Here is a 55445-nt window from a genome sequence, read left to right on the forward strand (position 1 = left end):
ACTCTCAATGGTTTGGTGGCGATAGCGAAGAGGTCACACCCGTTCCCATGCCGAACACGGAAGTTAAGCTCTTCAGCGCCGATGGTAGTCGGGGGTTTCCCCCTGTGAGAGTAGGACGCCGCCAAGCTATATTATGGTAAAGGCAGCTCATCATGAGTTGCCTTTTTTGTTTTTGAATAAAAACAAAACAAACACCGAAATACGGAAACACCCATATACTAATTGCAAACTTCAAAAAGGTCCAAATTGTGTATACAATCAACAGCTTAAGGGAAGGCTATTCATACGGAGGTGGGCAAAATGAATGAAACGTCCAGCCATGAAGAAACATGTATTGTGTGTGAAAACAAAAAAAGCAGGGGAATCCATATTTATACGAAATTTATATGTTTAGAGTGTGAGAAGAAAGTAGTTTCCACTCCGACCTCTGATCCAAATTATGAATTTTTCGTTCGTAAACTGAAAAGCCTTCATACACCGACGTTATATTCTTAACCCTGAAAAGGGTCTTTTTTTTGCCTGAAATCAGAGGAGTTTTTACACTTTTTATAAAAGAACTGATACGATAAGAAGAGGAACTTGTTTAGACATGGAATGTAATAGATAATACTGATAAAAGTGAATAAATAGGAGTCGATCAAGTATGAAACCGTTTATTCAATATATGAAATGGACGCTTTGCGGCAGCACAGTTTTTGTATTAGCGGGGATAACCTTCTTTACGATAGGGCATCAGCCTTTTCTGTATTCGCTTTTATACGGGGCGGCCGGCGGAGCCGCTGTCAGTGCGGCCGGCCTGTGGAATGCGAAGCGTCTCCTTTTAAAAAAACACCGGCTGACAAGAAAAGAATATGCTTATATCAAGGAAAATCTTGAGGAAGCAAAGGGTAAAATCATCCGATTACGCAGGGCGCTTTTTCGCTCTAAAAGTATACAAATGCTGAAGCAGAATGCAGAGATACTGCGGATAACCCGACGAATATATCTGCTCACAAAGCAAGAGCCGAAGCGTTTTTATCAGGCAGAGCGTTTCTATTATCAAACGCTTGATTCTGTTGTGGAACTGACGGAAAAGTATGCTCTGCTCTCCTCACAGCCGCGAAAAAATAAAGACTTATCAATGTCCTTGAGTGAGACGAGGATGACTCTAGCAGAGCTTTCCAGAAGGCTGGAAGAGGATCTTCATGAACTGATGAAGGAGGACATCGACGACCTGCACTTTGAATTAGATGTGGCAAAGCATTCACTGAGAAAATAGGAAAGGAAGAAGGAAATGGCCAAAGACCGTTCCGACGACAGCATGGGCGCCCAAAATGACCAGACCCCTCTTAAGCTTGCAGATACGCTGCCGGAAGAAAAAAGAGAAGCGGCACTTCGGCTCGCTGAAAAACTGGACCCTGAGAACATGCAAAGCATTGTTCTGTTTGGTTCACAGGCGCAGGCGAATCTTCTGGAATTTTCCCACACGATGATAGAGCACGTGCAAAGAAAAGATGCAGGAGAGATGGGACAGATACTGGCTGATTTGATGCTGAAGCTTGACCAGGTCAACCCTGATGATCTGCAGATGAAGAACAAAGGGTTTTTCGCCAGGCTGTTTAAAAGGGTGTCCGGTTCTGTACAGGAAGTGCTTTCGAAATATCAAAAGACAAGTGTGCAGATTGACCGTATCAGCAGAAGGCTGGAACATTCTAAAAATGTGCTGTTGAGTGACAATAAATTGTTAGATGAGCTGTACGCCCAAAATAAACAATACTTTTCTAATTTAACTATGTATATAGCAGCGGGGGAATTAAAATTAGATGAGCTGAAAACAAAGCTGATACCCGAAGCGGGAAGAAAAGCCGAATTACAAGAACACAATCAAATGGCCGCGCAGGAAGTGAATGATCTTCGCCAGTTTGCCGACCGTCTGGATAAGAGGGTGCATGATCTGCTGCTGAGCAGGCAGATTACGCTTCAGAGTGCGCCGCAAATCCGCCTGATTCAAAACACGAATCAGGCACTGGCAGAGAAAATTCAGTCCTCCATTGTTACGGCTATTCCTTTATGGAAGAATCAAGTCGCCATCGCGCTGACGCTTATGAGGCAGCGGAGTGCGGCAGATGTGCAGCAGAAGGCGGCGGATACGACAAATCAATTGCTGCTGAAAAACGCTGAACTTCTGAAAACAAGTACAGTCGAGACCGCCAAAGCCAATGAGCGCGGACTTGTTGAGGCAGAAACCCTCAAAAAAGTGCAGGAAAGCTTAGTCAGCACACTTGAAGAAATCATGTCTATTCAAGAAGAAGGCAGGATGAAACGCAGGCGTGCCGAGGAGGAGCTTGTTATCATGGAAGGCGATTTAAAAAAGAAGCTGCTTGATATGGGGGCCGGCCGGGATAACGGCTAGATGGCAAAAGTCTTAGCTTTAAGTTGGCTCGCAGTCACGATATAATAAGAAAGACAGGCAAAGGATTTGTTTAAAAATGGACACACCTTTATATACAGCGCTGATGAAGCATGCGCACCGAAATACGTATTCTTTTCATGTTCCGGGACATCACAATGGAGATGTCTTTTTTGATGAAGCCAAATCTGTATATCAATCTCTTTTATCTATTGATATGACTGAGATCACGGGTCTTGATGACTTGCATCACCCGACGGGGGTCATTAAGGAAGCGCAGGATTTGGTGAGCAGATTTTACGGCTCTCAGGAAAGTTTCTTTCTCGTCAATGGAACGACCGCCGGCAATCTGGCGATGATTTTAGCTGTTTGTGAACCGGGTGAACCCATTCTGATCCAGCGTAATTGTCACAAGTCTGTTTTCCATGCGGCGGCATTGGCCGGAGCCAAGCCGGTTTATTTGGCGCCGGAAATCGATGAAAACATGCATGTGCCGGCACATGTATCCCTTTCAGTCATCGAAAAAGCGCTGGCGTCATACCCGAACGCGAAAGGACTTGTTCTGACCAATCCGACTTACTACGGGCATGCCGCCGATTTGACTGCGGCAGTTAAAAAAGCCCATTCATACGGCGTTCCTGTACTGGTAGATGAGGCTCATGGGGCTCACTTTGTGTTAGGGCAGCCTTTCCCGCCTTCATCATTGGCTATGGGGGCGGACGCCGTTGTTCAATCGGCTCATAAAACGCTTCCGGCTATGACGATGGGGTCTTACTTTCATTTGAACAGCACCAGAATTGACAGAGATCGATTAACTTATTATATAAGCAGTTTGCAAAGCAGCAGCCCGTCATACCCGATTATGGCATCTTTAGATACGGCGCGCGCTTATGTGCAGGATATTGCTGAAAAAGGGACACTTCCCGTTCATATGGAGCACATTGAGAAAATCAAACGAAGATTCGCATCAATTTCTTCTATTGAAATAATCGAGCCTTCCGGATATGGGCTGCGGGCGGACCCGTTAAAATTAATTCTTCGGTCAAAGCTCGGACATTCCGGCTATTCATTACAACGGATTTTGGAGAGTGAAGACATTGTTGCCGAGCTGGCTGACGAGTACCAAGTATTGCTCGTACTGCCGATAGGCGGCCGGCGGATGATAGAACAGGCAACCGTAAGAAACATACAGCAGAAACTGGAGAATACACCGCTCGATAAATTGCCGGATGCCGTGAAATGGACATTTCCGTCCATATCGACACTTGAATACCCGCAAAATGAGATGCGGAAGTTTAAAAAAGAGCTTACAGATATAAATAAGGCTGCCGGGCGCTTGCATGCGGGGAACATTATTCCTTATCCGCCGGGAATTCCGCTGATCATGGACGGAGAACGGATAACAGAAGAGATCGTACAAAAGCTTTCTCGTTTAATCGGCATGGACACGCATATTCAAGGCTTGTTAAACGGGGAACAATTACTTGTCTATATAGAAGAGGAGAAATCATGAGCGGTTTATTTATAACATTTGAAGGTCCTGAAGGTGCAGGGAAAACGACTGTGCTTCAGGAAATGAAAGAGATTCTGTCGGCAGAGGGGCTCCCGGTGACAGCGACAAGAGAACCGGGCGGCATCGACATTGCGGAACAGATCAGAGAAGTGATCTTAAATAAAAACAATACACTGATGGATGCAAAAACGGAGGCGCTGCTTTACGCTGCGGCGAGAAGACAGCATTTAGCCGAAAAGGTGCAGCCTGCATTGAAAGAAGGCCGCATTGTGCTGTGCGATCGTTTCATCGACAGTTCGCTGGCTTATCAAGGCTATGCGAGAGGGCTCGGCATTGATGAAGTCCTTTCTATTAACCAGTTTGCAATCGGCGATACGATGCCTGATGTCACCATCTATTTTTCTATTGAGCCGGAAGAAGGGTTGAAACGGATTACGTCGAATGATTCAAGAGAGAAGAATCGTCTCGATCTTGAGGCCCTGCACTTTCACACAAAAGTACGGGAAGGATACCAAAAGGTCATGCAGCGTTTTCCGGAAAGATTTCATACAATTGACGCTTCGAAAAAGAAGGAACTCGTCATTCAGGACGCACTTAAAGTGATAAATGAAGCATTGAAAAAAATTCAGTTGTGACCTGTTTCTCATAAGTTGCTATAATGAATGTAACGACAATGTTCTTTCCAACCTAAAGGGGGCCTAGAGAATGAAACTAATAGTGGCAGTGGTGCAGGATCAGGACAGCAACAGGCTTTTGAAAGTATTAACCGACCACAACTTCAGGGTGACGAAGCTTGCGACAACAGGCGGATTCCTTAAATCAGGCAATACGACGTTTATGATCGGGGTGGAAGATATCCGTGTCGATAAAGCGCTCAGCCTTATTAAAGAGAATGGCTGTAAACGTGATCAGATGATTGCCCCGGTATCCCCGATGGGCGGGAATGCGGATTCCTACGTTCCATATCCCGTCGAAGTGGAAGTCGGCGGAGCGACGGTCTTTGTCCTCCCGGTCGATGAATTTCATCAATTTTAAGGATTTGACGACGTGAAAATAAATTCTGACTTACGTACATTTATTGAGAAAAAGCAGCAGCCTGCTTATAAAGCGGCAGAGCTTTCCGGAACATTTAAAAGTTCAATGGACAGCCAAAGCAGTAAGCTGAAATTTGATCAGCTGAGCAGGTTCTTAACGGATATAGAAACGTTCGGGAAAAGGCTGACGAAGTCGAGAAACTTCAAAGACTTAGCGAAATTCAAAGGATTGGTAAAACGTTTTGTAAAAGAGGCCGTAGACAGCGGATTATCGCATGAGACGGAGAAAAGCTTTGACCTGTACGGCAGCAGCCGGACTCTGGGGCTTGTGAAAGAAATAGATGAAAAACTGCTCCAGCTGACAGAAGAAATGTTAGATCAGGAAAAACCGGCAATTGATTTGCTGGATCGAATCGGAGAAATAAAAGGTTTATTGATTAACCTTTACACATAGAGAGTGATACAATGGCAATATCATGGAAGGAAATGACCGGGCAGCAGCCCAGAGTGATGCGGCTTTTGCATAACAGTATTGAAAAGAAAAGGCTTTCTCACGCATATCTGTTTGAAGGTAAAAAAGGTACGGGCAAATTGGATGCCGCACTGCTTCTCGCAAAAAGTTTTTTTTGCCTTGAAGGCGGGACTGAGCCTTGCGGGGAGTGCCGGAACTGTAAGCGCATCGAATCCGGAAACCATCCCGACCTGCATGTGGTTCAGCCCGACGGATTATCCATTAAAAAGGCTCAGATCCAATCGCTTCAGGAAGAGTTTTCTAAAACAGGACTGGAATCGCATAAAAAGCTGTACATTATATCCCATGCGGATCAAATGACGACAAATGCGGCAAATAGTCTGCTGAAATTCTTAGAGGAGCCGAGTCAAGACACCATCGCAATTCTGATTACTGAACAGCTCCACCGAATACTGGATACCATCGTTTCGAGATGTCAGGTTCTTCCGTTCCAGCCGCTTCAGCCGAAAGCCATAGAAGAAAGGCTGATTGAACAGGAAGTGGGCCCTCACATGGCCCGGCTCTTAGCAAATATGACAAATAATATTGCGGAAGCAGTCGAATTAAGTCGAAATGATGAGTTTGCAGAGTCCAGAGCGAAAGTGATAAAATTGTATGAAGTCTTACATCAGCGGAAAGGACATGCCTTTTTCTTCATTCAGGATCAGTGGGTGCCCTTTTTCAAAGAAAAAACCCATCAAGAAATGGGTCTTGATATGCTCTTATTGATATACCGTGATGTATTATCCATCCAAATTGGAAATGAAGATAAACTGATTTATCAAGACTTATTCCAATCAATAAAACAGCATGCGCTGCAATTTACACAACAAAGCGTTACGAACCAAATTCTCGCTGTTTTAGAAGCAAAAAAACGGCTTCATTCCAATGTGAATGTGCAGGGATTAATGGAGCACTTGGTGTTAACGTTGCAGGAGGGATAAGCTTGTACAACGTAATAGGCGTCCGCTTTAAAAAAGCGGGAAAAATTTATTACTTTGATCCGAACGGATTTGATATAGAACAAGACAGCTGCGTCATTGTTGAAACCGTAAGAGGTGTCGAATACGGGCAGGTTGTCATCGCAAATAAACAAGTGGACGAGCATGATGTTGTGCTTCCGCTTCGAAAGGTCATACGCGTTGCTGATGAACGCGATCTTCTCATTGTAGAAGAAAACAAACAGGAGGCCCTGTCCGCTTTTGAAGTCTGTCAGAAAAAAGTGGCTGACCACGGCTTAGATATGAAGCTGGTTGATGTTGAGTTTACATTTGACCGCAATAAAGTCATTTTTTACTTTACAGCAGACGGACGGGTTGATTTCAGGGAATTGGTCAAAGACTTGGCTTCTATCTTTAAAACGAGAATCGAATTGCGCCAAATCGGGGTGAGGGACGAGGCGAAAATGCTCGGCGGTATCGGACCATGCGGGAGAATGCTTTGCTGCTCCACGTTCCTCGGCGATTTTGAACCGGTGTCCATCAAAATGGCGAAGGATCAAAATTTATCGTTGAACCCAACGAAGATTTCCGGTCTGTGCGGCCGTTTGATGTGCTGTTTGAAGTACGAAAATGATGAGTATGAGACGGCAAAAGAACAGCTGCCGGATTTAGGCGAAATGATTACGACGGCAAACGGCCCCGCAAAGGTTGTCGGTCTTAATATTCTGGAACGGGTGCTTCAGGTGGAACTGAAGAATCGTGAAAAAGTGATAGAATATACTTGGGAAGAGCTCTTGGAAGAGGGCGTCGTATCCGCACAAACCACAGATTAACGAGGTGTGGAACCTTGGATAAAAAAGAGTTATTTGATACTGTCATAAACCTGGAGGAACAAATCGGTTCGCTGTACCGTCAGCTGGGTGACTTAAAGCAGCATATCGGCGAAATGATTGAAGAGAATCACCATCTTCAGCTTGAAAATAAGCATTTGCGTAAGCGGCTTGATGACACGACAGAGCAAATTGAGAAATTCAAAGCTGATCAGAAAGAAACAAAAACACAGAAGGCAGAGCAGAGTGATATAGGAGAAGGGTACGACAATCTGGCCCGGCTGTATCAAGAAGGCTTTCATATTTGCAACGTCCATTATGGGAGCGTCCGCAAGGGAGATTGCCTTTTTTGTCTGTCCTTCTTAAATAAAAAATAAGGAAAAGGCTTCCGCTGATGTCGGAAGCCTTTTTCAAAGAGTGCCGAAAGGAATAAGATTATGGTTTCATTACGTGATGATGAAAGACTGGATTACTTATTAGCAGAGGATATGAAAATAGTACAGAGTCCGACGGTTTTCGCTTTTTCATTAGATGCCGTGCTGCTGTCTAAGTTTGCATACGTTCCGATTCAAAAGGGGAACATCGTTGATTTATGCACGGGGAACGGCATTGTGCCGCTTTTGCTCAGCACAAGGTCAAAAGCCGATATCACCGGCGTTGAAATTCAGGAACGCTTGTATGATATGGCGCTCCGAAGCGTGGAATACAACGGGCTGGGCGGTCAGATCAGTCTCATTCATGATGATCTAAAAAATATGCCGGAAAGACTCGGACATAATAAATATGATGTTGTCACCTGCAATCCGCCTTATTTTAAAACACCGAAAGAGGCGGAGCAGAACCTGAACGAGCATCTCAGAATCGCAAGGCACGAAATTCTTTGCACGCTTGAAGATGTGATTTCCATCAGCAGCAAACTGCTGAAGCAAGGCGGAAAAGCATCTCTCGTTCATCGGCCGGGGAGGCTTTTGGAAATCTTTGAATTAATGAAAGCGTACCGAATAGAACCGAAACGGGTTCAGTTTATTTATCCGAAACAAGGTAAAGAAGCGAATACCATTTTGGTTGAAGGAATTAAAGGCGGCCGCCCTGATCTCAAAATTCTTCCCCCGCTGTTCGTATACAATGAACAAAATGAATATACGAAAGAGATCCGCACGATTTTATATGGAGACAAATAGTCATTTCTTTTATGTGCTGCTGTGCAATGACAACAGTCTGTACGCCGGTTATACAAATGATCTGCAAAAACGGCTGAAAACCCACAATGAGGGAAAGGGCGCGAAGTACACAAGAGCGCGGAGGCCGGTTTTGTTATGCCATGCGGAATCATTTGAAACAAAACGGGAAGCGATGCAGGCGGAATACCGTTTTAAACAGCTGACCCGAAAGAAAAAAGAGCAATATATAGAAGAAAAACGACGCAGCAAGGAGGCTGTATATGTTAAGACGCCAGATGAGTTTTAACGGAAAATCTGAAATGGGAACTCTGTACCTTGTTCCTACACCGATCGGCAATTTGGAGGACATGACCTTTCGTGCAGTAGAGACGCTGAAATCGGCCGATGTCATAGCTGCCGAAGATACGAGACAGACGAAAAAGCTGTGCCATGTTTATGACATAGAAACATCTCTCATCAGCTATCATGAACATAATAAAGAAAGCAGCGGCCATAAAATCATTGAATGGCTGAAAAGCGGAAAGAATGTGGCATTGGTCAGTGATGCCGGCATGCCGACAATTTCCGACCCGGGGGCTGAGATTGTGAGAGATTTCACCCAAATCGGCGGATATGTCGTTCCGCTTCCGGGTGCAAATGCGGCATTAACCGCGCTGACCGCATCAGGCATCACCCCGCAGCCGTTTTTCTTCTACGGATTTTTAAACAGACAGAAAAAAGAAAAGAAGAAAGAACTCGAAATCCTGAAAAAACGGCAGGAAACGATGATATTTTACGAAGCGCCGCACAGATTAAAAGAAACATTAACAGCAATGCATGACGTTTTGGGTAATCGAACCATCGCCGTCACGAGAGAATTAACGAAAAAGTACGAGGAATTCATCAGAGGAACCATCGCCGAGGTGATTGAATGGGCAAATGAAGATCAAATCCGCGGTGAGTTCTGTCTCGTTGTCGAAGGAAATCAAACCGCAGAACCGGATGAAGATGAAAAGCCTTGGTGGACGGAGCTTTCTGAGAAAGAGCATGTGGAGCATTACATAAACGAAGGAGCATCTTCCAAACAGGCCATAAAACAAACAGCGGTAGATCGGGGCGTTCCGAAACGCGAGATTTATGACGCTTATCACATTCAATCATAAAAAAAACCGTTCTTGTATCGTAACAAGAACGGTTTTTGTATGAAATAGCTTATTTTTGGTTTTGAAGCTGGTTTTGAATTTCAGAGATGATTTGCTCAGCGCCTTCTTTGCTGAGTACCAATTTGCCGCCGGCAAGTTTAAGGTTATCATCAGAAACTTCACCAGTTACTTGGCAAGTCATGTTTGGTTTATATTTTTTAAGGATGATTTTTTCATCATCAACATAAATTTCAAGAGCGTCTTTTTCTGCGATGCCCAGTGTACGGCGAAGTTCGATAGGGATAACTACGCGTCCAAGTTCATCAACTTTACGTACGATACCAGTAGATTTCATTAACAGTCTCCTCCCGAGAGATAATTATTTTGTAGTTTATATTTTTCTTCGTCATTATTCGACAAAATTCCTTACATTCCTAGCATAACAAGGTTTCCAATAATCGTCAATCTTTTTGTTTACTATTGATTGTAAGAATTAGTTCTTATAGTAAGTAAAGCCTTGGAAATCCTGAAATAACAGGCTTTTTGACTGCTTTTTCGAACCTATTATCCTACTGAAAATCCTTTTAAATCAAGACTTTCGAACCAAGATGTTTTATATTAGTAGATTATATACGACAAATTTCGACATGTTAAGACTTTTTTTAATTTCAATAAAAATTTTTAATTTTATTTACTCTTTTACGCGCAGTACGTATATATCCTTGATCTTAAAGGCTAAGATGGTATCATAGATAGAGGACAAATATCAATATTGTATATCAAATAAAACCGCTCTCGTCCTTTGGGCGTGAGCTTTTCGACATTCTGAATGGGAGGTTGCAACATGCCGCAAGACAATAATACTTTTTATATTACAACCCCGATATATTATCCGAGCGGAAAATTACATATCGGCCATGCTTATACTACCGTGGCCGGCGATGCGATGGCGCGTTACAAAAGATTAAAAGGATTTGACGTACGCTACTTAACCGGAACGGATGAGCACGGACAGAAAATCCAGCAGAAAGCGGAGGAAGAGAATATAACGCCTCAAGCTTATGTGGATCGTGCAGTTGCTGAAATCCAAAAACTATGGAAGCAGCTCGACATTTCTCACGATGATTTCATCCGGACGACGGAAAGCCGGCACAAAGAAATTATCGAGAAAGTGTTTCAAAAACTTCTTGATAATGGTGACATTTACCTGGATGAGTATGAGGGCTGGTACAGCATCCCTGATGAAACATTCTATACGGAAACACAGCTGGTGGATGTGGAAAGAAATGAGAAGGGTGAGGTTGTCGGCGGAAAAAGCCCTGACAGCGGCCACCCGGTCGAATTAATCAAAGAGGAGTCATACTTCTTCCGCATGAGCAAATACGCAGACCGCCTGCTGAAGTTTTATGAGGAAAATCCTTCTTTCATCCAGCCTGAATCACGCAAAAATGAAATGATTAACAACTTCATTAAACCGGGGCTTGAAGATTTGGCCGTTTCCAGAACGACGTTCGACTGGGGCGTAAAAGTGCCGGGAAATCCGAAGCATGTCGTGTATGTATGGATTGACGCACTGTTCAACTATATTACAGCGCTCGGTTACGATACGGAAAATGATGAGCTTTACAAAAAGTACTGGCCGGCTGACGTCCATCTTGTCGGTAAAGAAATTGTCCGTTTTCACACCATTTACTGGCCGATTATGCTGATGGCGCTTGATCTCCCGCTGCCTAAGCAAGTATTCGCACATGGCTGGTTATTGATGAAAGACGGAAAAATGTCGAAATCAAAAGGAAATGTCGTTGATCCGGTAACGTTAATTGAACGCTACGGCTTGGATGAACTTCGCTATTACCTGCTTCGCGAAGTACCGTTCGGTTCAGACGGTGTCTTTACGCCGGAAGGTTTCGTAGAACGGATTAATTATGACTTGGCGAACGACTTAGGAAACCTTCTGAATCGTACAGTCGCAATGATCCAAAAATATTTTGACGGCGAGATTGGTTCATATGAAGGAAATGTGACCGATTTTGATTCAGAGCTTTCTTCTGTAGCCGGTGAAACGGTTAAAGCTTATGAAAAGGCAATGGAAAACATGGAGTTTTCAGTCGCCTTATCAACGCTATGGCAATTAATCAGCCGTACGAACAAATATATTGATGAAACTGCTCCGTGGGTGCTTGCTAAAGACCAGGAAAAAGAAAAAGAATTACGTTCTGTCATGTATCATTTAGCTGAATCTTTACGTATCTCAGCCGTATTGCTCCAGCCTTTCTTGACACAAACGCCTGAAAAAATGTTTGCCCAGCTCGGAGTTGAGGATCAGTCTCTAAAAGCTTGGGACAGTATTCAGACATTCGGCCAATTGAAGAACACGAAAGTGAAAAAAGGGGAACCGCTTTTCCCTCGTCTTGAAGCTGAAGAAGAAGTAGCTTACATCAAGCAAAAAATGCAAGGAACTGCTCCTGCTAAAGAAGAAAAGGCGGAAGAGCCGCAAGAAGCAGAGCGTCTTCCTGAAATTACGTTTGATCAATTTATGGATACAGAACTTCGCGTTGCAGAGGTCTTGTCCGCAGAGCCGGTGAAAAAAGCAGATCGGCTGCTGAAATTGCAAATTGATCTGGGCTTTGAACAGCGCCAAGTTGTATCAGGTATCGCAAAGCATTACACACCGGATCAGCTTGTGGGAATGAAGATCATTTGTGTAACGAATTTAAAACCGGTAAAACTGAGAGGCGAGCTTTCTCAAGGAATGATACTGGCAGGAGAATCGGACGGCGTTCTCAAAGTTGTAGCTGTCGACCAGTCATTACCGAAAGGCACTCGAATTAAATAAATAGATGCAAAAGGTGTTTCACGTGTAACATTCCGTCGAACACCTTTTGTTTTTCAACAAGAAAGGAGTTTTTATGATGCTTTTTGATACACATGCGCACTTAAATGCCGAGCAATTTGACACAGACTTAGAGGAAGTCATTGCGCGTGCAAAGGCTGAAAAAGTTGAACGGATCGTCGTTGTCGGATTCGACAAACCCACTATCACGCGTGCGATGGAGCTGATTGAGGAATATGACTTTATATACGCTGCGATCGGCTGGCATCCGGTAGACGCAATTGACATGACAGAGGAAGATTTATCATGGATTAAGGAACTGTCCTCTCATGAAAAAGTCGTGGCAATCGGAGAGATGGGCCTTGATTATCACTGGGATAAATCACCAAAAGACGTTCAGAAAGAAGTATTCCGGAAACAAATCGCTCTCGCCAAAGAAGTGAACCTTCCAATTATCATTCATAATCGTGATGCAACGGAAGATGTTGTCACAATTTTGAAAGAAGAGGGAGCGGAAGAAGTCGGCGGTATTATGCACTGCTTTACGGGGAGCGCGGAGGTTGCGCGGCAGTGTATGGCTATGAATTTCTATATTTCATTCGGCGGACCGGTTACCTTCAAAAATGCGAAGAAACCAAAAGAAGTTGCAAAGGAAATTCCGAATGACCGTTTGCTGATTGAAACTGACTGCCCTTTCCTGACACCGCATCCTTTCCGCGGCAAACGAAATGAGCCAAGCTACGTAAAATATGTTGCTGAACAGCTCGCCGAATTAAAAGGACTGACGTATGAGGAAATTGCCTCAATTACAACCGAAAACGCAAAAAGACTTTTCCGCATGAACTGACAGAATGCGCTGTCATAACGTGTAAAAGCTTGTCCGATTCAGTGGATATGTAAAACGGTTCTACAAGCTTCCTTCTCCTCATAAGATAGGTTGTCGATATGTCTCTCTTCCTTTTTTTGCTTTGTTTTTGCATAATGAGGGATACGCTGAAGGTTTTTCATCTTCGAGATGGGAGGGTTGACAGCATTTTAGATACTCTATATAATCTCTCCGAGGAGAAGGAGGCGTTTTTCATCACACAAAAAATGAAAAAACTGTTTTCCGTAAAGCTTGGTAAAAGCAAGGTTATTCTTATTGCAGCTATTATTCTGCTGGGCGGAACCGGGACTGCATACGGGGCACATGAGCTCTCAAAACAATCAGTTTCTGTTTCCATCAACGGCAAGAAAAAGCAAATACGCACTCATGCAAAAACGGTTGGGGAACTTCTGGAAGATTTACATATAGAGACGAGAAATGAAGACCGGATTACCCCGTCTAAGCAGACAGCATTGGCAGACAACATGAATGTCGTGTATGAAGCTGCAAAGCAGATCCGTGTGACAAGAGGCGGAGAAGAAAAGACTTTATGGTCAACGGCAAAAACAGTCGGCGCATTTCTGAACGAACAGCATACACCTGTGAATCAGCACGATAAAATAGATCCAGCAGCAGATACGAAAGTGACAAACGGCATGAAAGTCACGGTCGACCCGGCTTTTCAGGTCACTGTAAATGATGCGGGAAAGAAAAAGAAAATATGGACGACTTCGACTACGGTCGCTGACTTTTTAACGCAGCATAAGATGGACATGAAAGACGAAGATAAAGTAAAACCGGCATTACACGAAAAGCTCACAAAAAATCAGGCCGGCATACAAATCACTCGTATCGAAAAAGTCACCGATGTAGTTGAGGAAAAAATAGCGTATCAAGTGAAAGAAAAAGAAGATGCGTCTCTCGACAGCGGGAAAGAAAAGATCGTTCAAAAAGGAAAAGAAGGCAAACTTAAAAAGCATTTTCATGTTGTCAAAGAAAATGGAAAAGAAGTTTCAAGAAAGCTTGTTAAAGAAGAAACATCTGAAAAAAGCAAAGATCAGATCATTGCGGTCGGCACAAAGCGGCACAGTCCCAAGATTGAGCAGCTCAGTGCACCTGTGAAGGCATCTTCGGGCGAAACCGGATCTTCCGGTAAAGTGATTACCGTGTCTTCCACGGCTTATACCGCAAGCTGCAGCGGCTGTTCCGGCCATACGGCTACAGGCGTTAACCTGACAAGCAATCCGAATGCCAAAGTCATTGCGGTAGACCCAAGCGTCATCCCGCTCGGCACAAGAGTCCACGTAGACGGATACGGGGATGCTGTGGCCGCTGATACAGGTTCAGCCATTAAAGGAAGACGGATTGATGTCTTTTTCCCTGAAAAATCTTCAGCTTACCGCTGGGGAAAGAAACAGGTCAAAATAAAAATCTTAAATTAATTCCGATTCACTCAGAGGGTTTTGCGCCCTCTGTTTTTTTCGTTATAATAGGTAAAGTGTATTTTCAGTATATTAGACGTGACATGCAAGCAAAGGTTTCGTTTTGGATATAAAAAGTTTTTTTGGAGGAAGTAATGAAAATTAAAGAAATTATTGTAGTCGAGGGACGCGATGACACTGCGCGCATAAAACTTGCCGTTGATGCGGATACGATCGAGACAAACGGTTCCGCAATCGGAGACGAAGTCATCAGGCAGATTCGGCTGGCGCAGGAAACGAGAGGGGTCATCGTGCTGACGGACCCGGATTTTCCGGGGGAAAAGATCCGGAAAACCATTTCTGAAGCAGTACCCGGCTGTAAACACGCATTTCTGCCCAAACATCTTGCCAAACCGAAAAACAAGCGCGGCATTGGCGTTGAGCACGCATCCATTGAAAGCATCAGAGCATGTCTGGAAAATGTGCATGAAGAGATGGAGGCAAAGCCGAGTGAGATTTCAGCTGAAGATGTCATACAGGCCGGTCTGATCGGCGGACCGGCTGCCAAAAGACGCCGCGAACGATTGGGCGACCTGCTGAAGATCGGCTATACAAACGGCAAGCAGCTTCAAAAACGGCTGCAAATGTTTCAAATCAAAAGAAGTGATTTTATTGATGCGCTCGATGCTATGAGGCAGGAGGAACAGGATGAACAATAAAGATATCGCGACACCTATCAGAACGAAGGAAATTCTGAAAAAGTACGGTTTCTCTTTTAAAAAGAGTCTGGGACAGAATTTCTTAATTGATACAAATATATTGGACAGAATTGTGGACCATGCGGAAATTACGGATCGGACCGGAGTCATTGAAATCGGGCCCGGAATCGGCGCGCTGACAGAGCAGCTTGCCAAACGGGCGAAAAAGGTCGTCGCGTTTGAAATTGATCAGCGCCTGCTGCCCATTCTCAATGATACGCTGTCTCCATATGACAATGTAACGATCATTCATCAAGATGTGCTGAAAGCAGACGTAAAATCCGTCATTGAAGAGCAGTTTCAGGATTGTGATGAAATTATGGTGACGGCGAATCTCCCATATTATGTGACGACGCCTATCATCATGAAGCTATTGGAAGAACATCTTCCATTAAAAGGAATTGTCGTGATGCTGCAAAAAGAGGTCGCTGAGCGGATGGCCGCTGATCCTTCCTCTAAGGAGTACGGATCGCTTTCCATTGCGGTTCAGTTCTATACGGAGGCCAAAACCGTCATGACCGTCCCGAAAACGGTGTTTGTGCCTCAGCCTAATGTCGATTCAGCCGTCATCCGTCTCTTGCTTCGTGACGGCCCGGCGGTTGATGTCGATAATGAACCGTTTTTCTTCCAGCTGATTAAAGCAAGCTTCGCACAGCGCCGGAAAACCTTGCTGAACAACCTTGTGAACAATCTTCCGGACGGAAAAGAGAAAAAAGCTCAAATTGAAGAAGTTCTTCAAGAAACGAATATTGACGGAAAGCGGCGCGGTGAATCCCTGTCCATAGAAGAATTCGCGCTCCTGTCCAACGGATTGCATAAAGCCCTTTTCTAAGAGGGCTTTTTGTTTTGCGTCACCACTTGGACTGCCGCTACATAGGCTAGAGGAGAACCTTATTCATTCAACTGCAAGAAAAGCTTGAAACATCAAGCGCCGCAGCGGAAAGAGGTGTATTTGCCAAGACTTCTTTCATGATGAGGCTTAGTCTATTTGTGGAGTGGGTAACGTGCAATTTCAAATAGGAGATATGGTAGCCAGGAAATCCTATCAAATGGATGTTTTATTTCGCATTATCGGTATAGAACAAACAAGCAATGGAAATTCAATTGCCATCCTGCATGGTGACGAAGTCAGATTGATTGCGGATGCTGATTTTTCTGATTTGGAGCCTGTCAGAAAAGACGAACAGGCCATGAGAAAGAAAAGAGATGAAAGCAGGATGAATGAATCTCTCGAGCTGCTCCGCCAGGATTATAAGCTGCTTCGGGAAAAACAGGAATATTATGCGACAAATCAATATCAGCATCAGGAGCACTACTTTCATATGCCCGGAAAGGTATTGCATCTGGACGGCGATGAGGCCTATTTGAAAAAGTGCCTGAACTTTTATGAAAAAATCGGTGTGCCGGTATACGGAATTCACTGCCATGAGAAAAAAATGCCGGCATCAATTGACGAGCTGCTTGATAAATACAGGCCGGATATTTTAGTCATCACCGGCCATGATGCATATTCCAAGCATAAGGGTGACGTGAACGATTTAAGCGCCTACAGGCATTCCAAACACTTTGTCGAAACCGTTCAAAAAGCGAGGCGTAAAGTCCCTCATTTGGATCAGCTGGTCATATTCGCGGGGGCCTGTCAATCTCATTTCGAGTCTTTAATCAGAGCAGGCGCGAATTTTGCAAGTTCGCCGTCACGCGTCAATATCCATGCGCTTGACCCGGTATATATTGTCGCGAAAATCAGCTTCACCCCGTTTATGGAGCGGATCAATGTATGGGATGTCCTGAGAAATACGCTGACGAGAGAGAAAGGGCTGGGAGGAATTGAAACGAAGGGTGTGCTGCGTGTCGGTATGCCGTATAAATCAAATGGATGAGTGATAAAACCCGCATATATTTCGCTATGCGGGTTAATTATTTTACATATTGATACATAAATTTCCGGAACTTGTGAAAAATAACGCAGAAATCAATAGAATTTTGTCAAAATAATTTTGTTGACAATGACTTATTAACGTTGATATAATTTAAATTTTATTTGACAAAATTGGGCTCTTGTTGTACAATAAATGTAGTGAGGTGGATGCAATGGCGAAGACGTTGTCCGATATAAAAAGATCGCTTGATGGGAATTTAGGTAAACGGCTTACGTTAAAAGCAAACGGCGGCCGCCGAAAAACGATTGAGCGTTCGGGCATTTTAGCTGAGACGTACCCTTCTGTTTTTGTGATACAACTAGATCAAGACGAGAATTCGTTTGAAAGAGTTTCATACAGTTATGCTGATATTCTGACTGAGACTGTTGAATTGACATTCAATGACGATACGGCAAGCTCAGTAGCATTTTAATGGGCAGTGAACCTTTTGTTTACTGCTTTTTGTTTTGCCTTCCAAAGCTCTTCTAATTATTCCCTCGAAAGTTTCAGCCGATTAAACGGAAGCTATAGGTGTCACATGTTTTATCGTGGCGTGCACGAATGGTGATCAATTCTATAAAAGGGGTTGTTTCGTTTGGGCAGACGTCGTGGAGTTATGTCAGATGAGTTCAAATATGAGCTGGCGAAGGACCTTGGTTTTTACGATACGGTGAAAAACGAGGGCTGGGGAGGCATTCGGGCGCGTGACGCCGGGAATATGGTAAAGCGCGCGATTGAGATTGCCGAACAGCAGATGGCGGCTCAGAACCAAAATAACCGATAATTCAGTGGCCCGGGGGACAATCCGTTCCCCGGTTTTTTCTATCGGCTGTCAAAACCGGCGTCAATTTCGGATAAGTACCTCCGGGTCTCCAAATGTGATACAATGTTCATACTTATGTTTAGATGGAGAAGTAGGTGAAAGCTATGCGTATTTTAGAAAAAGCGCCGGCCAAAATCAATCTGTCCCTCGATGTGACGAGTAAACGCCCGGATGGTTATCACGAAGTGGAGATGATCATGACGACAATTGATTTGGCAGATCGGATTGAACTGACAGAACTGCCCGAAAACGTTATCAGAGTGGCGTCGCATAACCGCTTTGTTCCGGATGATCAAAGGAATCTGGCTTATCAGGCAGCCAAACTGCTTAAAGAACGGTTTCAAGTCAAAAAAGGCGTTTCCATTATGATTACAAAAGTGATCCCTGTAGCGGCAGGGCTTGCCGGCGGAAGCAGCGATGCGGCAGCCACGCTCAGAGGGCTGAACAGGCTTTGGGATTTAAAGCTTTCTGTCGAAGAGCTCGCGGAGCTTGGAGCTGAAATCGGTTCAGACGTGTCCTTCTGTGTATACGGAGGCACTGCTCTGGCAACCGGACGCGGTGAGAAGATCAGGCACATCAGTGCTCCGCCTCATTGCTGGGTCGTGCTCGCCAAACCGACGATCGGGGTATCGACTGCCGAAGTGTACCGCCGGCTGAACTTACAGCAGGTTCGGCATCCTGATGTGCAGGCGATGATTGACGCGATTGAAGAAAAAAGCTTCCAAAAGGTATGCGGACAATTAGGAAACGTATTGGAGTCGGTTACGCTCAGCCTCCATCCCGAGGTGGCGATGATTAAAAATCAAATGAAACGCTTCGGCGCTGATGCGGTGTTAATGAGCGGAAGCGGACCGACTGTATTCGGTTTGGTTCAATACGAATCGAAGGTGCAGCGGATTTATAACGGGTTAAGAGGTTTCTGTGATCAAGTGTACGCAGTGCGGATGATCGGCGAACAGAATGCTCTTGATTAAATCCGTATGTTAAGTTATATTATTTTTAAATTATTCGGATTTTGGGGGTAAGTTCATGAAGTTTCGTCGCAGCGGCAGATTGGTGGACTTAACAAATTATTTGTTAACCCATCCGCATGAATTAATACCGTTAACGTTTTTCTCAGAACGGTATCAATCAGCAAAGTCATCAATCAGTGAAGATTTAACGATTATTAAACAGACCTTTGAACAGCAAGGCATTGGGACGCTGCTTACAGTGCCGGGAGCTGCCGGAGGCGTCAAATACATTCCGAAAGTGAAACAGGCTGAAGCAGAAGCGTTTATACAGGAGCTGGGACAGTCTTTAGTAAATCCTGAGCGTATCCTTCCGGGCGGTTATGTATATTTAACGGATATCTTAGGAAAACCCTCTGTCCTCTCTCATGTAGGCAGGCTTTTTGCTTCCGTTTTTGCGGAGCGGGAGATTGATGTGGTGATGACCGTTGCGACAAAAGGAATCCCTCTTGCTTACGCAGCGGCCAGTTATTTGAACGTTCCGGTTGTCATCGTGCGAAAGGACAATAAAGTGACGGAAGGCTCCACGGTGAGCATCAATTATGTATCAGGGTCATCTAACCGCATTCAAACGATGTCGCTTGCGAAAAGAAGTTTGGCTACGGGTTCGAACGTTTTGATTATTGACGACTTTATGAAAGCCGGCGGCACCATTAACGGCATGATCAGTTTGCTTGATGAGTTTAATGCAAACGTCGCGGGAATAGGTGTCTTGGTTGAAGCCGAGGGAGTGAATGAACGGCTTGTCGATGAATACATGTCACTGCTCACGCTTTCAACCATCAATATGAAAGACAAAACGATTGAGATTCAAAACGGCAATTTTCTGCGATTTTTTAAAGAACAGCATTTAAAGAATGGGGAGACAGAAAAATGACAAAAGCAATCCATACAAAACACGCGCCGGCAGCGATCGGGCCATATTCACAGGGAATCATCGTAAACAACATGTTTTACAGCTCAGGCCAGATTCCTCTTACTGCTGAAGGAGAAATGGTAAACGGTGATATCACAGAACAAACGCATCAGGTGTTCAGCAATTTAAAAGCTGTGCTGAAAGAAGCGGGCGCTTCTCTCGAGACGGTTGTAAAAGCAACGGTATTTATTGCTGATATGGAGCAGTTTGCGGAAGTGAATGAAGTGTACGGACAATACTTTGATGTACATAAGCCGGCAAGGTCTTGTGTGGAAGTGGCGAGACTGCCGAAAGATGCTCTCGTGGAAATTGAAGTCATTGCGCTGGTGAAATCTTAAATCTCAGAAAAGTGGTTCCGGTCTCCGGGATCACTTTTTTTATGCAGTATATGATCCCCAAATATGGTTTATCACCTAATTGTGTATGTATATCCTATATTTTCAAAAAAACTTTTTGAAACGTGCAGGAATTTAAAAAGAATCGTGGAATTGTTAGACTAATGCTTTTATATAGGGAAAAGGTGGTGAACTACTGTGGAAGTTACTGACGTAAGATTACGCCGCGTGAATACCGATGGTCGCATGAGAGCGATTGCATCCATCACGCTGGATCACGAATTTGTTGTACATGATATTCGTGTGATTGATGGAAACAATGGTCTTTTCGTTGCGATGCCGAGTAAACGCACCCCTGATGGAGAATTCCGCGATATTGCTCATCCTATTAATTCCAGCACGCGGGGCAAGATCCAGGATGCTGTTTTAAATGAGTATCATCGTTTGGGTGATTCTGAAGCATTAGAATATGAAGAAGCCGGGGCTTCTTAAACATAACAAAATGTAAGGACTGCTGATAAAGGCTGACACAAGGCCTTTTCCGGCAGTCCTTTTTTAAATCTGATTTTTCAGTAATAAAGCGATTACATAGAAAATTCTTGCACTTTTTGATGTCTTCTTGAAATCAACAGCTATTTAGGATATATTTTTCTATGGATAAAAGGGATATTGGAGGCCATTAAATGGATAAGCGGTTTGCAGTGATTTTAGCTGCCGGAAAAGGAACGAGAATGAAATCGAAGCTTTACAAGGTCCTTCATCCGGTATGCGGAAAGCCTATGGTAGAGCACGTCGCAGACGAAGCTCTGAAATTATCTTTAGCGAAGCTTGTCACCATCGTAGGACACGGCGCCGAAGATGTGAAGAAGCAGCTCGGACAGAAAAGCGATTACGCTCTCCAAGCAGAACAGCTCGGTACGGCTCATGCGGTCAAACAGGCAAAACCATTTCTTCACGGAGAAAAGGGTGTCACGATCGTTATTTGCGGCGATACACCGCTTCTGACGGCGGAGACGATGGAAGCCATGCTGAATGAACATACAGACAAAGGTGCAAAAGCCACGGTGTTAACGGCCGTTGCCGACGATCCCGCCGGATACGGAAGAATCATCCGCAGTGAAGACGGCGCCGTTCAAAAAATCGTGGAGCACAAGGATGCTTCGGAACAAGAACGTCTTGTGAAAGAAATTAACACGGGAACGTACTGTTTTGATAACGAGGCTCTTTTTCGTGTCATCGAACAGGTTTCGAATGAAAATGCCCAAGGCGAGTATTATCTGCCGGATGTGATCGAAATCCTCAAAGACGAAGGCGAAACTGTTGCCGCTTACCAGACTGGTAACTTCCAAGAGACGCTCGGAGTGAATGATAGAGTCGCTCTTTCTCAGGCTGAAATGTATATGAAAGAGCGTATTAACAAACGGCATATGCAGAACGGAGTCACTTTAATCGATCCGATGAATACGTACATCTCACCTGACGCACGTATCGGACAAGATACAGTTATTTATCCCGGAACTGTGTTAAAGGGACAAGCTGAAATCGGCGATGAATGTGTCATCGGCCCTCACACTGAGATAGAGGACAGCTCAATCGGCAGCCGCACTGTGATTAAACAATCCGTTGTCAATCGCAGCAAAGTTGGGAATGATGTAAATATCGGTCCTTTTGCTCACATCAGACCCGATTCCGCAATCGGCAATGAAGTGAAGATCGGAAACTTTGTTGAAATCAAGAAAACACAATTCGGCGACCGGAGCAAAGCATCTCATTTAAGCTATATCGGTGATGCCGAAGTGGGCACGGATGTGAATCTGGGCTGCGGCTCCATCACGGTCAATTATGATGGGAAGAAAAAGTATTTAACCAAAATTGAAGACGGCGCCTTTATTGGCTGCAACTCCAATCTGGTCGCTCCTGTTACAGTGGGAGAAGGCGCATATGTCGCTGCGGGTTCAACCGTAACTGAAGATGTGCCGGGCGAAGCGCTTGCCATTGCCAGAGCAAGACAAGTAAATAAAGAAGATTATGTGAAAAATATTCATAAAAAATAATCCTAAAATCGGAGGTTTACCATGTCTAACGAATACGGAGATAAGAATTTAAAGATTTTTTCTTTGAATTCAAATCCAGAACTTGCAAAAGAAATCGCGGATAATGTAGGGGTTCAATTAGGAAAGTGCTCTGTTACAAGATTCAGTGACGGAGAGGTCCAGATCAATATAGAAGAAAGTATTCGCGGCTGTGATTGCTATATCATTCAGTCTACAAGTGCGCCGGTCAACGAGCACATCATGGAATTGCTGATTATGGTTGACGCTTTAAAGCGCGCTTCCGCGAAAACAATCAACATTGTCATTCCGTACTACGGTTATGCGCGCCAGGACAGAAAAGCAAGATCACGTGAACCGATTACGGCAAAACTTTTTGCAAACCTGCTTGAAACAGCGGGTGCGACACGCGTGATCGCGCTTGATTTACACGCGCCGCAAATTCAAGGTTTCTTTGATATTCCGATTGACCACTTAATGGGTGTTCCGATTTTAGGCCATTACTTTGAAGGTAAAGACTTGAAAGATATCGTCATTGTTTCTCCTGACCACGGCGGTGTGACGCGCGCCCGCAAACTTGCGGACCGTCTGAAAGCGCCGATCGCGATTATCGACAAACGCCGTCCTAGACCGAATGAGGTAGAAGTGATGAACATCGTCGGTAACGTGGAAGGAAAAACAGCGATTCTGATCGATGATATTATTGATACGGCCGGCACAATCACACTTGCCGCTAACGCGCTGGTTGAAAACGGAGCTGCAGAAGTGTATGCATGCTGTACGCACCCTGTACTGTCAGGTCCTGCCGTTGAGCGGATCAATAACTCTAAAATCAAGGAGCTTGTCGTAACGAACAGCATTAAGCTTCCTGATGAGAAAAAAATCGACCGCTTTAAGCAGCTTTCTGTCGGACCGCTTCTGGCTGAAGCGATTATCCGCGTTCACGAGAAACAATCTGTCAGCTATTTATTCAGCTAAACCGAAACTTTAAGGTTTAAATCCCAGTTATTGTGGGTATTGTTCTAATAGGACGATAAAACGATAATTAGGATGGTGCTGAATATGGCAACTTTAAAAGCAAATGAAAGAACAGATTTTAAACGTTCGACGCTTCGGAAAATCCGTCATTCAGGACATGTTCCAGGGATTATATACGGTAAAGAAACAACGAATACGCCTGTCTCTTTAGACAGTGTCGAATTGCTTAAAACATTGCGGGACGAAGGAAAAAACACGATTATCACAATTGATGTCAACGGAAATCAGCAATCGGTTATGGTGACTGATCTTCAGACAGACCCGCTCAAAAACGAATTGACGCACGCCGATTTTCAAGTCGTGAATATGAGTGAGGAGCTGGAGGCCGAGGTGCCGATTCAGCTGACGGGAGAGGCGAAGGGAGTCAAAGACGGAGGCGTCATCCAGCAGCCGCTGCATGAGCTTTCGATTAAGGCCAGACCGAAGGACATCCCTCAGACAATCAATGTTGATATTTCAGGACTTGAGATGAATGATGTGCTGACCATCGCAGATCTGACTGCTGACGGCAATTATACATTTACAAACGATCCGGAAGAAGTCGTGGCTTCCATCCTTCCTCCTAAGCAGGAAGCATTCGAAGAAGATGCAGAACCGTCTCCTGGGGAAGAGCCCGAAGGAGAAAATCAATAAGCGCTTTAAGACGTAACCCGCCCGAGGTTACGTCTTTTGTGCTAGAATGAGAAGAATTACAGCGATGTTGAGGGAGGATTTACGATGCTTGTGATTGCCGGTCTCGGTAACCCCGGGAAAACCTACGAGAACACGAGACATAATGTCGGCTTTATGGCCATTGACGAGCTTTCTAAAGAATGGAATATTGAATTGAATAAAACGAAATTCAACGGACTTTACGGAATGGGGTTTGTTTCCGGAAAAAAAGTTCTACTTGTTAAACCGCTTACATATATGAATTTATCAGGGGAATGTTTGCGGCCGCTACTGGATTATTATGATGCCGATCATGAAGATCTGAAAGTCATATACGATGACCTTGATCTTCCGACGGGAAAAATCAGACTTCGGACGAAGGGGAGCGCAGGCGGACATAACGGAATTAAATCGCTTATACAGCACCTCGGAACCCCTGAATTTGACCGGGTCAGAATCGGAATCGGCCGCCCCGCTGGCGGAATGAAAGTCGTTGACTATGTACTGGGAGCTTTTACGAAGGAAGAAGCGCCGCATATCAATGATGCCGTCTCAAAAACCGTAAAAGCCTGCGAAGCTTCCTTAACGAAACCATTTTTAGAAGTCATGAACGAATTTAATGCAAATGTATAAGATAAATAATGGGAGACCATACTAGGGAAAAATGATTTTTTCACATCAGGAGGTCCAACGTATGGCTTTGCATTATTTCTGCCGCCACTGCGGCTTTAAGGTAGGGAGCCTGGAATATTCGACGGTGCCGACACAGTCACTTGGATTTCAGCACTTAACAAATGAGGAAAGAAACGATATGATTTCATATAAAGACAATGGAGATGTCCATGTTCTTACAATTTGTGAAGACTGCCAAGAGGCGCTGGAGCGCAATCCGCACTACCATGAACACAACACATTTATTCAATAAGAAGCTTTGGTGTAGATTCTAGACCAAAGCGTTTTTCTGTTCTTGCAGAAAATAGAGAGGAGGGCCCATATGGACAACATTCAAACCTTTATTAAAGAAAGCGATGATTTTAAATCCATTGTCAACGGTTTACATGAGGGGCTGAAGGAACAGCTGCTTGCGGGTCTGTCAGGTTCCGCGCGTTCTGTTTTTACCTCCGCCCTTGCACAGGAAACGAAAAGGCCGATTTTCTTTATCACCCATAATTTATATCAGGCCCAAAAAGTGACGGAAGATCTGACGGCGCTTCTCGGGGATCAATCTGTTTTTTTATACCCCGTGAATGAATTGATTTCTTCAGAAATTGCGGTAGCGAGCCCTGAACTGCGCGCTCAGCGGCTTGATGTCATTAATAGATTAACAAACGGAGAAGCGCCGGTCGTTGTGGCGCCCGTTGCGGCAGTGAGAAGAATGCTTCCGCCGAAGGAGCTGTGGAAAAGCAGCCAGATCGTCATTTCACTCGGAGACGAAATAGAACCGGATCAGCTGTCCGCGCGCCTTGTAGAGGTGGGGTATGAGCGTTCCGATATGGTTTCTGCACCCGGTGAATTCAGTATTCGCGGCGGAATTATCGACATTTATCCGCTGACGTCGGAGCATCCGGTGCGAATTGAACTGTTTGATACGGAGGTCGATTCCATCAGAAGCTTCAATTCTGATGACCAGAGATCAATTGAGACGCTCAAACATGTGGCGATCGGACCGGCGAAGGAATTGATCATCAGGGCGGAAGAAAAAGCCCGGGCAATGGAAAGGCTCGATAAAGGGCTTGCCGACAGTCTGAAAAAGCTGAAGCAGGACAAACAAAAGGAAATGCTTCATATCAATATCTCACATGATAAAGAACGGTTATCAACGGGACAGACTGATCAGGAACTTGTGAAGTATCTCTCGTACTTTTACGAAAAACCTGCTAGTTTGCTAGATTATACACCGGCAGACACGTTGTTACTGTTAGACGAGGTCAGCCGCATTCATGAAATGGAGGATCAGCTGCAAAAAGAAGAGGCCGAATTTATGACAAGTCTGCTTGAGGAAGGGAAAATTCTGCATGACATTCATTTATCCTTCAGCTTTCAGGAGCTTATGAGCGAAAAGCGGCGCCCGGCTATTTATTATTCATTATTTTTGCGTCATGTCCAGCATACAAGCCCTCAGAATATCGTGAATGTGACAAGCCGACAGATGCAGAGTTTTCACGGGCAGATGAATGTGCTCGCAGGTGAAATGGAGCGCTTTAAGAAATCAAACTTCACCGTCGTCTTTTTAGGCGCAAATAAGGACAGAACTGACAGATTGGCATCCGTGCTGGCTGATTACGAAATTGAAGCCGCAAAAACGGACAGCTCCAAAGCGCTTGTGCAAGGACAGGTCTATGTCATGGAAGGCGAGCTGCAATCCGGTTTTGAACTGCCGCTGATGAAGCTGGCCGTCATTACGGAGGAAGAGCTGTTCAAAAACCGAATTAAGAAAAAGCCGAGAAAGCAGAAGCTGACAAATGCCGAACGGATCAAAAGCTATTCCGAGCTTCAGGTCGGAGACTATGTCGTCCACGTCAACCACGGGATCGGTAAGTATTTGGGGATCGAAACACTAGAAATCAAAGGCATTCATAAAGATTACCTCAACATTCATTATCAGGGCAGCGATAAGCTGTACGTCCCTGTAGAACAAATCGACCAGGTGCAGAAGTACGTCGGCTCTGAAGGAAAAGAACCGAAGCTTTATAAACTGGGCGGCAGTGAATGGAAACGGGTGAAGAAAAAAGTTGAAAACTCCGTTCAGGATATTGCCGATGATCTGATTAAGCTTTATGCGGAACGGGAAGCAAGCAAGGGCTATGCGTTCTCGCCGGATCATGAAATGCAGCGGCAGTTCGAATCTGCTTTCCCTTATCAGGAAACAGAGGACCAGCTCCGTTCCATTCAGGAGATTAAAAAGGATATGGAAAGAGAGCGCCCGATGGACCGTTTGCTTTGCGGTGATGTCGGTTACGGGAAGACGGAGGTAGCCATCCGAGCGGCCTTTAAAGCGATCGCAGACGGAAAGCAGGTCGCGCTTCTTGTGCCGACGACAATACTCGCGCAGCAGCATTATGAAACCATTATGGAGCGTTTCCAGGACTATCCGATTAACATCGGTCTTCTCAGCCGATTCAGAACGAGAAAAGAATCCAATGAAACGATTAAAGGCCTGAAAAACGGAACGGTAGACATCGTAATCGGGACCCACAGGCTCTTATCTAAAGACGTCGTCTATAAAGATCTCGGCTTGCTCATCATTGATGAAGAGCAGCGCTTTGGCGTAACGCATAAGGAAAAAATCAAGCAGATCAAAGCCAATGTCGATGTGCTGACTCTTACAGCAACGCCGATACCGCGTACGCTTCATATGTCCATGCTCGGTGTGCGGGACTTATCTGTTATTGAAACGCCGCCGGAAAACCGTTTCCCTGTTCAGACATATGTCGTGGAATACAACGGCGCGCTTGTGCGGGAAGCCATCGAAAGAGAACTGGCGCGCGGAGGACAGGTATATTTCTTGTACAACCGCGTGGATGACATCGAGCGGAAGGCTGATGAAATTTCCATGCTTGTTCCCGATGCGAAAGTGGCATATGCCCACGGAAAAATGACCGAAAATGAATTGGAAAGCGTCATGCTCAATTTTCTGGAAGGGGAATCAGACGTCCTTGTCAGCACGACTATTATTGAGACAGGCGTAGATATACCAAATGTGAATACCTTGATTGTGTTCGACGGAGACAAAATGGGGCTGTCTCAGCTGTATCAGCTGAGAGGACGGGTCGGCCGTTCCAACCGCGTCGCTTACGCGTATTTTACGTACCGCAGAGACAAAGTGCTCACTGAGGTGGCGGAAAAACGGCTGCAGGCGATTAAAGAATTTACCGAGCTGGGGTCAGGCTTTAAAATCGCCATGCGTGACTTGACGATCAGGGGAGCGGGGAACCTTCTCGGCGCCCAGCAGCACGGCTTTATCGACTCAGTCGGTTTTGACCTGTACTCGCAAATGCTCAAGGAAGCGATTGAAGAGCGGAAAGGCGATATTCCGAAAAGCGAACAGTTTGAGACAGAAATCGATATCGAGCTGGACGCGTATATTCCTGAAAACTATATACAAGACGGCAAGCAAAAAATCGACATGTACAAACGCTTCAGGTCAATCGCCACAATTGAGGAGAAAAATGAGCTTCAAGATGAAATCATTGACAGGTTCGGCAGCTATCCTAAAGAGGTTGAATGGCTGTTTACGGTTGCTGAGATGAAGGTATACGGAAAATATGAACGCGTCGAACTCATCAAGCAGGATAAAGACGCGATCAGATTTACCATTTCTGAAGAGGCCAGCGCACAGATTGACGGCCAGAAATTGTTCGAACTCGGCAATAAATACGGCCGGCAGATCGGACTGGGAATGGAAGGGAAAAAGCTGAAAATCTCAGTACAGACGAAAGGCCGCAAAACGGAAGAGTGGCTGGAGACCGTGCTCGGCATGCTGAAAGGCCTTCAGGATGTGAAGAAAGAAACAATCGCGTCTTCATAAAAATTGTTACTCTCTGGTGTATATTACATTTGATGTGACGGATACTAATTTCAAGCGAGTGGCGGAAGCTACATAAAGTAAAGAGCTTTAGTACTTTCCCTTAAATATCATCACATGAAAGAGAGGCACCAGAGAGATGAAAGCTACAGGTATCGTACGTCGTATTGATGATCTAGGACGGGTCGTCATCCCTAAAGAAATTCGGAGAACACTGCGGATCAGGGAAGGAGACCCGCTTGAAATATTCGTTGACCGCGACGGAGAAGTTATATTGAAAAAATATTCTCCTATCAGTGAGCTTGGCGATTTTGCGAAAGAATATGCAGATGCATTGTATGACAGTCTCGGCCATTCCGTCTTGATTTGCGACCGTGACGCGTATATTGCCGTTTCAGGCAGTTCGAAAAAAGAATTTCTGAACAAAGCCATCAGCGATTTGCTCGAAAAAACGATGGATCAGCGCAGCTCTGTGGTAGAAAACGACGTGAAGTCCGCGCAGCTTGTTAATGACATTGATGAAGATATGAGCTCCTATACAATAGCTCCGATCGTGGCAAATGGCGATCCTATCGGCGCCGTGGTCATCTTTTCCAAGGAACAGGCACTTGGAGAAGTAGAACATAAAGCAGTAGAAACGGCAGCCAGTTTTTTGGCGAGACAAATGGAGCAGTAGGTCTTATTACCATTATTGAAATAAGAAAACGGAGAAAGAACAGCTCTTATACAAGTGCTGTTCTTTTTCATATTCATATGTGCTCTCTATCGGTTCGGCCGTTAGGATTGTGATATAATAAGCTCGTTTTATAGACGTAATTTTCTAGCGGCTGGAAGGAGCTTTTGGATGAACGATTCAGTTGGCGCCAATCGGCAATCGGCATGGAAAGGTGCTTTTGTGCTCGTCGTTGCGGGTATCGTGACGAAGATATTAAGCGCCGTGTACAGGGTTCCTTTTCAGAATATTGTCGGTGACGTCGGATTTTACATTTATCAGCAGGTGTATCCGTTTTTAGGGATCGCGGTCATGCTGTCAACATCCGGTTTTCCGGTAATCATCTCAAAATTAATGAACGATTATAGCAATCATAAACAAAAAATAATAAAAATTTCCGCCCTTTATGTCACGGCGGCCGGACTTGTTCTGTTTGCGCTCATGTATGCTGGCGCGGCGCCGTTGGCCGGTTTTATGGGTGACGCCCGCCTTGTGATGCTGATAAGAGTCGCGGCGTTCGCTTTCATACTGTTTCCGTTTACGGCGGTTTTCAGGGGGTATTTCCAAGGCGTGCATGATATGATGCCGTCAGCCTTATCCCAGATTACGGAACAGCTTCTTCGCGTGGCGGTGCTTCTCGGTTTATCCTTCTGGCTTTTGAAAAGCGGCCGTTCATTATACGCGGCTGGTGCGGGGGCGGCCTCGGGATCAATTGCCGGAAGCTTGGCGGCCCTTTGTGTATTGGCTGTTTTTTGGTATAAGCGGGAAGAAACCAAGAAAGACGGCGGACATATCGAAACGGCCGTCATTGTAAAAAAGCTGCTGCTTTATTCAGTCACCATCTGTATCAGCAGTGTACTCATGCTTTTGATTCAGCTTGTAGACGCCTTAAACTTATATTCACTGCTTTCAGACGGGACGGAGAGCCATGCCGCGAAACAGCTGAAAGGCATATATGACCGCGGACAGCCGCTCCTTCAGCTGGGAACCGTGTTTGCCGTCAGTATTGCCGCGTCATTGGTTCCTTCAATTTCAAAAGCGGTGCATGAGAATAAGCCGTTTATCATAAAAGAGAAAGCAACATCAGCCGTCAAGCTCTGCCTTGCGGTAGGGATCGGTGCATCAGCCGGGCTTTTTTGCATTTTAGAGCCGGTGAATATCATGCTTTTCCAAAACAGTGAGGGGACGCAGACCTTACAAATATTCAGCTTATCTATCTTTTTTGCCTCAATTGCGCTTACGGCAGCCGCGATTCTGCAAGGAGCGGGACATACCGTTTTCCCCGCCGTATCCGTTTTGGCGGGAGGGGCGCTGAAATGGGTGCTGAATGTTTGGCTGGTCCCCGGCTGGGGTATTACAGGAGCGGCACTGGCGACCGTCTTGGCATTTGCCGCAGTTGCGTGCCTGAATCTCCGGAGAATTTGGTCGAAGGGCTGGCTGACGAATATCGGAGGCGTGATTGCCCGTCTGTGCTGGTGCAGTCTGCTGATGGTCTTCTTTCTGCTCGTATATATGAAGCTTTGGCAGTTATTTGTTCCCGTCAGCAGGGCCGGAGCTGTATGTGAGAGTCTGTCTGCGTCAGTCATCGGAGGGCTATTGTTTATTTATTGTATGATAAGAATGAAGATTTTCACGGACGAAGAGCTGAGCGGCCTTCCTTTCGGCAGTGCTTTAAGCAAATTGAAAAAGAGGAGAGAAAAACATGGCAGGTAACATTACGGTCGTCGGCCTCGGCGCCGGAGACATGGATCAGTTGACAGTGGGCGTACATAAGCTGCTGACTCAGGCGAAGCATTTATATATAAGAACGAAAGACCACCCTTTGATTCCGGAATTAGAGCAAGAGACGGAAGCGGACATCCGGTATTTTGATGATATTTATGAAAAACATGATCAGTTTGAAGCGGTCTATGAAGAGATCGCGGACATTCTGTTTGAAAAAGCGAAGCAAGAGGATGTCGTCTACGCTGTGCCCGGGCATCCGTTTGTCGCTGAGAAAACCGTTCAGCTGTTATTTGAACGCCGGGAAGAACAACAGGTAGCTGTTCATACTGCCGGAGGGCAAAGCTTTTTGGATGCCACTTTTAATGCATTGCGAATTGATCCGATTGAAGGGTTTCAATTTACGGATGCGCAAACAATGACGCCGGATGAGCTCGAACTCCGCCATCACCTGATCATTTGCCAGGTTTATGACCAAATGACGGCCTCTGAGGTGAAGCTGACGCTTATGGAGAAACTGCCTGACGACTATGAAGTGGTCATCGTCACGGCAGCCGGAAGCAAAGGAGAAAAGATAACCAAGGTGCCTTTGTTTGAACTTGACCGCAATGTAGAAATAAATAACTTAACAAGCGTGTATGTTCCGCCGATTAAAAAAGAAGAACTCCTTTACCAGGAATTTTCTGCATTCCGAAGTATTATTCGCGAGCTTCGCGGGCCGAACGGCTGTCCGTGGGATCAAAAGCAGACACACCAGTCATTAAAGAAATATATGATTGAGGAATGCTACGAACTGCTTGAGGCCATTGACGAAGAGGACACGGATCACATGATAGAAGAACTCGGGGACGTCATGCTTCAGGTTATGCTGCACGCCCAGATCGGAGAAGACGAGGGGTATTTCTCAATTGATGATGTCATCAGAGACATCAGTGCGAAGATGGTCAGACGGCACCCGCATGTGTTTAAGGATGTTAAGGTTCAGGATGAACATGATGTCGTCGCCAACTGGGAAGAAATCAAAAAGGCGGAAAAGCAAACAACATCCTCTTCATTGCTGGATGCCGTGCCGAAAACACTGCCTTCTCTTGCAAAAGCGGCCAAGCTTCAGAAAAAAGCCGCGAAAACCGGCTTTGACTGGGATGACGTTCAGGATATATGGGATAAAGTAAATGAAGAGCTGAAGGAATTTTCTGCAGAGGCTTCCGCCGAATCAGCAGATGAAATCAGCTTAAAAGCTGAATTCGGCGATGTTTTATTTGCATTGGTCAATATCGGCCGATACTATAAAATTGAGCCTGAGGAAGCGCTCGCCATGACAAATGACAAATTCCGCAGACGCTTTGCTTATATTGAGAAAGAAGCGGCAGCAAAGGGACTTGAATTGACCGCAATGTCACTTGAGGAAATGGACAAATTGTGGGATGAAGCAAAAGAAATGGAGAGGAGATTCTGATATGAGACTTGATAAGTTTTTAAAAGTATCCAGATTAATTAAACGCCGCACATTGGCGAAAGAGGTCGCCGATCAAGGGAGAATCACCGTTAACGGGAATCAGGCGAAAGCCAGCTCAGACGTAAAAGCCGGTGATGAACTGACGGTCCGCTTCGGCCAGAAGCTTGTCACCGTGAAGGTAAACGAATTGAAAGAAACAACGAAAAAAGAAGAAGCCGCGGGCATGTATACAATCGTCAAGGAAGAAAAACTCGGCGAATAGGCTTGTTCTAAACAAGGCTCCCGCCTCATACAATGCAGTAATAATGCTAAAAGTATCGAGGATATGGAGGCTGAATAGATGAATTCATATTATGAGCAAAAAGGTTCTTCTTCTGTTCCGGAACAGCATGATGTAACGATGAAAGGGAGAAAGCATTTAGACATTTCGGGCGTCAAGCATGTGGAAAGTTTTGACAACGAAGAGTTTTTGCTGGAAACGGTTATGGGAATGCTTTCCGTCAGAGGCGAGAACCTGCAGATGAAAAATCTTGATGTGGAAAAAGGGCTTGTATCTATAAAAGGCAGGGTGTTTGACCTTGTATATTTAGACGAGCAGCAAGGGGATAAAGCTAAAGGGTTTTTTAGCAAGTTGTTTAAATGACGCTGACGACCCAATTTTATACGATGCTGGCAATGACCGGTATGGGCGCCTGGCTCGGAGCGTCGCTTGATACATACAGGCTGTTTGTCAGCCGCGCCAAAACGGCCAGATGGCTGTTATTCATTCATGACATTCTCTTTTGGATTGTACAAGGTCTGCTGTTTTTCTATGTGCTGCTCAACGTGAATGAAGGAGAACTCAGGGTATACATTTTCTTGGCTGTCTTACTGGGTATTGCGACGTACCAAAGCCTGTTTAAACGAATGTATATAAAAATACTGAAATTTGCCATTCATCTTGCGGTGTCTCTTTACCAATTCGCAAAAAAGCTCATTCAGCACGTGCTGTTCCGTCCGGTGCTTCTGCTCTTTAAGCTGCTCATCGGGCTGATCACGGTTGTTTCTTTATACTCCTATCGGGTGAGTGCCTTTTTTGCGAAGTGTCTTTTTAAGATCGTAACGTTTTTGCTGTATCCGCTGTTTTTCCTGTTGAAACAATTATTGAAACTTCTTCCTGAAAAGTGGCGTCTTACTTTCAAACGATATTTTCAAAAAAGTGCAGGATTTTTACAAAAGAGCAAGAAACTAATCATAATAATCAGATCGACCATGATACGTATTTTGAAAAGGTGAAAGGAGGACCGTCTGGTTTGAATCTATCTAGAGAACGTACAATAACTGAAATTCAAAACGACTATAAAGAGCAGGTTGAACGGCAATCCCAGCTTATGAAAAGAAGGCGGAAAGGGCTTTTCAGACGGTTGATCGTATTCGGCGCCCTTGTGTTGTTGACGGCTATTGTCTTAGCGGGTTCTCTTTGGTCACAGACCTCTTCCCTTAGCGCAAACGAAGAAAAGAAAGCTAGGCTGGAAAAACAAGTAAAAGAATTGAACGCGAAACAGGCTGATTTAAAAGATGAAATTTCCAAATTAAAGGATGAGGATTACGTCACAGAGCTTGCCAGAAGAGACTTGTTTATGTCAGGAAATGGTGAGATTCTCTTCAATGTAGAGAAGAAGAGCAAGTAGCCTTGTTGACACTTAAATTTTTATTTAGGTATAATTAAACAAACGATCTTTTTATAAGCCTAAGGAGGAGCACTTTTTTTATGTCGATTGAAGTTGGCAGCAAGTTGCAAGGGAAAATAACAGGTATTACAAATTTCGGAGCATTTGTTGAATTGCCTGGAGGCTCAACCGGTCTCGTTCATATCAGTGAGGTAGCCGATAATTATGTAAAAGACATTAACGAGCATTTAAAAGTCGGCGATCAAGTTGAAGTGAAAGTCATCAACGTTGAAAAAGACGGGAAAATTGGTTTATCAATTAAAAAAGCTAAAGACCGTCCGCAAGCCAGACCTAGAAATGATTTCCGTCCAAAAGAATCTTTTGAACAGAAAATGAACAAGTTTCTTAAAGATAGCGAAGACCGCTTATCATCTTTAAAACGAAACACGGAATCAAAACGTGGAGGGCGCGGAGCAAGAAGAGGATAACTTGCTGCTTTCTATAAATACATGGAGCATCCGTCTATCCCAGCGGGTGCTTTTTTTGTATGCGCTGGTATAGTCAGAAAATTAAAACTTTAAAGTTCCTGTTGACGGAATGAAGAAACCTTTGTATTATATAACTTGTGCTTATAAGCACCTATATGGCGGTGTAGCTCAGCTGGCTAGAGCGTACGGTTCATACCCGTGAGGTCGGGGGTTCGATCCCCTCCGCCGCTACCATATATATATGGCCCGTTGGTCAAGCGGTTAAGACACCGCCCTTTCACGGCGGTAACACGGGTTCGAATCCCGTACGGGTCATCAAGCGAATCGGCTTCTGTTGCAGAAGCCGATTTTTTCATATTTAGACAACTTTTTGAGAAATGTCGGAGGAAATACGAAAGGAAAGGGGAACAAGGGAGAAAGCGTCGAAGAGTTCTTTGGAATTGTTACCTTCTTTTGACAAAATCCTATCTGGGCTTTCATTTATAATGACAAGCAACGAATAAAACAGGTGGGGGATGAGAGCAATGGAAAAAGCGGAAAGAAGAGTGAACGGGCCGATGGCGGGACAAGCTCTGGAAAAACTGCAATCGTTTTTTGAAAAGGCGGCAAAGCTTACAGTCCATCAAGCGCATTCACTTTTTTTCTATAAGGGTTTCATTTATGTCGTGATCGGTTTTTTACTTGGACGGGCTTTCATATTATCTGAGGTTCTTCCGTTTGCGCTGCCGTTTTTCGGAGCGATGCTTTTGATCAGAAGAGATAAAGCCTTCTATGCTTGTCTGTCTTTACTTGCGGGCGCTTTAACCATTTCGCCGAAACACTCTTTATTGATTCTCACAGCTTTGGCCGTCTTCACTCTATTTTCAAAAATCGGTACATATATCGTGCAGGACCGGGTGAAGATGCTGCCGATCGTGGTGTTTTTCTCTATGGCTGCCGCGAGAATCGGATTTGTTTATTTTGAGAGCGGCGCTTTTACCACCTATGATTATGTGATGGCTGTTGTCGAGGCGGGTCTGGCCTTTATTCTGACGCTGATCTTTTTGCAAAGCCTGCCGATCTTCACGATCAAAAAAGTGAAGCAATCGTTAAAAATAGAAGAAATCATCTGTTTTATGATTTTGATCGCATCCGTTTTAACCGGGCTTGCCGGTGTTTCATTTCAGGGAATGCAGGCTGAGCATATCCTGGCCCGCTATGTCGTGCTGAGTTTTTCCTTTGTCGGCGGGGCGAGCATCGGCTGTACGGTCGGTGTGGTGACCGGACTGATCCTCGGGCTTGCGAATATCGGGAATCTCTATCAAATGAGTCTGCTTGCGTTTTCCGGGCTTCTTGGCGGGCTGCTGAAAGAAGGAAAGAAAGCCGGAGCCGCAGTCGGATTAGTGATCGGCTCACTGCTGATTTCATTATATGGAGAAGGGTCTGCCGGATTAATGACCACTCTTTATGAATCTTTGATTGCCGTTGTTTTGTTTTTGATTACGCCCCAATCGATTACGAAAAAGGTGGCGCGATACATACCGGGCACTGCTGAGCATAGTCAGGAACAGCAGCAGTACGCGAGGAAAATCAGAGATGTCACCGCCCAGAAAGTAGACCAGTTCTCCAATGTGTTTCATGCCTTGTCGGAGAGCTTCGCCACCTTTCATCAGACGTCTTCTGATGAGCAGGCGGAAGAAGGGGAAGTGGATCTCTTTTTAAGCAAAATCACCGAGCATTCCTGCCAATCCTGCTATAAGAAAAGCAAATGCTGGGTTCAAAACTTTGATAAAACATATGACTTAATGAAACAAGTTATGCATGAAACAGAAGAAAAACAGTATGCCTCAAACCGCAGATTAAAAAAGGAGTTTCAACAGCACTGTTCCAAATCCAGACAGGTGGAAGAGCTGATTGAGGACGAACTTGCCCACCATCACGCCCATCTGACACTGAAGAGAAAAGTTCAGGACAGCAGAAGGCTTGTTGCCGAGCAGCTGTTGGGGGTTTCTGAGGTCATGGCGGACTTTTCTCGGGAAATAAAACGGGAGAGGGAGCAGCATTTTATTCAGGAAGAACAAATGATAGAGGCGCTTCAGCATTTCGGAATCGAGATTCAGCATGTCGAGATATACAGCTTGGAGCAGGGCAATATTGATATCGAAATGACAATCCCGTTCAGCGGAGGACACGGCGAGAGTGAGAAAATTATCGCCCCGATGCTGTCTGACATTCTTGAGGAGCAGATACTTGTCAAAAGCGAACAGCACTCGACTCATCCGAATGGGTACAGCCATGTCGCGTTCGGTTCGACCAAGTCGTACCGGGTATCGACAGGCGCGGCTCATGCGGCAAAAGGCGGCGGCCTTGTCTCCGGAGACAGCTACAGCATGATGGAACTGGGGGCGAGAAAGTATGCGGCCGCGATCAGTGACGGCATGGGCAATGGGGCGAGGGCCCATTATGAGAGCAATGAAACGATTAAGCTGCTCGAAAAAATTCTCGAATCAGGTATTGATGAAAAAATAGCGATCAAAACGATCAACAGTATTCTGTCTTTACGGACGACAGACGAAATCTACTCAACTCTCGATCTTTCTATCATTGACCTTCAGGATGCAAGCTGCAAATTCTTGAAGGTCGGTTCAACGCCGAGTTTTATCAAGCGGGGAGATCAAGTTATGAAAGTTCAGGCCAGCAATCTGCCGATCGGCATCATCAATGAATTTGATGTGGAGGTTGTAAGTGAACAGTTAAAAGCGGGAGATCTGCTCGTCATGATGAGTGACGGTATTTTTGAAGGGCCGAAGCACGTTGAAAACCACGACCTGTGGATGAAGCGGAAAATGAAAGGGCTGAAAACCGAAGATCCGCAGGAAATCGCTGATATATTAATGGAAGAGGTCATCAGAACGCGTTCCGGCCAAATCGAAGACGATATGACAGTGGTTGTTGTCCGGATTGATCACAACACGCCGAAATGGGCTTCCATACCGGTGCCGGCGGTTTTCCAAAATAAAAAGGAGATTTCTTAATCCATTCGTATAAATCACTTTCCTTCTGGCGAAGATGGGACTAATCGTATCACCGGGAGGAATGTATGTGAATAAGGGACATTTAAATCAAGTTCTGCTGATTACAGATGGCTGCTCCAATCATGGTGAAGACCCGATCGCAATGGCGGCTTTCGCCAAGGAGCAGGGGATTACGGTGAATGTTATAGGAATTATGGAAGAAAACGCGATTGACCAAGAGGCAATGAAGGAAGTTGAAGACATCGCCATGGCCGGAGGCGGCGTCCATCAAGTTGTGTATGCGTCACAATTGTCTCAGACGGTTCAAATGGTGACGAAAAAAGCAATGACCCAGACGCTGCAAGGTGTCGTCAATCAAGAGCTTAAACAAATTTTAGGGAAAAACGTTGAAATGGAAGAGCTTTCTCCTGAAAAACGCGGCGAAGTGATGGAAGTGGTTGATGAACTCGGCGAAACGGTTCATCTGCAAGTGCTTGTGCTGGTTGATACGAGTGCGAGTATGGCGCCGAAACTGCCGACGGTGAAAGAAGCGCTGATCGATCTTTCCATCAGTTTAAATTCCCGGGCCGGGCAAAATGAATTTGCCATGTGTATATTTCCCGGGAAAAGCCAGGAAGTTGAGCTTGTGCTGAATTGGACGCCGAAGCTTGAATCTCTTTCTGCACTCTTTGCGAAGCTGTCGACCGGCGGTATCACCCCTACGGGCCCCGCTATCCGGGAAGCGACGCAGCAGTTTGAGAGAATCCGCTCAAGAAGGAGTATGTTGGCAGATGATGAACGACGCTTTAACGAGTTTGGCATGTAGTCTGGCACCGGGGACGGCAATTCAGGGCAAATGGAACGGCAAATCCTACAGATTGCTCAAACAGCTTGGAAAAGGGGCTAACGGTATTGTATATCTGGCAGAAGCATCAGGCGGACAGGTCGCTTTGAAAATAAGCAGCGACAGCATGTCTGTTACCTCTGAAGTGAATGTCTTAAAATCCTTTTCAAAGGCCCGGTCGCAAACGATGGGGCCTTCTTTTTTTGATGCGGACGACGCGTTTATTCCGCAGCTGAATAAAAATGTCTCTTTTTACGTGATGGAGTACATAGAAGGGCCGCTTCTTCCGCAATATATCAGCAGTAAGGGAGCGGAGTGGATTCCGGTGCTGATGGTGCAGCTTCTTTCCAGCTTGTCAGTCCTTCATCAGCAGGGATGGGTTTTTGGCGACCTCAAACCGGAAAATCTCATTGTAACCGGACCACCGGCTGCTATTCGCTGCATTGATGTAGGGGGAACGACAAAACAGGGCCGCGCGATTAAAGAGTATACGGAGTTTTACGACAGGGGCTATTGGGGGTATGGAACAAGAAAAGCAGAACCATCCTATGACCTGTTTGCTGTCGCAATGATCATGATCCACTGTGTCCAGAAGAAAGAGTGCAAAAAGTCAGGACAGCCGAAAGAACAGCTTCGTTCTATCATTGAAGGCCACCCGTTTCTGAATAAGTATAAGAAGGTTCTGTTTTCTGCTTTAAACGGCCAATATCCGTCTGCGGAAGCCATGAAGCATGACATCCTGACGGCGGGGCAGAGCGCCGGGAGCAAAAGGAAAGCCGCCGCCAAGACTAAGCCGCCGCAATCAAAACCGCGGCAGGGCACTGTATCTCAAACGCGGTATAAACCTAAACAAAAACCCGCAAAGCACAATGGTTTGTTTGAAACAACACTTATTTTAATCAGCGTTCTCGCCCTTTATTTCGCTTACATCGTCTTTTTTCTCATCTAATGCCGGCCGGGCGCCTGCGCTCATGCTTCTTCTTTGCTTGGAGGGAATGAAAGTGATAGGATATGTATATCTTTAAAAAACCTGCTCATTGTGAGGGGGACATTGTGAAAAGCGTGGAAGATTTTTTCAAAACATATCATCTTCAGGCGGAGGGAGAAACGATTATTGCCGGGGTCTCCGGAGGCCCTGATTCAATGGCGCTTCTCAGAATGCTGAATAAGCACTTCGGGCATTCCTCCGTTATCATAGCGGCGCATGTCGACCATCAGTTCAGGGGTCCTGAATCTGAAGAAGATATGAAGTTTGTGCAGTCATATTGCGAAGCGGAACACATCCTCTGTGAAACGGTACAGATTGATGTTTCTGCATACGCAAAGAAGAATAGGCTGAACAAGCAGGCTGCCGCGCGTGATTGCAGATATCAGTTTTTCGAAGATCTGATGGCGAAACACCAAGCGAAGTTTTTGGCGCTGGCTCATCATGGCGATGACCAGGTTGAGACAATGCTCATGAGGCTTGCGAAAGGTACGCTCGGGGCAGGGCTTGCGGGAATGCAGCCCGTCCGCGAATTTGCATCCGGCTGGCTGATCAGGCCTCTCCTTTATGCGGCAAAGGATGAAATCCTTGAATACTGCCGTCAAAAAGGGCTCAGCTACAGAACGGATGAGAGCAATGCAAAAGACGATTATACAAGAAACAGATTCAGAAAGACCGTGCTTCCTTTTTTAAAACAAGAATCACCTGACGTTCATAAAATGTTTCAAAAGGTGAGTGAAGCACTGACAGAAGACGAACAATACCTGCAGTCATTAACGAAAGAACGAATGAATAAGGTTATTACAAGCAAGTCTGACACATCGGTTGAAGTCAATTCCTCTCAATTGCTTGCCCTTCCGATACCTTTACAAAGAAGAGGAGTTCAACTAATATTAAACTATCTTTATGAAAACGTTCCATCGTCGTTTTCCGCCCGCCACATACAGCAGTTTCTCGAATGGGCGGAAAATGGAAGCGCCTCGGGAGTGCTTGATTTTCCGAAAGGGCTGAAGGTGGTCAAATCATATCAGACATGTTTGTTTACATTTGAACAATGGCAATGTGAAAAAGTTCCCTTTGAGCTGCAGCTGCAAGGAGCGGAAGGCGAGACTGCTGTTCTCCCCAACGGCTTTATGATAGAGGTGGCCGATCAGGCTGACCCTCATATCAAAAATGGGAATGCTGTTTTTATGACAAGCAGAAACAAGGTGCAATTTCCTTTAACAATCCGGACGAGAAAAATCGGCGACCGGATCAAACTTAAAGGGATGAATGGCTCGAAAAAGGTGAAAGATATATTTATTGATCATAAACTGCCTCTGCGGGATCGGGACGAATGGCCGATTGTAACGGATGCGAGCGGTGAAATTATCTGGCTGCCTGGCTTGAAAAAATCCATCTTTGACGATCTTGTGATTTCAAACAGTGACCGCATTGTATTACAATATAGACAGCATGAAAAGTGTAGGGGGCAAGCATTAACATGAAACAGGATATCGAAAAAGTGCTGATCTCAGAAGATGAGATCCAGCAGAAAGTAAAACAGCTTGGAGAACAATTAACAAGCGAGTACAGCGACACGTTTCCGTTGGCAATCGGTGTGTTAAAGGGAGCGCTTCCTTTTATGGCTGATCTTATAAAGCATATTGATACATATTTGGAAATGGACTTCATGGATGTATCAAGCTACGGAAATTCCACGGTTTCTTCCGGAGAAGTCAAAATCATCAAAGATTTGGATACATCTGTAGAAGGCCGGGACATCTTAATCATTGAAGATATTATCGACAGTGGGTTAACCTTGAGCTATCTCGTAGAACTCTTCCGATATCGTAAAGCGAAATCAATTAAGATTGTTACCCTGTTGGATAAACCAAGCGGAAGAAAAGCGGACATTAAAGCAGACTTCGTAGGCTTTGAAGTTCCTGACGCGTTTGTTGTGGGTTACGGACTTGATTATGCCGAACGCTATCGCAATCTGCCTTACATCGGAGTATTAAAACCGGCGATTTATGAAAGCTGATCGGCTGCCTGCTTCCGAGATGGTTATCGGTTGTATTGGAATGATTTTCTATGGTACTATTGAACATAGTTGTGCTTACTGTGGGAGGAGGTAAGGAATGAATCGGGTCTTCCGTAATACCATTTTTTATTTACTTATTTTATTAGTAGTAATCGGGGTTGTGAGTTACTTCCAGACTTCAAACCCGAAAACAGAAAATATGTCGTACAGTACGTTTATCAAGAACCTCGATGAGGGGAAAGTTGATAGCGTATCGGTTCAGCCTGTCAGAGGTGTTTATGAGGTAAAAGGACAGCTGAAAAAATACGACAAAGACCAGTACTTTTTAACACATGTTCCTGAAGGAAAAGGAGCAGACCAGATATTTGATGCAATTAAAAAGACGGACGTAAAAGTTGATCCCGCACAGGAAACAAGCGGGTGGGTGACGTTCTTAACGACGATCATTCCGTTTGTCATCATCTTTATTCTGTTTTTCTTCCTGCTCAATCAGGCTCAGGGCGGCGGCAGCCGTGTCATGAACTTCGGAAAGAGCAAAGCGAAGCTGTATACGGAAGAAAAGAAACGCGTGAAGTTTAAAGATGTAGCCGGCGCGGATGAGGAGAAGCAGGAGCTTGTTGAGGTTGTTGAGTTTCTGAAAGATCCTCGCAAATTCGCCGAGCTTGGCGCCAGAATCCCTAAAGGCGTGCTGCTGGTCGGACCTCCGGGAACCGGTAAGACATTGCTTGCGAGAGCCTCAGCCGGTGAAGCGGGCGTTCCTTTCTTCAGCATCAGCGGATCTGACTTCGTTGAAATGTTTGTCGGTGTCGGTGCTTCCCGTGTGCGTGATTTATTCGAAAATGCGAAAAAGAATGCGCCTTGTCTGATCTTCATTGATGAGATCGACGCGGTGGGACGTCAGCGCGGCGCCGGTCTTGGCGGCGGGCATGATGAACGCGAACAGACACTGAACCAGCTGCTTGTTGAGATGGACGGTTTCAGTGCGAATGAAGGAATCATTATTATCGCTGCGACAAACCGTGCGGACATTCTTGACCCTGCATTGCTTCGTCCGGGACGTTTTGACCGTCAGATTACGGTAGACCGTCCGGATGTCATCGGCCGTGAAGCCGTATTGCAGGTCCATGCGAGAAACAAACCGCTTGATGAAACGGTGAACTTAAAAGCAATCGCTTCAAGAACACCCGGTTTCTCAGGCGCCGATTTAGAAAACCTTCTTAACGAAGCGGCACTTGTTGCTGCCCGTCAAAACAAGAAGAAAATTGATATGCGCGACATTGATGAAGCGACGGACCGTGTCATTGCGGGCCCTGCGAAGAAGAGCCGCGTCATATCGAAAAAAGAACGCAATATCGTGGCGTACCACGAGGGCGGTCACACCGTTATCGGACTTGTGCTGGATGAAGCCGATATGGTTCATAAAGTAACGATCGTTCCGAGGGGGCAGGCGGGCGGATACGCGGTCATGCTTCCGAGAGAAGACCGTTACTTCCAGACAAAACCTGAACTTCTCGATAAAATTGTCGGTCTTCTGGGCGGACGGGTTGCCGAGGAAATTATCTTCGGCGAAGTCAGCACGGGGGCTCACAATGACTTCCAGCGGGCAACGAGCATTGCCAGAAGAATGGTGACAGAGTTCGGTATGTCAGAAAAACTCGGACCGCTTCAGTTCGGTCAATCTCAAGGCGGTCAAGTATTCCTGGGCCGGGATTTCAACAACGAGCAAAACTACAGTGATCAGATCGCTTACGAAATCGATCAGGAAATTCAGCGCATCATTAAAGAATGTTATGAGCGTGCGAAAACCATCCTGACTGAAAATCGCGATAAGCTTGAATTGATTGCTCAGACATTGCTTGATGTGGAAACATTAGATGCGGAACAAATCAAGCATCTCGTGGATCACGGAAAACTCCCTGAGCGCAATTTCTCAGATGACCATCTTCAAAAAGACGATGTGAAAGTAAACATCCTGTCTAAAACAGAAGACGAAAAGAAAGACGAGCCGAAAGAATAGTTCGCTTTCTGATATGAAAACCGCCGGCGTATACCGGCGGTTTTTTTACTGGTTCCGTTTTGTTTACAAAAGAGCCGCAGATCGTGTATGGTATTGTAGAATGTTGAAAATGTTATGATTAGAAACTATTCAAAAGTGGTGATAGAGGTTGTTACTGGTTATAGATGTGGGGAACACCAACACCGTGATTGGTGTATATCATGATGGGGAATTAGAATATCATTGGCGCATAGAAACGAGCAGGCACAAAACAGAAGACGAATTCGGCATGCTGCTCCGTTCCTTATTTGAACATTCCGGACTCATGTTTGAACAGATTGAAGGGATTATCATCTCATCCGTGGTGCCGCCGATTATGTTCTCTTTAGAAAGAATGTGCACAAAATACTTTCACATCGAGCCGCAAGTTGTCGGCCCGGGAATGAAAACAGGTTTAAATATAAAGTATGACAATCCGAAAGAAGTGGGAGCTGACAGGATCGTCAATGCCGTTGCGGCGATCCAGCAGTATGGCGGCCCCTTAATTGTTGTTGATTTCGGAACGGCGACGACGTATTGCTACATTGATGAAAACAAACAATACATGGGCGGCGCGATTGCCCCCGGCATTACGATTTCAACGGAAGCGCTGTACTCACGTGCGGCGAAGCTTCCGAGAATTGAAATTGCCCGTCCGGACAATATCATCGGCAAAAACACGGTAAGCGCCATGCAGTCCGGCATCCTTTTCGGCTATGTCGGACAAGTTGAAGGTATAGTGAAGCGGATGAAATGGCAGGCAACACAGGAACCGAAAGTCATTGCGACAGGCGGGCTTGCGTCATTAATCGCAAACGAATCAGACTGTATTGATATTGTTGACCCGTTTCTCACTCTGAAAGGGCTGGAAATCATTTATGAGCGAAATCGCGTGGGTCACGTATAGGAGGTAAACGATGGATTATTTAATTAAAGCAATTGCATATGACGGTAAAGTGCGGGCTTATGCAGCCAGAACGACAGATATGGTAAATGAAGCGCAAAGAAGGCATGACACGTGGCCGACGGCATCAGCCGCAATCGGCCGGACGATGACAGCTTCTCTGATGCTCGGAGCGATGCTTAAGGGTGAAGATAAGCTGACAGTCAAAATAGAAGGCGGCGGCCCGATCGGAGCCATTGTCGCAGACGCGAACGCAAAGGGTGAGGTAAGAGCATACGTATCAAACCCGCACGTTCATTTTGATCTCAATGAACAAGGGAAACTGGATGTCAGACGGGCGGTCGGAACTGACGGAACACTCAGTGTCGTAAAAGATTTGGGCTTGCGTGATTATTTTACGGGACAAGTAGAGATTGTCTCGGGTGAACTCGGTGACGACTTCACGTATTACCTTGTTTCTTCTGAACAAGTCCCTTCATCTGTCGGCGTAGGTGTTCTAGTAAATCCTGATAACACGATTCTCGCGGCGGGCGGGTTCATCATTCAGCTTCTTCCGGGGACTGATGAAGAAACCATTTCAACAATTGAAAAGCAATTATCTCAAATCGAACCGATTTCAAAATTGATTCAAAAAGGCCTGACACCGGAAGAAATCTTAGAAGAAGTTCTGGGGCAAAAACCGGACGTTCTCGAAACAATGCCGGTCAAATTTCACTGTTCTTGTTCAAAAGATCGATTCGAAACGGCCATTTTAGGACTAGGCAAAAAAGAAATACAAGATATGATAGAAGAAGACGGAAAAGCCGAAGCGGTTTGCCATTTTTGTAATGAGAAATATTTATTTACAAAAGAAGAACTGGAAGAGCTTCGTGACGAAACAACCCGCTAGCTCTTTAGCGGGTTGTTCTATTTTATAAAAGGGATGGGGTAGATTTTGAAATCGAGAACACTTTTGACGATTATTGTAGCGGCGCTGTTAGTATGCAGTGTGACAGTGGCGTATAAGTTAACAAAATCCCAAGCCGCGGGGTCATCTGAAGAATCCATCGCGACAATCGGTGATAAACATATCACACGGCAAGACTGGATGAAAAAGATGGAAGACCAGTACGGAAAATCAACTCTGGAAGACATGATTAATGCAGAAGTAGTGGAAGAGCTTGCGAAAAAGAATAAACTCACAGTTTCAAACAGCGAATTGGAGCGGGAGTTTCTTTTAATCAAAGCGGTAGATAATTCATTTTATGAAGACAGCCATATTACCGAAAAAGAATGGAGAGACCAGATCCGCTACAATATTCTTCTTGAAGAACTGCTGACGAAGGACATCGATATATCGGATAAGGAAATGCAATCATTTTATAATAAAAATAAAGAATTGTACCATTTCGATGATTCCTACAGAATCCGGCACATTGTCGTCAAAAACAAAGATGAGGCGGACAGGGTGCTTGCTGATTTGAAAGGCGGTTCCAGCTTTGAAGCCGTCGCCGCTGAACGTTCCACGGACAGATATACGTCTCAGTATGGCGGAGACCTCGGCTTTGTGACAGAAAAACAGGAAAATATCCCGCAGGCATATATCACAGAAGCTAAAAATCTTAAAGAAGATGAATGGTCCGCTGAACCGATTAAAGTTTCTTCAGGATACGCCATCATTCAGCTGAAAGAAAAGCTTAAATCGAGAACTTTCTCATACAATGAAGTGAAGAGCCAAATCAGACGCCAGATCGCGATGGATCAATTAGGTGACAAGGCGACAGTCAAAACGCTGTGGAAAGAGGCGGGGGTCTCTTGGTTCTACGGGGAAAAAAGAACTAAATGATTGACAAAAAATTTTGAAATTGATAACTTATATTTATAATACCAATAAATTTAGTCGGAAATTGAGGTGTCCAACATGGTGCGTATTGCAAATTCTATTACTGAACTAATCGGAAATACTCCTATTGTGAAATTGAATCGCCTGACGGATGAAAACAGTGCAGATGTATATCTGAAGCTTGAATACATGAATCCGGGCAGCAGCGTAAAAGACCGGATCGGAGTGGCGATGATTGAAGCGGCTGAAAAAGAAGGAAAATTAAAAGCCGGCGACACAATCATTGAACCGACAAGCGGAAATACAGGAATCGGTCTTGCGATGGTGGCAGCGGCTAAAGGTCTCAGAGCCATTCTCGTTATGCCTGATACGATGAGTATGGAGCGACGCAATCTGCTGCGCGCATACGGAGCGGAGCTTGTGCTGACTCCCGGCGCAGAAGGAATGAAGGGCGCCATTAAAAAGGCGGAAGAACTTGCCGAGGAACACGGATACTTTGTGCCTCAGCAATTCAACAATGCGGCAAACCCGGAAATTCACCGCCAAACGACAGGGAAAGAAATCGTAGAACAGTTTGGTGACGACCAGCTTGATGCGTTCGTGGCCGGAATCGGTACCGGCGGAACCATCACGGGAGCGGGCGAAGTGCTGAAAGAAGCATATCCATCCATCAAAATCTATGCGGTAGAGCCGGCGGATTCTCCAGTTCTTTCCGGCGGAAAACCGGGCCCGCATAAAATTCAGGGTATCGGAGCGGGATTTGTCCCTGAAACATTGAATACGGACATCTATGATCAGATCATTCCCGTCAAAAACGAGGATGCATTTGAATATGCCCGTAAAACGGCAAAAGAAGAAGGGATTCTCGGCGGCATTTCTTCCGGAGCGGCCATTTACGCGGCACTGGAAATCGCGAAAAAATTGGGGAAAGGCAAGAAAGTGCTTGCGATCATCCCTAGTAACGGAGAACGTTACTTAAGCACACCGCTTTATCAGTTTGAATAGAGACATACACACGGCTCCCGGCTGTATCCGGGAGTTTTTTTTGTGCCTGAAGCATCGGAAATCCAAAAAACGTTTCGAATTTTATGGTTGGAAGTGAAATTCACTTTTTTCACCAGTGTGATTGCTTTAAAATAAAACTACAGTAAAACGAAGCAGAGGATTGATATGATGGCACAACGCAGACCGGCAGGAAGAAAAATACCTTTTACGAAACAAGCATTTTTACAGCGATATGAAAACCTTTCGAAATCGAGAAAACGGCATGTTCTGCTCGAAAGCGCGAGAGGGGGAAGATTCAGTATAGCCGGTCTAGATCCGATTGCGTCCGTCAGAGGAAAAGACGGAATTACAACGATCAAGCATGAGGGGGAAACACTGTTTAAAGAAGGTGACCCGCTGCGGGCCTTTCATGAATGGTTTGGAACGCTCGGAACGGAAACAAACGTTGAGTTTCCGGACTTTCAGGGCGGTGCGATTGGTTTTATCAGTTACGACTACGCCCGATATATTGAGAATTTTAAGATGCTGTCGTTAGATGATCTGGAAACACCTGATATTTACTTTCTGGTTTTTGATGATGTAGCTGTTTATGACCATGAGGAAGAGGCGTTATGGCTCATTACCCATACTGAAGCGGAAGAAGCGGATCTTGCGGAAGAAAAGCTGTCCGGCTTAGAGGACATGTGGTGTTCCCTCCAAACGGCGGACGAGCCTTTTTCACCGCTGAATCGGAATGGGGACGGATCGTACGCCGCTCCGTTCACCGAGGAAGGATTTTCACAGGCTGTAGAACAAATTAAACAATATATCGCGAGCGGCGATGTGTTCCAGGTTAATTTGTCCATCAGGCAGTCTCAGTCCTTATCCGTTCATCCGTATGAGGTGTATAAACACTTGAGAAACGTCAATCCGTCTCCTTACATGGCCTATCTCGAGACACCGGGGTTTCAAGTGATATGCGGGTCGCCGGAGCTATTGGTGACAAAGAAGGGGAAGAAGCTTGAAACGAGACCGATCGCGGGTACGCGTTCAAGAGGAAAAGACGATGCTGAAGACAAGGCTTTGGCTGATGAATTAATTCACAACGAAAAAGAACGTGCGGAACATGTCATGCTTGTTGATCTTGAGCGCAATGACCTCGGGCGCGTATCGCGCTACGGCTCCGTGCGGGTTAACGAATTTATGGCAATCGAAAAGTATTCCCACGTCATGCATATCGTGTCAAACGTACAGGGGGAACTGCAGGACGGATATGACGCGACAGACATTATTCATGCGGTTTTCCCGGGGGGCACCATCACGGGAGCGCCCAAAGTGAGAACGATGGAAATTATAGAAGAGCTTGAGCCGACAAGACGGGGGCTTTATACTGGATCTATAGGCTGGTTCGGATTCAACGGAGATTTGCAGTTTAACATTGTGATCCGGACGATCTATGCAGCCGGCGGACATGCTTTCATGCAGTCCGGAGCAGGAGTGGTCATTGATTCGGTTCCGAAGCATGAATACAAGGAATCGTTCAAAAAAGCTTTTGCGATGAAAAAGGCGTTAGAGCTGAGCGAAGAAGAGACAAAAAATCAGACGAGGTGAGCAGAGATGATTTTAATGATTGACAATTATGATTCATTTACGTACAACTTGGTTCAATATTTGGGTGAGCTCGGGGAGGAACTGATCGTCAGACGGAATGACGAGATTACGATTGAGCAGATTGAAGAGCTGGGTCCGGACTTCTTAATGATTTCACCCGGGCCGTGCAGTCCTGATGAAGCGGGGATCAGCCTCGAAGCCATCAAACATTTTGCCGGCAGTATTCCTATTTTCGGCGTATGTCTCGGACATCAGTCGATTGCGCAAGTATTCGGCGGCGACGTCGTCAGAGCGGAGCGGCTCATGCACGGCAAAACGTCAGAAGTTATGCATGACGGACAGACGATTTTTAAAGGCCTGCAAAATCCGCTGGTCGCCACCCGGTATCATTCACTTATTGTCAAAGCGGACACGCTGCCGGATTGTTTTACGGTATCCGCTCAAACCAAAGAAGGAGAAATTATGGCAATCCGCCATAATGAGCTGCCTGTTGAAGGTGTTCAGTTCCATCCGGAATCCATCATGACCTCCTTCGGCAAAGAGATGCTCAGAAACTTTATAGAGACACACCGCAAAAAGGAAGTGACGGTGTGATTATATATTTGAATGGTCAATATATAGAGGAGAAAGAAGCGGCGCTTTCTCCTTTTGACCATGGTTATCTGTACGGGATCGGCGCGTTCGAGACGTTCAGGCTTTACAGCGGCCGGCCGTTTCTGCCGGATGCGCATGTCGCCAGGCTCAACAGGGCGCTTCGGGATCTGCAGATTGCATATGAGGTGAACAAACAGGAGCTGCTTGATATGCTTCTAAGACTGTTGCTCCTCAATGACATCAAGGACGGCAGCGCACGTGTCCGGCTTAACATCTCGGCAGGCGTCAGCGATAAGGGATTTGCCGCGCAGACTTATGAAAAGCCGACCGTCCTTTGTTTCGTCAACCGGCTCAATCCGGAAACTCTGCCTGTTCAAAAAGAAGGCAGGCTTCTCTCTGTCCGGAGAAATACGCCTGAAGGATCTTTTCGGTTAAAATCCCATCACTATTTAAACAACATGTATGCTAAACGGGAGATCGGGAATGATCCCAATCTTGAAGGCATTTTCCTGACCGGTGAAGGAGATGTCGCGGAAGGCATTGTCTCCAACGTGTTTTGGCGAAAAGGAGACAAGGTCTTTACACCATCCTTGGATACAGGCATTCTCGACGGCGTAACGAGACAGTTTGTTATTGATGAATTGAAACGGCAGGGGACAGAAGTCACCGAAGGCCGATTCCGTTTTCAATCAATGCTTGAAGCGGATGAAGCATGGTTGACAAACTCCGTGCTTGAAATCATCCCGTTTTCTAAAATAGAGGAAGTGCCGCTGCCCGGAGTGAGCGGAAAAACGGTGCAATTGCTCCGTAAGCAGTATCAGCAGGAAATAAACAAAATGAATGTACAGGAGGAGGAACAAAATGGCGCAGCAAACAATTGAACATCCTAAACTGATTCATACAAAAAAAGGCACTCTTTCCTATAAAGAGAAGACGCTCGTTATGGGGATATTAAATGTAACGCCAGACTCCTTCTCTGACGGCGGCAAATACGACAGTACGGAAAGGGCGCTTCTGCATGCGGCGAAGATGGCTGAAGAAGGGGCGCATATCATAGATATCGGCGGTGAATCGACAAGACCCGGCGCATCACTCGTGTCGGCTGATGAGGAAATGTCACGAGTCATCCCTGTCATAGAGCGGATCACAAGCGAGCTGGACATTCCGCTTTCAATCGATACGTACAAAGCGTCCGTGGCAGACGAAGCGGTCAAAGCGGGAGCCTCTATCCTTAATGACATCTGGGGGGCGAAAGGTGATCCTGACATGGCGTCAGTAGCCGCCGCACACGGGGTTCCGATTATCTTAATGCATAACCGCATGGAAAGAAACTACAACGATCTTATTCCTGATATGCTTGCAGACTTGATGGAAAGCGTAAAAATTGCCGCGGAAGCCGGCGTCACAGATGAAAATATGATTCTGGATCCGGGGATCGGCTTTGCGAAAAACTATGAGGACAATCTGGCTGTCATGAACAAGCTGGAGGTGTTCAGCGGGTTAGGTTATCCGCTGCTTCTGGCGACATCGAGAAAAAGGTTCATCGGCCGTGTGCTTGACCTTCCCCCTGAAGAACGTGCCGAGGGAACGGGAGCGACAGTATGCCTTGGCGTCCAAAAAGGCTGCGACATTGTGAGGGTGCACGATGTCAAAGAGATCGCAAGAATGACGAAGATGATGGATGCTATGTTGAACAAAGGAGGCGTACATTATGGATAAAGTATATGTGGAAGGTATGGAGTTTTACGGATATCACGGCGTGTTCGAAGAAGAAAACAAACTCGGCCAGCGCTTCAAAGTAGACCTGACTGCCGAACTGGATTTGAGCAAAGCGGGAAAAACGGATGACCTTTCTTATACCATTAACTATGCGGAATTGTACAGTGTCTGCCGCGGCATCGTTGAGGGCGAACCCGTCAATTTGGTCGAGACGCTTGCGGAACGGATCGCAGACACCGTCCTTGAGAAATTTGAGCCGGTGCAGCAATGTACGGTAAAAGTTGTTAAGCCTGACCCGCCGATTCCCGGCCATTATAAATCAGTAGCCATAGAAATGACGAGAAAGAAATCATGAACAATACGGCATATATCGGCCTCGGTTCCAATATGGGCGACCGTGAACATTATTTGCGCCAGGCAGTGGCCATGCTCACCCGGCATCATGGCGTGACGGTGTCAAAGGTGTCCTCCATATATGAAACAGATCCCGTCGGCTATGAGGATCAAGATCAGTTTCTTAATATGGCGGTTGAAGTGAAAACGTCGTTATCTCCTTTTGAACTTCTTGATGTAACGCAGAGCATTGAAGCTGAATTAGGCAGAACGAGAGAGATTCGCTGGGGACCGCGGACGGCAGACCTTGACATTTTGCTGTATAATCGTGAAAATATTGAAACGGAGCGGCTGATTGTTCCGCATCCGAGAATGTATGAGCGCTTATTTGTCCTTGCGCCGTTAAAAGAAATATGTTCGCAGGCGGATCATATCACGATAAGCGCTGAAACAAACCAAGAAGGTGTAAGAGTATGGAAGCAGAAATCTGGGGTAGGCGAATTCGTGCATTCAGAAAGCTGAAAGGTTATACTCAAGAAGGATTTGCAAAAGCATTAGGTATATCAGTTTCTATTGTCGGTGAAATTGAACGCGGAAACCGATTGCCGTCAGATGCCATCATTCAAGAAGCGGCAGATGTTTTAAATATAAGTGCGGACGAATTGGCCCCGCCTGAAAAATAGACAAATGAAAGGAGGGGAAAAATGTTTAAAATCGGTGATATTCAATTGAAAAACCGGGTTGTGCTTGCCCCTATGGCCGGTGTCTGCAACTCAGCGTTCAGATTGACTGTAAAGGAATTCGGAGCCGGATTGGTATGCGCTGAAATGGTCAGTGACAAAGCGATTCTTTACAACAATGCCAGAACAATGGGGATGCTTTACATTGATGAACGTGAAAAACCGCTCAGCCTTCAGATTTTTGGAGGAAAAAAGGAAACCCTTGTGGAAGCGGCGAAGTTTGTAGATCAAAACACGACTGCTGATATTATTGATATTAACATGGGATGTCCCGTACCCAAGATTACAAAATGTGACGCGGGCGCCAAATGGCTTCTCGATCCCGATAAGATTTATGAAATGGTATCCGCAGTAGTAGATGCTGTTGATAAGCCGGTTACAGTGAAGATGAGAATGGGTTGGGATGAAGAGCACATTTATGCGGTGAAAAATGCCCAAGCCGTTGAACGTGCCGGCGGAAAAGCCGTTGCCCTGCACGGCCGCACAAGAGTGCAAATGTATGAAGGCACTGCGAACTGGGATATCATTAAAGAAGTGAAGCAATCCGTCTCCATTCCCGTCATCGGAAACGGTGATGTCAAAACGCCTCAGGACGCGAAACGCATGCTTGAGGAAACAGGAGTTGACGGCGTCATGATCGGCCGGGCCGCACTCGGCAACCCGTGGATGATTTACCGTACGGTGCACTACCTTGAAACCGGCGAGTTAAAAGACGAACCGAAAGTCCGTGAAAAAATGTCGGTATGCAAACTGCACTTAGACCGCCTGATTAAGTTAAAAGGCGAAAATGTGGCAGTCAGAGAAATGAGAAAACACGCTGCCTGGTACCTGAAAGGTGTCAGAGGCAATGCGAATGTACGCAACGAAATTAACCAATGTGAGACGCGTGAAGAAGTTGTGCAGCTTTTAGATGCATTTACCGCCGAAGCAGAGGCAAAAGAGCTTCAAGATGCAAAAGTAGGTTAATATACACCCTCTATTGCTGCTCACTGCCAGCTTACCGCTGGCAGTTTTTCTGCTTTTTCGTGAAAACAAAATGTAACGGAGTGATACCAATGAGTCAAGAAGAGCAAAATCATGAGGAATTGAACGACCAGCTGCAAGTCAGACGAGATAAAATGAACCAGCTTAGAGAAAACGGCATTGACCCTTTCGGCGAACGTTTCGAGAGAACGCATCAATCTCAACAGATCATTGACGCCTACCAGGAGCTTTCTAAAGAAGAACTGGAAGAAAAAGCGATCGAAGTGACCATTGCAGGCCGTATGATGACAAAGCGCGGAAAAGGGAAAGCCGGCTTTGCGCATCTGCAGGACTTAGAAGGTCAAATTCAAATTTACGTAAGAAAAGACAGTGTCGGCGAAGAACAATATGAAATCTTTAAATCTTCAGACCTCGGAGACGTTATCGGCATCACGGGGAAAGTTTTCAAAACAAACGTAGGCGAGCTTTCTGTCAAAGCGACATCTTTTGAACTGCTGACAAAAGCACTGCGTCCTCTTCCTGATAAATATCATGGGTTAAAAGACGTTGAACAGCGTTACCGCCAGCGCTATCTCGATCTCATCGTAAACCCTGACAGCAAACAAACGTTTATCACACGCAGCAAAATCATCCAAGCGATGAGAAGATACTTAGATGACCATGGATACTTAGAAGTTGAAACACCTACGATGCACAGCATACCGGGAGGAGCGTCTGCACGCCCGTTCATCACGCACCATAACGCGCTCGACATGCCTCTTTATATGCGTATTGCGATTGAACTGCACCTAAAACGCCTGATTGTCGGCGGATTGGAAAAAGTCTACGAAATCGGCCGTGTGTTCCGTAATGAAGGTGTTTCTACACGCCATAACCCTGAATTCACGATGATCGAGCTGTATGAAGCGTACGCCGATTATAAAGATATTATGAGCCTTACGGAAAACCTCGTTGCACATATTGCGCAGGAAGTGCTTGGAAGCACCACAATCCAGTACGGCGAAGAGCAGATTGATCTGAAACCTGAATGGAAACGACTCCATATGGTAGATGCGGTCAAAGAAGCGACAGGTGTAGATTTCTGGAATGAGATGACTGTTGAAGAAGCGCGCGGTCATGCAAAAGAGCATGGTATCGAGATCACAAATTCAATGACGGTAGGTCATATCATCAATGAATTCTTCGAACAAAAAATTGAAGAAACACTCATTCAGCCTACATTTATTTACGGCCACCCTGTAGAGATTTCTCCTCTTGCTAAGAAAAATCCGGAGGACCCTCGCTTTACAGACCGTTTTGAGCTGTTTATCGTCGGCCGTGAGCACGCTAATGCGTTTACGGAGCTGAATGACCCTATTGACCAGAGGGAACGCTTTGAAGCGCAATTAAAAGAAAGAGAAGAAGGAAACGATGAAGCGCATATGATGGATGAAGACTTCGTTGAAGCTCTTGAATACGGCATGCCGCCGACCGGGGGATTGGGTATCGGTATCGACCGCCTTGTCATGCTGTTAACAAATGCTCCGTCTATCAGAGACGTTTTATTATTCCCTCAAATGAGACAACGCTAATAAAAGGGAAGGCGCCGTTTCTGCTTATCGCAGTACGGCGCTTTTTTAGAAACAAGCCGCTCGTAAAACTTTTTTGATTTTCTTTTAAAAAAACTATTGCACTATTATTTGCGAGGTGGTATATTATTATTCGTTGCCGCTAAACAAGGCGCTGACGAAAAAAGAAATTTAAAAAGTTGTTGACTTCAAGAGATTGATAAGATATAATAATAAAGTCGCTTGAATGAAAGACAAAATGATCTTTGAAAACTAAACAAGACAAAACGTACCTGTTAATTCAAAGTTTTAAATAAATCGCACAGCGATGTGCGTAGTCAGTCAAACTACTTTATCGGAGAGTTTGATCCTGGCTCAGGACGAACGCTGGCGGCGTGCCTAATACATGCAAGTCGAGCGGACAGATGGGAGCTTGCTCCCTGATGTTAGCGGCGGACGGGTGAGTAACACGTGGGTAACCTGCCTGTAAGACTGGGATAACTCCGGGAAACCGGGGCTAATACCGGATGGTTGTTTGAACCGCATGGTTCAGACATAAAAGGTGGCTTCGGCTACCACTTACAGATGGACCCGCGGCGCATTAGCTAGTTGGTGAGGTAACGGCTCACCAAGGC

59 protein-coding genes, 2 tRNA genes and 2 rRNA genes are annotated in these 55445 nt (G+C 45.5%); 62 read left to right on the forward strand and 1 reads right to left on the reverse strand.

Features of this window, described 5'->3' with window-relative positions; translation table 11 throughout:
• Positions 1-11 precede the first annotated feature (11 nt).
• The 14 genes from rrf to rsmI all read left to right on the forward strand — a co-directional run bounded on the left by rrf (position 12) and on the right by rsmI (position 9541).
• Positions 12-127 (forward strand): 5S ribosomal RNA (rrf, locus tag BXO87_RS19875).
• A gap of 173 nt (positions 128-300) precedes the next feature.
• Positions 301-495, forward strand: a complete 195-nt coding sequence (locus BXO87_RS19880; protein WP_038456651.1) for a sigma factor G inhibitor Gin — start codon at positions 301-303, stop codon at positions 493-495.
• Positions 496-643: 148 nt separating this feature from the next.
• Complete coding sequence (locus tag BXO87_RS19885) at positions 644-1258, forward strand: 5-bromo-4-chloroindolyl phosphate hydrolysis family protein (RefSeq protein WP_038456654.1); 615 nt, start codon at positions 644-646, stop codon at positions 1256-1258.
• A gap of 15 nt (positions 1259-1273) precedes the next feature.
• Positions 1274-2392 (forward strand): toxic anion resistance protein, encoded by a 1119-nt coding sequence (locus BXO87_RS19890; protein WP_038456657.1) that lies wholly within the window; start codon positions 1274-1276, stop codon positions 2390-2392.
• A gap of 76 nt (positions 2393-2468) precedes the next feature.
• On the forward strand, positions 2469-3902 hold the full coding sequence (locus BXO87_RS19895) for an aminotransferase class I/II-fold pyridoxal phosphate-dependent enzyme (protein WP_038463551.1): 1434 nt from the start codon (positions 2469-2471) through the stop codon (positions 3900-3902).
• Complete coding sequence (gene tmk, locus BXO87_RS19900) at positions 3899-4537, forward strand: dTMP kinase (protein WP_038463554.1); 639 nt, start codon at positions 3899-3901, stop codon at positions 4535-4537. Before BXO87_RS19895 ends, tmk begins: the two co-directional genes overlap by 4 nt.
• Positions 4538-4607: 70 nt before the next feature.
• Complete coding sequence (gene darA, locus BXO87_RS19905) at positions 4608-4937, forward strand: cyclic di-AMP receptor DarA (protein ID WP_004264734.1); 330 nt, start codon at positions 4608-4610, stop codon at positions 4935-4937.
• A 12-nt stretch (positions 4938-4949) separates the two neighbouring features.
• Positions 4950-5390, forward strand: coding sequence for a YaaR family protein (locus BXO87_RS19910; RefSeq protein ID WP_004264730.1), 441 nt, complete (start codon positions 4950-4952; stop codon positions 5388-5390).
• An 11-nt stretch (positions 5391-5401) separates the two neighbouring features.
• Positions 5402-6391 (forward strand): DNA polymerase III subunit delta', encoded by a 990-nt coding sequence (gene holB, locus BXO87_RS19915; protein WP_038456664.1) that lies wholly within the window; start codon positions 5402-5404, stop codon positions 6389-6391.
• A 2-nt stretch (positions 6392-6393) separates the two neighbouring features.
• Positions 6394-7221, forward strand: coding sequence for a competence/sporulation regulator complex protein RicT (gene ricT, locus BXO87_RS19920; protein ID WP_004264723.1), 828 nt, complete (start codon positions 6394-6396; stop codon positions 7219-7221).
• Positions 7222-7235: 14 nt separating this feature from the next.
• On the forward strand, positions 7236-7595 hold the full coding sequence (gene yabA, locus BXO87_RS19925) for a replication initiation-control protein YabA (RefSeq protein ID WP_004264720.1): 360 nt from the start codon (positions 7236-7238) through the stop codon (positions 7593-7595).
• Positions 7596-7655: 60 nt separating this feature from the next.
• Positions 7656-8399, forward strand: coding sequence for a tRNA1(Val) (adenine(37)-N6)-methyltransferase (locus BXO87_RS19930; protein WP_038456667.1), 744 nt, complete (start codon positions 7656-7658; stop codon positions 8397-8399).
• On the forward strand, positions 8386-8685 hold the full coding sequence (locus tag BXO87_RS19935) for a GIY-YIG nuclease family protein (protein ID WP_038456669.1): 300 nt from the start codon (positions 8386-8388) through the stop codon (positions 8683-8685). The genes BXO87_RS19930 and BXO87_RS19935 overlap by 14 nt, the downstream gene beginning before the upstream one ends.
• Positions 8660-9541, forward strand: a complete 882-nt coding sequence (rsmI, locus tag BXO87_RS19940; RefSeq protein WP_038463560.1) for a 16S rRNA (cytidine(1402)-2'-O)-methyltransferase — start codon at positions 8660-8662, stop codon at positions 9539-9541. Before BXO87_RS19935 ends, rsmI begins: the two co-directional genes overlap by 26 nt.
• A 49-nt stretch (positions 9542-9590) precedes the next feature.
• On the opposite strand, the gene abrB is transcribed toward rsmI, so the two are convergent.
• On the reverse strand, positions 9591-9881 hold the full coding sequence (abrB, locus tag BXO87_RS19945) for a transition state genes transcriptional regulator AbrB (RefSeq protein WP_169510469.1): 291 nt from the start codon (positions 9879-9881) through the stop codon (positions 9591-9593).
• 483 nt (positions 9882-10364) lie between these two features.
• On the opposite strand from abrB, the gene metG reads away from it, so the two are divergent.
• The 48 genes from metG to BXO87_RS20185 all read left to right on the forward strand — a co-directional run.
• Positions 10365-12356, forward strand: a complete 1992-nt coding sequence (gene metG / locus BXO87_RS19950; protein ID WP_022552471.1) for a methionine--tRNA ligase — start codon at positions 10365-10367, stop codon at positions 12354-12356.
• A gap of 76 nt (positions 12357-12432) precedes the next feature.
• Positions 12433-13200: a TatD family hydrolase gene (locus BXO87_RS19955; protein ID WP_032872179.1), complete on the forward strand. Its 768-nt coding sequence runs from the start codon at positions 12433-12435 to the stop codon at positions 13198-13200.
• Positions 13201-13334: 134 nt separating this feature from the next.
• Positions 13335-14660 (forward strand): G5 and 3D domain-containing protein, encoded by a 1326-nt coding sequence (locus BXO87_RS19960; RefSeq protein ID WP_023356663.1) that lies wholly within the window; start codon positions 13335-13337, stop codon positions 14658-14660.
• A 134-nt stretch (positions 14661-14794) separates the two neighbouring features.
• Positions 14795-15358, forward strand: coding sequence for a ribonuclease M5 (gene rnmV / locus BXO87_RS19965; protein ID WP_004264696.1), 564 nt, complete (start codon positions 14795-14797; stop codon positions 15356-15358).
• Positions 15348-16229 carry a 16S rRNA (adenine(1518)-N(6)/adenine(1519)-N(6))-dimethyltransferase RsmA gene (gene rsmA / locus BXO87_RS19970; protein ID WP_038456675.1) on the forward strand — a complete coding sequence of 294 codons (882 nt, stop codon included), beginning with the start codon at positions 15348-15350 and terminating at the stop codon, positions 16227-16229. The genes rnmV and rsmA overlap by 11 nt, the downstream gene beginning before the upstream one ends.
• Positions 16230-16401: 172 nt before the next feature.
• The gene (gene yabG / locus BXO87_RS19975; RefSeq protein ID WP_032872185.1) at positions 16402-17277 is read left to right on the forward strand and encodes a sporulation peptidase YabG; all 876 of its coding nucleotides are present in this window, start codon (positions 16402-16404) and stop codon (positions 17275-17277) included.
• 211 nt (positions 17278-17488) lie between these two features.
• Positions 17489-17749: a biofilm formation stimulator Veg gene (gene veg / locus BXO87_RS19980; RefSeq protein WP_007615173.1), complete on the forward strand. Its 261-nt coding sequence runs from the start codon at positions 17489-17491 to the stop codon at positions 17747-17749.
• Positions 17750-17911: 162 nt separating this feature from the next.
• Positions 17912-18100, forward strand: coding sequence for a small, acid-soluble spore protein, alpha/beta type (locus BXO87_RS19985; protein WP_011996172.1), 189 nt, complete (start codon positions 17912-17914; stop codon positions 18098-18100).
• Between the two features lie 143 nt (positions 18101-18243).
• Positions 18244-19113, forward strand: a complete 870-nt coding sequence (ispE, locus tag BXO87_RS19990; protein WP_007409927.1) for a 4-(cytidine 5'-diphospho)-2-C-methyl-D-erythritol kinase — start codon at positions 18244-18246, stop codon at positions 19111-19113.
• Positions 19114-19168: 55 nt separating this feature from the next.
• On the forward strand, positions 19169-20026 hold the full coding sequence (gene purR, locus BXO87_RS19995) for a pur operon repressor (protein WP_004264666.1): 858 nt from the start codon (positions 19169-19171) through the stop codon (positions 20024-20026).
• A complete protein-coding gene (ridA, locus tag BXO87_RS20000; RefSeq protein ID WP_004264663.1) occupies positions 20023-20403 on the forward strand; it encodes a 2-iminobutanoate/2-iminopropanoate deaminase in 381 nt (126 codons plus the stop codon). Before purR ends, ridA begins: the two co-directional genes overlap by 4 nt.
• A 195-nt stretch (positions 20404-20598) precedes the next feature.
• Complete coding sequence (gene spoVG, locus BXO87_RS20005; protein WP_004264660.1) at positions 20599-20892, forward strand: septation regulator SpoVG; 294 nt, start codon at positions 20599-20601, stop codon at positions 20890-20892.
• Positions 20893-21083: 191 nt separating this feature from the next.
• Positions 21084-22454 (forward strand): bifunctional UDP-N-acetylglucosamine diphosphorylase/glucosamine-1-phosphate N-acetyltransferase GlmU, encoded by a 1371-nt coding sequence (glmU, locus tag BXO87_RS20010; protein ID WP_004264658.1) that lies wholly within the window; start codon positions 21084-21086, stop codon positions 22452-22454.
• A 21-nt stretch (positions 22455-22475) separates the two neighbouring features.
• Entirely contained in the window at positions 22476-23429 is a 954-nt protein-coding gene (locus BXO87_RS20015) for a ribose-phosphate diphosphokinase (RefSeq protein ID WP_004264656.1), read from the forward strand.
• A gap of 84 nt (positions 23430-23513) precedes the next feature.
• Positions 23514-24122: a 50S ribosomal protein L25/general stress protein Ctc gene (locus BXO87_RS20020; protein WP_014416724.1), complete on the forward strand. Its 609-nt coding sequence runs from the start codon at positions 23514-23516 to the stop codon at positions 24120-24122.
• 84 nt (positions 24123-24206) lie between these two features.
• On the forward strand, positions 24207-24773 hold the full coding sequence (gene pth / locus BXO87_RS20025) for an aminoacyl-tRNA hydrolase (RefSeq protein WP_025650338.1): 567 nt from the start codon (positions 24207-24209) through the stop codon (positions 24771-24773).
• A 61-nt stretch (positions 24774-24834) separates the two neighbouring features.
• Positions 24835-25065: an anti-sigma-F factor Fin gene (fin, locus tag BXO87_RS20030; RefSeq protein WP_004264650.1), complete on the forward strand. Its 231-nt coding sequence runs from the start codon at positions 24835-24837 to the stop codon at positions 25063-25065.
• 69 nt (positions 25066-25134) lie between these two features.
• Positions 25135-28668, forward strand: coding sequence for a transcription-repair coupling factor (gene mfd / locus BXO87_RS20035; RefSeq protein ID WP_033575247.1), 3534 nt, complete (start codon positions 25135-25137; stop codon positions 28666-28668).
• Between the two features lie 136 nt (positions 28669-28804).
• Entirely contained in the window at positions 28805-29341 is a 537-nt protein-coding gene (gene spoVT / locus BXO87_RS20040) for a stage V sporulation protein T (RefSeq protein ID WP_004264646.1), read from the forward strand.
• 168 nt (positions 29342-29509) lie between these two features.
• Positions 29510-31090 carry a putative polysaccharide biosynthesis protein gene (locus tag BXO87_RS20045; RefSeq protein ID WP_038456684.1) on the forward strand — a complete coding sequence of 527 codons (1581 nt, stop codon included), beginning with the start codon at positions 29510-29512 and terminating at the stop codon, positions 31088-31090.
• Entirely contained in the window at positions 31080-32555 is a 1476-nt protein-coding gene (gene yabN, locus BXO87_RS20050) for a bifunctional methyltransferase/pyrophosphohydrolase YabN (protein WP_038456686.1), read from the forward strand. The genes BXO87_RS20045 and yabN overlap by 11 nt, the downstream gene beginning before the upstream one ends.
• Before the next feature lies 1 nt (position 32556).
• Positions 32557-32817, forward strand: a complete 261-nt coding sequence (locus BXO87_RS20055; RefSeq protein WP_007409934.1) for an RNA-binding S4 domain-containing protein — start codon at positions 32557-32559, stop codon at positions 32815-32817.
• A gap of 78 nt (positions 32818-32895) precedes the next feature.
• Positions 32896-33198, forward strand: a complete 303-nt coding sequence (yabP, locus tag BXO87_RS20060; RefSeq protein ID WP_038456688.1) for a sporulation protein YabP — start codon at positions 32896-32898, stop codon at positions 33196-33198.
• A complete protein-coding gene (gene yabQ / locus BXO87_RS20065) occupies positions 33195-33830 on the forward strand; it encodes a spore cortex biosynthesis protein YabQ (protein ID WP_038456690.1) in 636 nt (211 codons plus the stop codon). The genes yabP and yabQ overlap by 4 nt, the downstream gene beginning before the upstream one ends.
• 17 nt (positions 33831-33847) lie before the next feature.
• Positions 33848-34225, forward strand: a complete 378-nt coding sequence (divIC, locus tag BXO87_RS20070; RefSeq protein ID WP_032858294.1) for a cell division protein DivIC — start codon at positions 33848-33850, stop codon at positions 34223-34225.
• 80 nt (positions 34226-34305) lie between these two features.
• The gene (locus BXO87_RS20075; RefSeq protein WP_004264630.1) at positions 34306-34692 is read left to right on the forward strand and encodes a S1 domain-containing RNA-binding protein; all 387 of its coding nucleotides are present in this window, start codon (positions 34306-34308) and stop codon (positions 34690-34692) included.
• Positions 34693-34849: 157 nt separating this feature from the next.
• A tRNA-Met gene (locus tag BXO87_RS20080) sits at positions 34850-34926 on the forward strand.
• 9 nt (positions 34927-34935) lie between these two features.
• Positions 34936-35007 (forward strand) — tRNA-Glu (locus BXO87_RS20085).
• A gap of 209 nt (positions 35008-35216) precedes the next feature.
• A complete protein-coding gene (spoIIE, locus tag BXO87_RS20090; RefSeq protein WP_007409936.1) occupies positions 35217-37706 on the forward strand; it encodes a stage II sporulation protein E in 2490 nt (829 codons plus the stop codon).
• Positions 37707-37773: 67 nt separating this feature from the next.
• Positions 37774-38511 carry a VWA domain-containing protein gene (locus BXO87_RS20095; protein WP_038456694.1) on the forward strand — a complete coding sequence of 246 codons (738 nt, stop codon included), beginning with the start codon at positions 37774-37776 and terminating at the stop codon, positions 38509-38511.
• A complete protein-coding gene (locus BXO87_RS20100; RefSeq protein WP_038456696.1) occupies positions 38477-39478 on the forward strand; it encodes a protein kinase domain-containing protein in 1002 nt (333 codons plus the stop codon). The genes BXO87_RS20095 and BXO87_RS20100 overlap by 35 nt, the downstream gene beginning before the upstream one ends.
• A 104-nt stretch (positions 39479-39582) precedes the next feature.
• Positions 39583-41001 (forward strand): tRNA lysidine(34) synthetase TilS, encoded by a 1419-nt coding sequence (tilS, locus tag BXO87_RS20105; protein ID WP_038460631.1) that lies wholly within the window; start codon positions 39583-39585, stop codon positions 40999-41001.
• Positions 40998-41537, forward strand: a complete 540-nt coding sequence (hpt, locus tag BXO87_RS20110) for a hypoxanthine phosphoribosyltransferase (protein WP_004264611.1) — start codon at positions 40998-41000, stop codon at positions 41535-41537. The genes tilS and hpt overlap by 4 nt, the downstream gene beginning before the upstream one ends.
• 97 nt (positions 41538-41634) lie before the next feature.
• On the forward strand, positions 41635-43554 hold the full coding sequence (gene ftsH / locus BXO87_RS20115; protein WP_007615201.1) for an ATP-dependent zinc metalloprotease FtsH: 1920 nt from the start codon (positions 41635-41637) through the stop codon (positions 43552-43554).
• 148 nt (positions 43555-43702) lie between these two features.
• Positions 43703-44479, forward strand: a complete 777-nt coding sequence (locus BXO87_RS20120) for a type III pantothenate kinase (protein ID WP_007409940.1) — start codon at positions 43703-43705, stop codon at positions 44477-44479.
• Between the two features lie 10 nt (positions 44480-44489).
• Complete coding sequence (gene hslO / locus BXO87_RS20125) at positions 44490-45365, forward strand: Hsp33 family molecular chaperone HslO (protein WP_004264606.1); 876 nt, start codon at positions 44490-44492, stop codon at positions 45363-45365.
• A gap of 45 nt (positions 45366-45410) precedes the next feature.
• Complete coding sequence (locus tag BXO87_RS20130; protein ID WP_076851441.1) at positions 45411-46301, forward strand: peptidyl-prolyl cis-trans isomerase; 891 nt, start codon at positions 45411-45413, stop codon at positions 46299-46301.
• 75 nt (positions 46302-46376) lie between these two features.
• Positions 46377-47303: a cysteine synthase A gene (gene cysK / locus BXO87_RS20135; RefSeq protein ID WP_007615206.1), complete on the forward strand. Its 927-nt coding sequence runs from the start codon at positions 46377-46379 to the stop codon at positions 47301-47303.
• A gap of 168 nt (positions 47304-47471) precedes the next feature.
• A complete protein-coding gene (gene pabB / locus BXO87_RS20140; protein ID WP_024084798.1) occupies positions 47472-48893 on the forward strand; it encodes an aminodeoxychorismate synthase, component I in 1422 nt (473 codons plus the stop codon).
• 6 nt (positions 48894-48899) lie between these two features.
• Entirely contained in the window at positions 48900-49487 is a 588-nt protein-coding gene (pabA, locus tag BXO87_RS20145; protein WP_007409944.1) for an aminodeoxychorismate/anthranilate synthase component II, read from the forward strand.
• Entirely contained in the window at positions 49484-50368 is an 885-nt protein-coding gene (gene pabC, locus BXO87_RS20150; RefSeq protein WP_039062450.1) for an aminodeoxychorismate lyase, read from the forward strand. Before pabA ends, pabC begins: the two co-directional genes overlap by 4 nt.
• The gene (folP, locus tag BXO87_RS20155) at positions 50349-51206 is read left to right on the forward strand and encodes a dihydropteroate synthase (protein WP_042635686.1); all 858 of its coding nucleotides are present in this window, start codon (positions 50349-50351) and stop codon (positions 51204-51206) included. The genes pabC and folP overlap by 20 nt, the downstream gene beginning before the upstream one ends.
• On the forward strand, positions 51199-51561 hold the full coding sequence (folB, locus tag BXO87_RS20160) for a dihydroneopterin aldolase (protein ID WP_003150671.1): 363 nt from the start codon (positions 51199-51201) through the stop codon (positions 51559-51561). The genes folP and folB overlap by 8 nt, the downstream gene beginning before the upstream one ends.
• Positions 51558-52061, forward strand: a complete 504-nt coding sequence (gene folK, locus BXO87_RS20165; protein ID WP_042635687.1) for a 2-amino-4-hydroxy-6-hydroxymethyldihydropteridine diphosphokinase — start codon at positions 51558-51560, stop codon at positions 52059-52061. Before folB ends, folK begins: the two co-directional genes overlap by 4 nt.
• The gene (locus BXO87_RS20170; RefSeq protein ID WP_047935113.1) at positions 52013-52222 is read left to right on the forward strand and encodes a helix-turn-helix domain-containing protein; all 210 of its coding nucleotides are present in this window, start codon (positions 52013-52015) and stop codon (positions 52220-52222) included. The genes folK and BXO87_RS20170 overlap by 49 nt, the downstream gene beginning before the upstream one ends.
• A gap of 21 nt (positions 52223-52243) precedes the next feature.
• Positions 52244-53245, forward strand: coding sequence for a tRNA dihydrouridine synthase DusB (gene dusB, locus BXO87_RS20175; RefSeq protein WP_007409948.1), 1002 nt, complete (start codon positions 52244-52246; stop codon positions 53243-53245).
• Positions 53246-53334: 89 nt separating this feature from the next.
• Positions 53335-54834, forward strand: coding sequence for a lysine--tRNA ligase (gene lysS, locus BXO87_RS20180; RefSeq protein WP_014416740.1), 1500 nt, complete (start codon positions 53335-53337; stop codon positions 54832-54834).
• Positions 54835-55162: 328 nt separating this feature from the next.
• Positions 55163-55445: ribosomal RNA gene (locus BXO87_RS20185) — 16S ribosomal RNA — on the forward strand; the annotation flags it as partial.

The sequence above is a fragment of the Bacillus sp. GZB genome, assembly GCF_001975995.1.
Lineage (GTDB): Bacteria > Bacillota > Bacilli > Bacillales > Bacillaceae > Bacillus > Bacillus velezensis.

What these genes read in the sequence shown, in the direction of transcription:
- BXO87_RS20170 (WP_047935113.1), top strand. Translation starts at nt 52,013, where the DNA reads ATGGAAGCAGAAATCTGGGGTAGGCGAATTCGTGCATTCAGAAAGCTG.
- folP (WP_042635686.1), top strand. Translation starts at nt 50,349, where the DNA reads ATGGCGCAGCAAACAATTGAACATCCTAAACTGATTCATACAAAAAAA.
- rsmA (WP_038456675.1), top strand. Translation starts at nt 15,348, where the DNA reads ATGAACAATAAAGATATCGCGACACCTATCAGAACGAAGGAAATTCTG.
- darA (WP_004264734.1), top strand. Translation starts at nt 4,608, where the DNA reads ATGAAACTAATAGTGGCAGTGGTGCAGGATCAGGACAGCAACAGGCTT.
- BXO87_RS20020 (WP_014416724.1), top strand. Translation starts at nt 23,514, where the DNA reads ATGGCAACTTTAAAAGCAAATGAAAGAACAGATTTTAAACGTTCGACG.
- hslO (WP_004264606.1), top strand. Translation starts at nt 44,490, where the DNA reads ATGGATTATTTAATTAAAGCAATTGCATATGACGGTAAAGTGCGGGCT.
- fin (WP_004264650.1), top strand. Translation starts at nt 24,835, where the DNA reads ATGGCTTTGCATTATTTCTGCCGCCACTGCGGCTTTAAGGTAGGGAGC.
- BXO87_RS19955 (WP_032872179.1), top strand. Translation starts at nt 12,433, where the DNA reads ATGCTTTTTGATACACATGCGCACTTAAATGCCGAGCAATTTGACACA.
- ispE (WP_007409927.1), top strand. Translation starts at nt 18,244, where the DNA reads ATGCGTATTTTAGAAAAAGCGCCGGCCAAAATCAATCTGTCCCTCGAT.
- BXO87_RS19890 (WP_038456657.1), top strand. Translation starts at nt 1,274, where the DNA reads ATGGCCAAAGACCGTTCCGACGACAGCATGGGCGCCCAAAATGACCAG.
- mfd (WP_033575247.1), top strand. Translation starts at nt 25,135, where the DNA reads ATGGACAACATTCAAACCTTTATTAAAGAAAGCGATGATTTTAAATCC.
- BXO87_RS20055 (WP_007409934.1), top strand. Translation starts at nt 32,557, where the DNA reads ATGAGACTTGATAAGTTTTTAAAAGTATCCAGATTAATTAAACGCCGC.
- metG (WP_022552471.1), top strand. Translation starts at nt 10,365, where the DNA reads ATGCCGCAAGACAATAATACTTTTTATATTACAACCCCGATATATTAT.
- yabQ (WP_038456690.1), top strand. Translation starts at nt 33,195, where the DNA reads ATGACGCTGACGACCCAATTTTATACGATGCTGGCAATGACCGGTATG.
- BXO87_RS19895 (WP_038463551.1), top strand. Translation starts at nt 2,469, where the DNA reads ATGGACACACCTTTATATACAGCGCTGATGAAGCATGCGCACCGAAAT.
- BXO87_RS20100 (WP_038456696.1), top strand. Translation starts at nt 38,477, where the DNA reads ATGATGAACGACGCTTTAACGAGTTTGGCATGTAGTCTGGCACCGGGG.
- holB (WP_038456664.1), top strand. Translation starts at nt 5,402, where the DNA reads ATGGCAATATCATGGAAGGAAATGACCGGGCAGCAGCCCAGAGTGATG.
- rnmV (WP_004264696.1), top strand. Translation starts at nt 14,795, where the DNA reads ATGAAAATTAAAGAAATTATTGTAGTCGAGGGACGCGATGACACTGCG.
- purR (WP_004264666.1), top strand. Translation starts at nt 19,169, where the DNA reads ATGAAGTTTCGTCGCAGCGGCAGATTGGTGGACTTAACAAATTATTTG.
- hpt (WP_004264611.1), top strand. Translation starts at nt 40,998, where the DNA reads ATGAAACAGGATATCGAAAAAGTGCTGATCTCAGAAGATGAGATCCAG.
- BXO87_RS20075 (WP_004264630.1), top strand. Translation starts at nt 34,306, where the DNA reads ATGTCGATTGAAGTTGGCAGCAAGTTGCAAGGGAAAATAACAGGTATT.
- spoIIE (WP_007409936.1), top strand. Translation starts at nt 35,217, where the DNA reads ATGGAAAAAGCGGAAAGAAGAGTGAACGGGCCGATGGCGGGACAAGCT.
- glmU (WP_004264658.1), top strand. Translation starts at nt 21,084, where the DNA reads ATGGATAAGCGGTTTGCAGTGATTTTAGCTGCCGGAAAAGGAACGAGA.
- yabP (WP_038456688.1), top strand. Translation starts at nt 32,896, where the DNA reads ATGAATTCATATTATGAGCAAAAAGGTTCTTCTTCTGTTCCGGAACAG.
- pth (WP_025650338.1), top strand. Translation starts at nt 24,207, where the DNA reads ATGCTTGTGATTGCCGGTCTCGGTAACCCCGGGAAAACCTACGAGAAC.
- BXO87_RS19930 (WP_038456667.1), top strand. Translation starts at nt 7,656, where the DNA reads ATGGTTTCATTACGTGATGATGAAAGACTGGATTACTTATTAGCAGAG.
- BXO87_RS20045 (WP_038456684.1), top strand. Translation starts at nt 29,510, where the DNA reads ATGAACGATTCAGTTGGCGCCAATCGGCAATCGGCATGGAAAGGTGCT.
- BXO87_RS19960 (WP_023356663.1), top strand. Translation starts at nt 13,335, where the DNA reads ATGAGGGATACGCTGAAGGTTTTTCATCTTCGAGATGGGAGGGTTGAC.
- yabN (WP_038456686.1), top strand. Translation starts at nt 31,080, where the DNA reads ATGGCAGGTAACATTACGGTCGTCGGCCTCGGCGCCGGAGACATGGAT.
- BXO87_RS19935 (WP_038456669.1), top strand. Translation starts at nt 8,386, where the DNA reads ATGGAGACAAATAGTCATTTCTTTTATGTGCTGCTGTGCAATGACAAC.
- folB (WP_003150671.1), top strand. Translation starts at nt 51,199, where the DNA reads ATGGATAAAGTATATGTGGAAGGTATGGAGTTTTACGGATATCACGGC.
- lysS (WP_014416740.1), top strand. Translation starts at nt 53,335, where the DNA reads ATGAGTCAAGAAGAGCAAAATCATGAGGAATTGAACGACCAGCTGCAA.
- BXO87_RS20015 (WP_004264656.1), top strand. Translation starts at nt 22,476, where the DNA reads ATGTCTAACGAATACGGAGATAAGAATTTAAAGATTTTTTCTTTGAAT.
- pabA (WP_007409944.1), top strand. Translation starts at nt 48,900, where the DNA reads ATGATTTTAATGATTGACAATTATGATTCATTTACGTACAACTTGGTT.
- ftsH (WP_007615201.1), top strand. Translation starts at nt 41,635, where the DNA reads ATGAATCGGGTCTTCCGTAATACCATTTTTTATTTACTTATTTTATTA.
- BXO87_RS19885 (WP_038456654.1), top strand. Translation starts at nt 644, where the DNA reads ATGAAACCGTTTATTCAATATATGAAATGGACGCTTTGCGGCAGCACA.
- folK (WP_042635687.1), top strand. Translation starts at nt 51,558, where the DNA reads ATGAACAATACGGCATATATCGGCCTCGGTTCCAATATGGGCGACCGT.
- spoVT (WP_004264646.1), top strand. Translation starts at nt 28,805, where the DNA reads ATGAAAGCTACAGGTATCGTACGTCGTATTGATGATCTAGGACGGGTC.
- dusB (WP_007409948.1), top strand. Translation starts at nt 52,244, where the DNA reads ATGTTTAAAATCGGTGATATTCAATTGAAAAACCGGGTTGTGCTTGCC.
- BXO87_RS19880 (WP_038456651.1), top strand. Translation starts at nt 301, where the DNA reads ATGAATGAAACGTCCAGCCATGAAGAAACATGTATTGTGTGTGAAAAC.
- pabB (WP_024084798.1), top strand. Translation starts at nt 47,472, where the DNA reads ATGGCACAACGCAGACCGGCAGGAAGAAAAATACCTTTTACGAAACAA.
- ridA (WP_004264663.1), top strand. Translation starts at nt 20,023, where the DNA reads ATGACAAAAGCAATCCATACAAAACACGCGCCGGCAGCGATCGGGCCA.
- cysK (WP_007615206.1), top strand. Translation starts at nt 46,377, where the DNA reads ATGGTGCGTATTGCAAATTCTATTACTGAACTAATCGGAAATACTCCT.
- rsmI (WP_038463560.1), top strand. Translation starts at nt 8,660, where the DNA reads ATGTTAAGACGCCAGATGAGTTTTAACGGAAAATCTGAAATGGGAACT.
- tmk (WP_038463554.1), top strand. Translation starts at nt 3,899, where the DNA reads ATGAGCGGTTTATTTATAACATTTGAAGGTCCTGAAGGTGCAGGGAAA.
- veg (WP_007615173.1), top strand. Translation starts at nt 17,489, where the DNA reads ATGGCGAAGACGTTGTCCGATATAAAAAGATCGCTTGATGGGAATTTA.